Origin of the sequence: Arcicella aquatica, from assembly GCF_034928825.1 — a bacterium.
Taxonomy (GTDB): domain Bacteria; phylum Bacteroidota; class Bacteroidia; order Cytophagales; family Spirosomataceae; genus Arcicella; species Arcicella aquatica.
Genome location: NZ_JAYFUL010000002.1, coordinates 115,344 through 173,014, shown reverse-complemented (window position 1 = coordinate 173,014; position 57,671 = coordinate 115,344). Strand labels below are relative to the sequence as shown.

The window sequence follows — 57,671 nt, the reverse complement described above, 5'->3', positions numbered from 1 at the left end:
ACACAACTATCGCAAGAACAATTGCTCTGGAATCATTTCAGAGCAGGTGACGAAGTGGCTTTTACACAATTATCTAAGCAATATTATAAAACGTTGGTGCATTATGGCAGAAAGTTTACATCCAACAATCAAATCATTGAAGATGCTATTCAAGACCTATTGATAAAACTATGGATTCGCCGTGCTTCTCTCAATGAAGTAGAATCTGTAAAATTTTATTTATTAAGGGCTTTTAGAAACCAACTTTTCAAAACCTTACAACTTTTCAAGGCTGTGCCTTTAGAAGATGATTTTAACGATATTCATGTGGAGGATTCTTCTGAAATCTCTTTTATCGCAGAAGAATCCTCTAATAGTATCAATAGCAAAGTATCGTCTTCGTTAAAACAGTTGCCAGAAAGGCAACGCGAAATCCTGTATCTTCGATTTTACCAAGACCTTCGGGTGGAGGAAATCGCTCAATTACTTCAAATAAAACCACAGTCTGTCAGTAATACTATCCAGAGAGCTTTAGCCACTATTCGCGAAAACTGGGAACTTGTGTTATTACTATTCTGCTGGTTTACTTTCTGATATTTTACGTCCTCCCTCATGATATCTCCCTTAATAGCATTTTAAAATTGGTTTTTAGCAAACCGAAAGGCTTGATAATTAGTGGAATACGAAGTCAAAAAAAAGATTTGTATAATTTTATTAAAAAATTGTCTTTTTTGTGAGTATCCAGTGCCCTCTTTTGGGATGTTAGCATTAGAACAGCTATTTCAAGCATTTTATGATAACTAATAAAGAATTTCAAGAGCTATTGGAAAATCCAAGTTTCAGGACTTGGGTATTTGATAGAAATTCACAAGATGGTGCTTACTGGACATCTTGGATAGCAGCAGATATAGATAGAAAGGAACTTGTAGAACATGCCCGAGATTTCTTATTGTCGATACAAGGGGAAGTTGTTGATTTGGAAGACCAATATATTGATTCTCAGATTCAGAAAGCACTCACCGAAGCTAAAAAACAAGAGCATTTACTAGAAGAAGTAGTAGAAATATCTGAGGTGGTTCCGCTTTGGACAAGATATTGGGCAGTAGCAGCTTCTATTATCGTATTGATAGGTGTAAGTTGGTTTTTGTTGAATAAGAATGAAGCAAAACAAGAATATGCGTTATACCAAAAACATACTTCTGATGCAAAAGCTAATAATGAGCTTGTGGAGGTGATTAATGATGGAAAAAAAAGTAAGCTGGTACAGTTGCCTGATGGGAGTTCAATTATCCTACAAAAAGATAGTCGATTAAGTTATCAGAAAGCATTTAATGGTACCAAAAGAGAAGTTTATTTAATAGGGGAAGCCTTTTTTGAAGTAGCTAAAAATCCTGAACGTCCATTTTTTGTATATGCCAATGAATTGATTACCAAGGTGCTAGGGACAAGTTTTACCATAAAGGCTTTTGGAAAAGATAAAGACATTCGGGTAATTGTAAAAACAGGGAAAGTATCGGTTTTTACCCAACATGATGAAAGTGCTTCACAGCTCAAAAATAATAGAGAACTAACGGGGATGGTTTTAACGGCTAATCAACAGGCTATCTACCAACGTCAGGAAATCAGGCTAGTGAAAGCTATTGTGGATAATCCTGTGATATTAACATTACCTATTGAAAATCAGAAGTTTGAGTTTAATGCAACCCCTATTTCAGAGGTATTTAGCATCCTTGAAAAATCGTATGGAGTAGATATTGTTTATGACGAAGAAGTAATGTCTAAATGTAGCATTACGGCAAAATTGGGTGATGAACCTCTTTTTGAAAAACTAAAATGGATTTGTTCGATTACAGAAGCTAGCTATGAGGTTTCGGATGGGCAAATTATTATTTCTGGTAAACCTTGCAAGTAATTTAACATGAGTACTACATAATCAATAAAAAAGGTGAACGATGTTGACGCATCATTCACCTAGAATGTCCCCTTCGCTTTGCTTCGACACAAACATCCAGAAATGGATGAGGGGATTCCTTTGCCAATTCTTTCCAACTAACAAATTATTCAAAAGTATGAAAAAAAAGTTACCATCGTATCAAATTTTACGAAAAATCATGAAAATCAGTTTACTGCAAATCGCTTTATCTGTTTTGTGCATGAGCTTCTCATTTGCTCATGATACTAAAGCTCAAGATTTGTTGAACAAGAGAGTGACGCTCCATTTGAAAAAGAATGAAGTAGAGGATGTTTTACAAAAAATTGAAAAGATAGTAGGAATCAATTTTATGTATAGTCCCGAGTTGATTGAATCAAAAAGAAAGGTTTCAATTGATGCAGAAGGCAAGCCACTTTCTGAGGTTTTGACTGACTTTTTATCTCCATTAAGTATTAATTATGAAGTATCAGGACAGCAAATTCTTTTAAAAAGAAAAAACGAAGTTCCCTCAGAAAACAAAATCAGTACCGTACAAGAGTCCGAAAAAATTGAGGATGTAATAACGGGTACTGTCACGGATGATAAGGGGGAAGCACTTGTTGGAGTAAGTATTTTAATAAAAGGAACAAGCAGAGGAACTACTACCGACCCAAGTGGAAAATTCAAATTATCGATTCCCAATGAACAAGCCGTTTTGGTATTTACTTCTGTGGGATATTTAAAAAGCGAAGTTGTTGTTGGCAAGCAAACTTCACTGAATGTAGTTTTAAAGGCAGATATTGGCAATCTTGATGAAGTAATTGTAGTAGGTTATGGTACACAAAAGAAAAGTGAAATTTCTGGGGCAGTGTCTGTCGTAACACCCAAAGAAATAAGTCAGAATCCTTCTCCAAACCTTAGTAATTCATTAGTTGGACAAACCGCAGGGCTTATTGCTACGCAGCGTTCAGGGGAACCGGGCAAAGATGCTTCTAATATTTATATCAGAGGTATTGGTACTACAGGAGATGCTTCGCCAATCTTTGTTATTGATGGAATTGTGCGTTCTTCTAGCGATTTTGCCCAGTTAAATTCTAGTGAAATTCAGTCTTTCTCTATCTTGAAAGATGCTGCAAGTGCTGCTGTTTTTGGGATTCGTGCGGGTAACGGTGTAATTCTTGTGACTACTAAAAGAGGTGCAGAAGGAAAAATGCAAATCAATTTTTCTTCTAACATAGGGATACAAGAAAGAACCAGAAACCCTCAATTTCTGAATTCATACGAATTTGCATCATTATATAATGAAGCTTTGGCTAATGAAGGAAAATCTCCACTTTATACCGAAGACGACTTACAGAAGTATCGCACACATTCAAGTCCTGATACACATCCAGATTCCGATTGGTTTTCTGTATTGAAAAAAAGTGCTTTAATGCGTAGTTACAACCTATCAGCTTCAGGTGGGTCGGATAAAATACGCTATGCTACTTCCTTTGGTTATTTAAAACAAGAAGGTATCATTCCTTCAAACGTATTCGATAGATACAATTTTAGGACTAATATTGATGCTAATGTTACCAGTACTACCAAGCTATCATTTGATATTTCTGGTAGAGATGAAAAAACTAATAATGTGGCATCAACAGAGGTATTTCGTTGGATGTCTGGAACGCCACCCAATAGAGCACCTATCCAATGGTCGAACGGACAGTATTCTAATGGACCGTCTTATTTAACCTTACCTGATAATGGATACAGAAAAACTGGCATACAGTCGTTCAGAGGGAGAATAGAATTAGAGCAACAATTGCCATTTATACCTGGTCTATCAATAAAAGGAATAGCAGCTTACGACAAAACTTTTACGGGAGATAAAAACTGGACTTTTACAAAAATTCCATTTTATAGCAGAAACCCAGATGGAACTTTTGTAGAAGGAGCAAAGGGTGCTAGTTTGTTGGAACAAAGAAATTATGATGACCAATCGATAACGTTAGAAACACACTTGAACTACAAAAAGACGATTGGATTAAGTGCATTATCAGGGTTATTATTATATACACAAACAAAACAATCATGGAATTCATTATGGGCGTCTAGAGATGGCTATAATTTAGGGATTGATGAGCTGAATTTTGGTGCGGCCGCCAACCGTAACAATAGTGGTTATTCGGGAAGTAGTGGACGACAAGGGATTGTAGGTAGATTTAATTGGTCTTACGATGACAAATATACGATTGAAGGTAGTTTTAGAGCCGATGGTTCAGAGCAGTTTGCTAAAGGAAAACGTTGGGGCTTTTTCCCTTCAGTTTCGCTAGGGTATGTAATATCACAAGAGTCATTCTTGAAAGAATCTTCAACGATTGATTACCTAAAGATTCGTGGGTCTTACGGTATTTTAGGAAACGACCGTTTGGGTAGCCAAAGATTCCTTTATCTACAATCTTACTATGTCAATAGTTCAGCGGTTTTTGGTAATGGAAACGTACAACCGGGGATTGATGAAGGGCGTTTGTCTAATCCAGATGTAACCTGGGAAACTGTTAAAAAACTTAATATTGGTGTTGACGGAACGTTTTGGAAAGGTAAATTGACGACCAGTGTTGACTATTTCTTTGATAAAAGAAGCGATATTCTAGCCGATAGAAACCTTTCAGTGCCGGGTCTTTTGGGTATTGGATTACCTATTGAAAACCTAGCAAAAGTTAATAATGGAGGGATTGAAATAACCGTAGGTCATAAGAATAGAGTAAACAAAGATTTACGTTATTCGATGAGTGGAAACTTCACTTTTGTGAAAAACAAAATTATTTTCATTGATGAAGCTGATTCAGAAAATCCAAACATCAAGAGAACAGGTCAACCACTTAATACACAATTTGGACTTAGAGCGATAGGAATATTCCAAACTCAACAAGAAGTTGATAACGCACCAACCCAAATAGGAAAGACGGCCCCTGGCGATATTCGTTTTGAAGACATCAACAAAGATGGTAAAATAAACGACCTAGATAGAGTACCTATCGGAAAATCTAATACGCCAGAAATTATTTTTGGATATAACGGTAACGTACAATACAAAAACTTTGAATTTTCATTCCTATTTCAAGGAGCTACCAATGTGAACCAATATTATGCAGGCGAAGGTGCATGGCCATTTTTTGTAGGGGCGGGTGCTTTGCAATCAAATTTGGATCGTTGGACGCCAACAAACCCTAATGCCAGTGAGCCACGTGTACTAATTGATGTGAGTAACCTTAACCACAGTGAATCTTCATTCTGGATGAAAGATGCCTCGTATATACGTCTTAAAAATATAGAATTGGCGTATAATCTTCCTGTAGATAAATTAAAGCAAAAATTCATTAAAGGCTTACGCATTTATGTCAATGCCAATAACATTGCTACGTGGTCGAAGATAAAAAATTATGACCCTGAAAATGCAAGTGGTAGAGGGTGGGATTACCCACAATTCAGAATATGGAATGCAGGAGTAAACTTTAAATTTTAGAAGACATCAAGATGAATATAATTATTAAAAAAACAATATTACGTCAATGTACGCTAGTGGCGTGCATCTCAATACTTTTAGGTTGTGATAGCGGTATCTTAGACCAAGTGCCTAAAGATTCGCTTACAGAAGAAACAGTTTGGACTGACCCACAAGGAGCAACACAGTTTGTTAATGCCATTTACGGACGAATGCCTTCAGGCTTTGACCGCAACTACCAAGGCTGGGCAAAGGGGCTTTATTTGTTAGATGGTGTTTCGGATGATGGCGAAGTGTGTATGCCTTGGACGCATTCTAACGAGTTACAATCGGGTAATTTTTTACCTTCTGGAACTCCTTGGGGTGAAACATGGGGTGATTATTATGCCTTAGTCAGAAAAACAAATGTTGCCTTAGAGAACCTTGGAAGACTAAAAGATGAAACCCTGAGGAATCGACTTTTGGGAGAAACCTACTTTTTAAGAGGGTTTATTTATCATGAACTTTTGAGATTATACGGACAGAAATCTACAGGTAGCGAACCTACAGGAGTACCATTAATCAGTAAAAGCTTGACACTTAATGATAATTTCCAATTACCGAGAGCTACTTATGACCAAGTGGTAGATTTTATCTTGAGCGATATGGATAAGGCGGCTTCATTATTACCTAAAAAAGGAGCTATTGAAGCAGGTAGAGCAACATCTGGGGCGGCAAATGCATTAAAAAGTCGTGTGTTATTATATGCCGAACGTTGGGCTGCGGCGGCAGATGCGGCCAATAAAGTAATTAATACTGACTATACGTTGTTTAGTGATTATAGAACCTTGTTTCTTGTAAAGAACAATAATGAAGTTATATTTGCGAAGAAATTTCAAGCACCTGATAAAGTTCATTATGGATTGAATAACGGATTTGATGTTGTTAATACACCACCTTCATTCAAAGGAGGTAGTGATGCAGGATGGGGTGGTAATGTACCTACTCAGAATTTCGTAGATTCTTACGAGATGATTGATGGAAAGTCTCAAACTACTTCTCCTTTATATAAACCAACTGATCCTTATACGAATCTTGACCCTCGTTTTGAAGCAACAGTAGTACATAACGGTTCTACTTTCCGTGGAAAAGTAATAGAATTGTTCCCTGGCGGAGGAGATGTAACTGGTAAGCCTGAAGATACTAAAACAGGGTATATCCTGCGTAAATTTCATGAAGAGCAATATGTTATTTATACAAAAAGTAGTGACCAAGATTGGATTTTTATGAGATATGCAGAGGTTTTATTGAATTATGCAGAAGCTAAAAATGAAGCATCTGGTCCTGATGCAACGGTATATAATGCCCTCAATGCTATCAGAAAAAGAGCAGGAATGCCAGATTTAGAAGCAGGACTTTCAAAAGAACAAATGCGTGCTAAAATCAGAAATGAGCGTAGAATTGAATTAGCCTTTGAAGAACACAGATTCTTTGATATTCGTCGATGGAAAATAGCTGAAAGCTTATTGAATGGACCTTTGTATGGGATGAAAGTGACTAAAACGGGTAATACGCTTACTTATACAAAGTATGCTTTTGAGACACGAAGTTTCCCATCTAAATTATATGTGTTACCGATTCCACAATCAGAAATAGATAAAAACCCAGCGGCTAAACAAATAGCAGGGTGGTAATTATTTCAATGAAGCTGTTTAAATTTTCCGTTTCTGAGGTGAAAGTATTCTAAAAGACTTAGTTTAACCCGAAAGGGAAAGTTTAAACAGCTTCAATGTTTTAATAGTTGAATTTATTTAATTAAAGAGGTTATTAAGGACTAACATGCTATAAAGTTAATTCTTGATAACCTCTTTCAATATTCTGGCTTTTTTACAATGATACAGCGACTTCTTCTTTTGTTAGTACCTTTTGTTTTATATGCTTGTAAGCAGTCCTCAGACGAACCTTTGTTTCATCTGGTAAAACCCGAAGATTCGGGAATAACGTTTGTGAATGAAATTCAAGAAAATGAACAATTAAATGTATTAGAATATCAATATTTATACAATGGTAGCGGGGTTGCTATCGGCGATGTAAATAATGATGGACTACCTGATGTTTATTTTTCAGGAAATATGGTTTCGAATAAACTATATCTCAACAAAGGGAAATCAGATAAAGCAGCTTTTCAGTTTGAAGACGTGACAGATATTGCAGGGGTGGCTGGTAGAAAGAAATGGAAAACAGGAGTGACAATGGTGGATATCAATGCCGATGGAAAGCTTGATATTTATGTTTGTTACTCAGGGTCGGGTACTGACGAAGACCGAAGAAATGAACTGTATATCAATACTGGAAGCAAAATTGGTGTTCCCACTTTTGTGGAAAGTGCGGCAAAGTATGGCTTAGATGCCGTTGGTACATTTACCACACAGGTGGCTTTTTTTGATATGGACCATGATGGCGACCTTGATATGTTTATGGTCAATCATGCAGATATGTTTTATAATGCATTTTTTAATACTGAAAAGCTACGAAAAACGAGACATCCTAAATTTGGCAATAGGTTATACAGAAACGACAAAGGATATTTTACAGATATAAGCGACGAAGCAGGGATTAATGGAAGTGGTTTGAACTTTGGGTTGAGTGTTGCCATTGGCGATGTAAACAATGATGGTTGGGCGGATTTGTACGTAACCAACGATTATAACGAGCAAGATTTTTTATACCTAAACCTTAAAAACGGACATTTCTCTGAGATATTGAAGAAAAGTATTGGGCATATTTCTAAGTTTTCGATGGGGTCGGATATTGTTGATTTCAACAATGACCAAAATGCTGATATTGTGACATTAGATATGCTTCCAGAGGATAATCGTAGGCAGAAACTATTAAAAGGACCAGATGAATACGATACCTATCAATTATTAGTAGATAGTGGTTTTCACCATCAGAATATGCGCAATATGTTGCAGATGAATGTTGGCAACAATAGGGAAGGTATTCCACAATTTAGTGAAATAGGGCAACTAGCAGGAATGTCTAATACCGATTGGAGTTGGAGTCCGCTAGTGTGTGATTTAGATAATGATGGTAACAAAGATTTATACATTACCAATGGCTATTTACGAGATTTCACTAGCATGGATTTCTTGAAATATACGTATCAGGAAGAAGTAAATAAAGCCAAAGCACTGGGGCAAAAAATTAATACTTGGGAGTTGATTAAAAAGATGTCAAGTACCAAAATTAGTAATTATTGCTTTTTGAATAGAAATAATAGAAATAGTAAAGAAGGCTTGGTCTTTCAAAATATAACAGAAAAATGGGGTTTGAATGAACCTTCTATCAGTACAGGTGCAGCTTATGCAGATTTAGACAACGATGGAGACTTAGATTTGGTTGTCAGCAACAGCAATTCGCCCGCTATGGTTTATGAGAATCGTAGCAGACAAGTTTCAACTAATCATTATATTAAACTGCATTTGAGGGATAGCGGAGGGAATCATTTTGGATTAGGTGCAAAAGTGATACTGAAAACAGCGCATTCAACCCAAATGCAGGAAATGTATCCTTCACACGGCTTTCAGAGCAGTGTTGAGCCATCATTACATTTTGGATTAGGAAAGGATACAACCATAAAATCATTAGAAATATATTGGACTAATGGGAAAAAAACGCAACTGAATAATATTAAGGCTGATACAGCTATCACTATTCATAGCAATACGGCTAGGATTCATGGCGAAAAAACTCTGAAACCTACCTTTTGGTTTGCGGATAATTCAACCTCCGCAGGTTTTTCATATACGCATCAAGAAACGCCTTATGTCGATTTCAAGCATCAATCACTCTTACCTTATCAGATTTCTAAGCAAGGACCATTTATGGCTAAAGGAGATGTAAATGGAGATGGGTTAGAAGATGTTTTTGTAGGAGGAAACCAAGTGCATTCAGGGGAGTTATACCTGCAAAATGCTAGTGGAGGCTTTCAGCGAAGTGCTGCTCAACCTTGGGATAAAGAAACATTGTCCAAAGATATGGGGATGAGCTTTTTGGATGCTGATAAGGATGGAGACCTAGATTTATTTATTGCAAGAGGAGGAACAGAATTCGATGCACATCATGAAGTGTATCAAGACCAATTGTATATCAACAATGGCAAAGGCATTTTTACTAAAACTGAAAAAGCATTGCCAGATTTGACAAGTAATGGAAGTTGTGTAGCAGTAGCAGATTATGATAAAGATGGTGATATTGATGTTTTTGTAGGAGGACGCTCTATGCCAAATAGTTTTCCAGAAGCTGACTATTGTTATTTGCTGAGGAATGAGAGCAAAAATGGAAATATTAAATTTCAGTATGCATCTGAACAAAAAGAGCAAACATTAAGGCAACCCGGCATTGTGAATACTGCTTCGTGGACAGACATTAACCATGATGGGTGGTTAGATTTAATTATTGCAGGAGAATTTATGCCCATTACTATCTATGAAAATCATAAAGGACAGTTGGTGAATGCTACATCCAAGTATGGATTAGAGAATACTGATGGTTTTTGGACAAAGCTAATAATAGAAGACATGGATAACGATGGCGATTTGGATATGATAGCAGGGAATTTAGGGCAAAATACCCAATTCAAAGCCTCTGAAAAAGAACCATTGAGCCTCTGTTATGGTGATTTTGACCAGAATGGTACCATTGAACCACTGATTTGCTATTATATTCAAGGAAAAAGTTATCCTTTGGCTTCGCTTGATGAGTTGGCTAATCAAATGCCTTCGGTTCGTAAGAAATTCTTGAAGTATCAAGAATATGCGGATGCAACGTTAGAGAAATTATTATCACCCGAGCAACTCAAAGATGCTAAAACATTAAAGATTAATACCCTCAGCACAACCTATTTTGAAAATACAGGTAACGGAAAATTTGTGGCGAGAACCTTACCTTTAGCAGCTCAAGCTTCTTTGGTGACAAGTATCATGATAGATGATTTTAATCATGATGGAAATAAAGACATTATAGTAGCTGGTAATTTTTATCCTTGGCGTGTTCAATTAGGAAGGAATGATGCCTCAATAGGTTCTGTTTTGTTAGGCAATGGTCATGGGAAATTCACCTCAGTCCCTTATCAAACTACGGGCTTGAGTATTAATGGTGATGTCAGAGATATGATGGTGGTTAAATCAGCCAATCAATCAAAAAACATGATTTTTACTAGAAATACTGGAAAACTTGGAGTTTTAAAACAGTTGGTGAAGTAAGAAACTTACTTCACCAATACCCAGCGATTTACAGTATTATATCGTCCTTCTATCAATATTTTGTAGATGGACGATTTTTTTGTACTGACATCAATTTTCAAAGATTCTTTTGCTGTTGGTACAGTATCAATTAATTCATAAATATCTTTTCCGCCCTCTTCAAAATGATTACTTGTACTCAGCCAGATTTTTACTTCGCCTTTTTTCTCCAAAGCTTTCCAGCTAATTTGTAAACTATCATTCGCTAAAACAGCATTTGGATTGGCCACTGAAACTGGATTGATTAATGCTACACCATCCATTTCAACTAGATTTTCTTTCGGAATTTCTAAACCCATGAAACGAGCAATCGTAGGGAGAATATCCACAATAGCTGGCTGATTCTCCTGAAAATAATTGTTCAGTTTTGGTGCATTCGTTGCTATCCATGTAGTACGTTCTCTGTCTGATTGCCCTCCATGATTTTTACCTGTTTTGGCATCTCTTCCGTGGTCAGTAGTAATCACGATTAGCCAATCTTCTTTAAAGTTCTTCTTTCTATATTCAATAGCTTCCCATACTTTCCCGATTTGGTTATCTACGTAGCCCAAAGCTTTAGTGAATTGCTCGCTGTCACCATATTTATGTCCCATATCGTCTGAATACTCTAAATATACCCACGAAAGGTCTGGGGCATTTTCCTTAATGGTTTTAGCGGCCTCATCGCTTACTTTTTCGTCAATTTTATGAATGTATTCACTTTGTTTATCGTGTGGATAAGTAAGGGTGTCTAATTCATAACCATCTGCCACAAAATCCATTTTGATATTGCCCGCACTGGCTAAAGATTCGCCAATAAGCTTTGTTCTATTATCTAACCAAGTAGAGAAAATGCCTATTTTTTTGGCTGGATATTGGCTTTTCAACAATCTAAAAATATTCCAATAATGATAATTAGGCTTTTTTATATCGTTACCCCAGACATTATGTTTATTTACCCAAGTACTTGTTAATAAGCTATTATAACCCACTGCCGAAATCGTAGGCGTTTGCGAATATTGCCCCTTTTCACCACCCACATAGGCTCTTTTATAAGCACCAAGACTACTGATTTTTTTTAGATTAGGCATATCTGTTTTCTCAATCGCATCGGCAGGAATGCCATCTACAATCATAAAAACTACTTTTTTAGCAGTTTTCTGTGCAAAAACAGGGGAAGAAAGAATTAGGAAAGTAAAAAGGATTTGAAGGCTTTTCATTGTGTTTATTATTCGTCTCTTTTTTAATGAATTCAAGGTTATGAATACACAAAATTCCATTTTCTTCCTCAAAACGCTATCCTTATCTGTTTTATTTAATTGTTAATAAGCTGTGATGTTTTAGCTGTCGGATTTCGGCAATCAGATTTCGGATTTTAGAATAGTGTTACTTTATTCAATTTAAAATCACTAAATCTTCACTCACTCATTCACTCAATAAACAAATCCCTACAAATCAGTAGAGTATTTATTAATGGTATTTATATTTTCGCTTTTATTGATGAGACAAAAACTAAAAATACTCATAGCATGAGTAGACGATAGCTTATCAACAAATAATCACTAAATCATTCATTCACAATTCACTCATTAACTTATCTATGGAATTTTTAGAAACACTTTATCAAGAAATTGTTGGCTTTTTTAGTTTCAATGGGCTTATCGAAATCATTAAATCAGGTAATTATCAAGCATTACTTACGCAAGATGGTATTGGCAAAGCTTTAGGACCTTTGATTCCCGTATTGTTATTTATTGAAATTATTCGTGCTTTATTCTATCGTAGGCTTACTTTTACACAATACAAAATCTCCTTCTTTACCTATGTTTTCAATCGGTTTATCTCTCGATTTATCTCGATTGGCATGGTTGGGTTGTGTATTGCTTTGTTTGAGCCTTATGCTGTTTTTAAATCTGAATTTACTTGGTATTGGTTTATTTATGGCTATATAGTGTGGGAGTTTGCTCATTTTATCTATCATTTTCTAGGACATAAAGTACGCCTTTTCTGGTGTCTGCATTCTACGCATCACGCACCCGAATACATGAATTTGTCAGTGACTTATACTCATTTTTTCCTAGAAGGTCCTTATGCAGATATTATTAGGACAACTATCTGTATTTTATTGGGTGTAAATCCTCCCTTGCTGTTTCTCATCATGTTTATTGATGGTACATGGGGTGCTTTTATCCATGTCGGAGAGAATATTATGCATGATGGTCGTTTGGGTTTTTTGAATAAAATCATCCTTACGCCTTCACATCACAGAGTACACCATGCCAAAAATCCTATATATATGGATACTAATTTTTGTAATCTATTGAATATTTGGGATAAAGCTTTTGGCACGTTACAAGATGAAAAGCAAGAGGAAGAAATAGAATATGGTATTAGCAGACCAATGAAATCAGGTGATTTTTTAGATGCCTATTTTGGAGAAATCACTTTATTGCTGAAAGATGTTTATCAAGCCCCAAGCCTAAAAGCTAAGGTTTTATATATTTTTATGCCTCCAGGTTGGCATCATTCAGGCAATCATAAAACAGCGAAGATTGTGAAGAAAGAGTATTTTGATAGTGTTAAGCTGTGAGTTTCGAGCAGTGAGCTATAAGCTTTTGCCTGTTGTTTTATGTCTTTAGATATGAAACAACAAATAATAATACTTCGCGAAGTGTGAGAGTATTTTGATAATGTTGAGAGATAAGATTTACAATACTCATGGCATGACTACCAAGTTGTTTTCAGAATAAACAATAAAATGTCAGTCATGCCATGAGTGTAGCTATCATCCGTATCTTAAAATGGTAAATCATCAGATAACTCTTCTAATTGTTCTGTTTGTTGTTTAGGATATTTAGTTTTATAATATGAGTTTAGAAAAAGTCCAACTGTAGCAACAGAATTTATCACGAAGTATGCAAATATTGAGTCTTGTATTAAATAATCCTCAGTTGTTTTACCGTGAAAGTTTGTTTTCTCACTTCTTAATTTTTCTATTGCTTGGTTAATTGCTAAAAGAGAATTTCCAATAGTTTTTATTTCTTTGGGATTTTCACTGTCAGTCAAATTAAACTCTTTGAGAATAATTGAAGATAACTTGTATAAAGTTTCTCCTCCTGTTGTTTTACTTGCAATTCTTTCATCTTTTAAAATTTCTTTGATAATGCTTTCAAGAGCAGAGTTTGCAAGTCCAATTGCAATGCTTGGGTCTGTTTCAATTTGCTTGTAAGCTTTTTGAAATGTATCATAAGCAGTTTTGTACTCGGACTTAATTTCATTTCTAAAAGTCGGAATTGATGGAATAAAATCTGGTGTGTCAACTCCTAAATCAATAGCAATTTTCAATAAGGTTGTTCCATCCATTGAATGAAGAGTAGCCAGTAAGTCTATCTTTTCACCTCCATTTTCTACAATCCTAAAATTTTCCCAATAATTACTATAACCACGAGCCTCGGAGTTAGTTTCATGCCATTTACTAATATAGTATTTGACTTGGACATAACCTCCAAATTCCTTCCAAATAGCTTCACTTACCTCTTTTATAAGTTTCATTTGATATTTAGGTGAAATTAAGTCTTCCATTCTTTTCTTTTTTACAGATGCCAATTAACACGTTTATTCCCTAAATCTAAGTGAATTTTCTGTGTTTTTAAAGCTAAACATTCCTGTACGTTACAATGCTTCTAAAACAACTATAGCTTCCCAAAATCAAAATAATTCTGAAAAGCTATGCTTAAATAAAACTCAAAGCTCATGGCTCACTGCTTAAAGCTATTTTCCAAACTTCCCACCAAAAAAATCTCCTTTGTTCCAAGTAGGAGCAACACTATCGTTGGCAACAAAATAGCCAATCAAGAAGTTTAGTTTTACATGAGTAGCAGCAGCTTGGAAGTCGAAAGGCTGACTCATATCGTCTTGTGGTGTATGATACGTGGTAGTTCGCCATGCCACATCCGATTTACTTCTGTCAACTGTATCCGTTGGTACTGTCATAAATCCACTTTTGATAAATAAGGCAGGAATACCCTTTTTGATAAAGCTAAAATGATCGCTTCTTACAAAAACCACTTGTTCAGGAAAAGGGTCTGGACTCACTTTCAATTTAAGTATTTCCGTAGCTTGCTTTACTTGCTTTGAAAGACTTGAATGTTTTGCTCCATAAGGAACAATATCTAGCACAGGATGGAAGAAAAAAGGCATATCAATGGCTAGGTTCGCTACAATTTTGCCATCTTTTATCGGTGCATTCGTGGCAAAATAATCAGAACCCAACAAACCATATTCTTCTCCAGTTACCACCGTAATAATAATAGAACGCTTAGGAGCTTTGGGCAAAGAACGATATGCATGGGCAATCTCCAAAAGAATAGAAACCCCTGAAGCATTGTCGTGCGCACCATTATAAATAGAATCATTTTTCACAGGAGCACCAATGCCAAAATGGTCTAAGTGGGCGGCGTACACTACATATTCATCCTTGAGTTTTGGGTCGCTTCCTTCGATAAGTCCTACTAAATTTGAGCCTTGTACAAATTGATAAGCTGTTTTTACTTTGATTTTGGCACTAACATTTAAAGGGAAAGATTGTACTTTTCCTGCTTTGGCATTGCTGTAAATCTCGTCTGTTTTTTTGTCAGTATTACTAAATAGCTTTTCAGCATGTTCGGTGTTAAAAAAGATTACACCTTTTAATTCAGGAAAACCATCTTTGGCTATATTGTTGTCATCCAGCCATTTAAAAGAGCCTTGTTTTGCACGACGGACAGTGGCATCCCAAGTAGTTCTTTTGTCTGTAGGAAGGTTAAATGAAATTACGCCAACTGCACCCCGCTTGATAGCTTCGTTAGATTTAACGGTATTATTGGTAAAATAGGCTCTTTCATTAGAGGGAAAAGTTTCTGGAGCACCATTGAGTATCACTACGATTTTGCCTTTTACATCAATGTTTTGATAATCGTCATAATTCATTTCGGGTGCATGTACTCCAAAGCCAACAAAAACTAAAGGGGCTTCAATCTCAGAGGCTTCATTAATAAAGTTTGGACTAGCAATAAAGTGCTTGCCATAATCTAACGTTTCTTCTTTCCCATTGATAACCAAACTCAAACCACTTGCTTTGTCATTGACAATACCTTTTCTAAGGGGTACTTTTTGGATGTATGAATTGCCATTGATGACAGGCTTCAACCCTAAAGCCATAAATTCTGTTTCGATATATTTTGATGCTAAAGCAAAGCCTTTTGTTCCGGGTTGACGGCCTTCTAATAAATCATCGGCGAGGTAGGTCATCGTGGCTTTAATAGCATCAGGGCTAATCGCTTGAAGGGCTTGTTTGGGGACAGATTGCCCAAAAGTCAAGGATTCTGTAGATAAAAATAGGAGGAAAATCCCTGTTATTAAGTTTTTTTTCATGTTGATGAATTATTGAGTGATTTAGTGAATGTGTGATTTAGTGATTGATAATCGATGAATGGATGATTGACTTAAAGTTGTTTAGTTTAAGATGAGATAGTTAAAATAAAAACTCAACCTTTTCTATTAGCTGGTGACTTAAGTCGCCAGCTAATAGAAAGATATAAATATACAAGTACACAAAAAAGCTCATTGCTCAAGGCTTAAAGCTCACAGCATTTCACAAAAATACTTAACAAAGCCAGAGTTCATAGTGCTTTAAAATTTTTCTTTGTTGCTTTAATTTAAAAATCTATAGGCGATAGAAAAATATTTTGGGAATAGTAGAAAAATTCACAAATTTTCTTGTCTAATCCCTTGATAATCAAATTAAAATCTGTACTTTTGCAAGCTAGTTGAAACTCGACGAAATCTCTTAGCGTTTCAATAAAAGTTGTTATTTCCGAGACACATCCTTTTTTCGTAGGAAGAATGCAAGGGAAATGATTTACTCACTTCTACGAGGCTCCATTTTTTACTTACGCTAATTTGCTGTAAGTCATTGATTTAAAGATTTTTTAGATATGTTTTTATTCGGAATTGAAAGGTATTTCAATGCAAAAGTTTCCAGTTTGATGTTCCATTGCTGAACATCAAAGACTTTTCTATTGACCTTATTTTACCGATTAAGAAATATCAGATTGTAAACTTCAAAACAGTAACAGCCTTGACACAGATGACAAAAACGGGCAGAATTTCTTTTGCCAAAGTCAAAAACTTACTCGAATACCCAGATTTCTTGGATATTCAGGTTAAGTCGTTTCAGGATTTCTTCCAGTTGGAAACCGCAGCGGAGAATCGTACTGACGAAGGTCTTTTCAAAGTATTTGCTGAGAACTTCCCAATTGCCGATTCTCGTGAAAACTTTGTCCTTCACTTTATTGATTACTCAGTAGATCCACCGAAATACTCTGTTGATGAGTGTATCGACCGTGGTCTGACGTATTCAGTACCTTTGAAAGCAAAGTTGCGCCTTATCTGTAATGATACAGACAACGAAGATTTCGAAACTATCGAACAGGAAGTGTTCTTAGGGAATATCCCTTACATGACTGAACGTGGTTCATTCGTAATTAATGGTGCTGAACGTGTAATCGTATCTCAATTACACCGTTCGCCAGGTGTGTTCTTCTCTCAGAGTCGTCACACAAATGGTACTAAATTATATTCAGCACGTATTATCCCATTCAAAGGTTCTTGGATTGAATTTGCTACAGACGTTAACAACGTAATGTATGCTTATATCGACCGTAAGAAGAAGTTTCCAGTAACTACGCTTTTGCGTGCTATTGGTTATGGTTCTGATAAAGACATTTTAGATTTATTCGGCCTTTCTGAAGAAATCAAAGTTGATCGTGCTAACTTGAATAAAGCTGTTGGTCGCCGTTTGGCTGCTAGGGTTTTAAGAACTTGGCAAGAAGATTTCGTAGATGAGGATACTGGTGAAGTAGTTTCTATCGACCGTAACGAAGTATTATTAGAACGTGATTCTACGATTACTTCTGACGATATCGATACAATCATTGATGCTGATTTAGACACAATCATTCTTCACAAAGAAGATATGAACGTGAATGATTATAACATCATCTATAACACTTTACAGAAAGATTCATCTAACTCAGAAAAAGAAGCGGTTGAGCAAATTTACCGTCAGTTGCGTAATACAGAAGCACCTGATGAGCAAACAGCTCGTGATATTATCCAAAACTTGTTCTTCTCTGACAAACGTTATGATTTAGGTGAAGTAGGTCGTTATAGAATCAACAAGAAATTGGGTCATGATATTCCGATGGAAACAAAAGTATTAACGAAAGCAGATATTATCTCTATCGTGAAATACCTAATCGGATTGATTAACTCAAAAGCACTAATTGACGATATTGACCACTTGTCTAACCGTCGTGTTCGTACAGTAGGTGAACAATTATATGCACAGTTTGGTGTTGGTTTGGCTCGTATGGCTCGTACTATCAAAGAACGTATGAACGTTCGTGATAACGAAGACTTCAAGCCAGTTGATTTGATTAATGCTCGTACACTTTCGTCAGTAATCAACTCATTCTTCGGTACTAACCAGCTTTCACAATTTATGGATCAGACCAACCCATTGGCTGAGATTACGCACAAGCGTCGTCTTTCAGCACTTGGGCCAGGAGGTTTATCTCGTGAACGTGCAGGTTTTGAGGTTCGTGACGTTCACTATACGCACTACGGTCGTTTGTGTACTATCGAAACCCCAGAAGGACCAAACATCGGTTTGATTTCATCACTTTGTGTGCATGCTAAAATCAACTCGATGGGCTTTATCGAAACACCTTATCGTACGATTGAAGACGGTAAAGTGAAAATCGATGAGATTACATTCTTTACTGCTGAAGAAGAAGATGGCAAAAACATCGTACAAGCGAATGCTCGTTATGATGAAGATGGCGTATTTACTTCTAATCGTGTAAAAGCTCGTTTTGAAGGTGACTTCCCACTAGTAGATCCTAAAGAGGCTCAATTAATGGATATTGCACCAAACCAGATTGTATCGGTAGCGGCTTCTTTGATTCCTTTCTTGGAACATGATGATGCCAACCGTGCCTTGATGGGTTCAAACATGCAACGTCAGGCTGTACCATTGTTACGTCCTGAAAATCCAATTGTAGGTACTGGTTTAGAAGCAAGCGTTGCTTTAGATTCACGTACTTTAGTAGTTGCTGAAGCTGACGGTGTAATTGAATACGTAGATAGTATCAAAATCGTAGTAAAATACGATATGTCACCAGAAGAATATTTAGTAAGTTTTGACGGAGATACGAAGGAATATAAATTAATTAAATTCCGTAGAACCAACCAAGATACTACTATCAACTTAAAGCCAATCGTTCGTAAAGGACAGCGCGTTTCAAAAGGACAAGCACTTTGTGAAGGATACGCTACTCAGCAAGGAGAATTAGCACTTGGTCGTAACATGAAAGTGGCCTTCATGCCATGGCAAGGTTACAACTTCGAGGATGCTATTGTAATTTCTGAGAAAGTTGTTCGTGATGACATCTTTACTTCTATTCACATTGAAGAATTTGAATTGGAAGTACGTGATACAAAACGTGGTGAGGAAGAATTAACAGCGGAAATCCCGAACGTAGCAGAAGAAACTGTGAAAAACTTGGATGAAAGCGGTGTGATTCGTGTAGGTTCTGAAGTAAAAGAAGGAGATATCTTGATTGGTAAGATTACACCAAAAGGAGAATCTGACCCTACTCCAGAAGAAAAATTACTACGTGCTATCTTCGGTGATAAAGCAGGTGATGTGAAAGATGCTTCTAAAAAAGCACCTCCATCATTGAAAGGAGTTGTAATTGATACAAAACTTTTCAGCCGTCCTAAGAAAGATAAAGACGAACGCGAGAAAGCTAAGAAAGAAATCGCTGGACTTTCAAAACAATTATCTAAAGATTTGACTGCCATCCGTGCAATGATGATTGGTAAGATGATTGAATTGTTAGAAGGTAAAATTTCTGGTGGTATCAAGCATAAATTCGGAACGGTAATTATTGAAGCAGGAACGAAATTGACTGGTCGTATGATCGAGGAAGCATTGTTCCCAGCTAAAAACTTATACCGTGACGATAGTTCATATAGCGTACCTGAAGAAGCTAACTTATTAGCTGATTTAATTCTTGAAAATGCTACTGAAGAATCTGAAATCAACATCTTGTTGTTACAAATGGTGAAAAACTATAACGTTCGTCGTAACGAAGTAGTAGGTCGCTACAAACGCGAGAAGTTTGTTTTAGAAGTAGGAGATGAATTACCAGCAGGTATTGTGAAATTGGCGAAAGTATATATCGCTAAGAAACGTAAGTTGAAAGTAGGTGATAAGATGGCGGGTCGTCACGGTAACAAAGGGGTAGTTGCCCGTATTGTACGTGATGAAGATATGCCATTCTTGGAAGATGGAACACCAGTTGAAATCGTGTTGAACCCACTTGGGGTACCTTCACGTATGAACATCGGTCAGATTTATGAAACCGTATTAGCATGGGCAGGGGAGAAACTTGGCCGTAAATACGCTTCACCAATCTTTGATGGTGGTACTGAGGCTGAAGTGGCACAAGAATTAGCAGAAGCAGGCTTACCAGCATGGGGACGTACTTACTTATACAATGGTTTAACAGGCGAAATGTTTGACCAACCAGTAACAGTAGGTATTATCTACATGTTGAAATTAGGTCACTTAGTTGATGATAAAATGCATGCTCGTTCAATCGGACCATACTCATTAATTACACAACAACCATTGGGTGGTAAAGCTCAATTTGGTGGTCAGCGTTTTGGTGAAATGGAGGTTTGGGCATTAGAAGCCTTCGGTGCTGCTAATATTTTGCAAGAAATCTTAACGGTGAAATCTGATGACGTGATTGGTAGAGCTAAGGCCTACGAAGCTATCGTTAAAGGTGAAAGCATGCCAAAGCCAGGTATTCCAGAATCATTCAACGTATTGATTCACGAATTAAGAGGTTTAGCATTAGAGATTACGTTAGAGTAATAGATAGATTGGCACACGAGCAATTGTGTGCCAATTAAAAATAATCATGTAAAGGTCAATCGTTTATTTATGAGTCAATATTCAAAAAAAACCTTCGTATGGATTGCTTGGATGTGGATGATTTTTTTGCTTTTGCCATCATTTGAAGGGGTACATGAATATACAAAAGGACTCGACCCCTCTTGGTGTATAGCATTAAAAGTAGCGATTGAAGATAAATTTAAGTTCGGACAGGATTTCCTTTTTACTTATGGCCCACTAGGGTTTTTGAATACAGGATATACGCCCGATGGCTTTATTTATCAGCTTGTAGCATTTTTGGTTCATTTGTTAATACAAGTTGGTTTTGTTGTATTAATCGTTGAAATCGTAAAAAAGTCAGTATCAAAAGCGATGGCTTTGTTTTTTGCGGGGCTTTGTTTTTTTCCTTATCGCTTTGTAGGCGACTTATCATTTTCCTTATTGATTCTTCAAATAGGATTTTTGTTAGTCTTTCTACAACATAAGAAAATCTACAGTTTGGGCGTCGTTACCATCATCACCATACTTGCCTTTTTTATTAAACTGAATTTAAGCCTAGCTATGCTAGTAATATGGTTCGGTTCGTTATTGTTCTTTGGTTTAAGGCGTTATTTAACAATAAAATTTGTCATAGCATTGGCCAGTACTACTATTGTACTGATGCTGATTCTGGCATATATATTACAAACAGATATAATGGTGTACCTGTCTTCAGGTATTAAGTTAGTCGATGGATATATAGATGCTCAGGCTGTGATGAACGATATTAATGGAATTAGGCTTGTTTTAGCTTTATTGGCATTATTGGTGATAGTATCTCTATTTCTAGCAATCTGTTGGGATTATCTACCATTCAAAGCGAATAATAAGGACTTAATGGCAGACCGTTTCTATGTGATTTGTTTGATAGCAATGTCTTTGTTTTTGAGTTATAAACAAAGTTTTGCTTCATTATCATCAACCAATTTATATGGTTTCTTCTTGTTTTTCCCCGTAATGATAGGGTTAATCTTATTGGTTGAAAACAACAAAAGGATACAAGTAAAAGTAATCATTTTGATTCTCTGTAGTCTTTTGTTTAGAAACATCATTCATTGGTCTTGGTCAAAAAGCAATTTAAAGGAATATGTGTTTTCAGCTTTGCCAACCGCTAAAAGAGATTTAGGAAATTGGCAACACAGAAAATCAACACTCGAAGGTATCGGCACTTTTATCAGTAGCTCTTCGGCAGTACGATTTTTTACTCATTCATTTGATGACGAAATCGTTACTTACACCAAAGCAGATTCACTGGAAAGAGCATTCCCGAAGGAAGTGAATGATTATCTGAGCAAAGGAACAGTAGATATTTTGCCTTGGGAAATATCTTATATAATGGTTAATAAACTAAAGTATAACCCAAGACCCATTGTGCAAACTTATCAGGCATATTCTGGTTATTTAGATAGTCTGAATGCTCAGAAGTACCAATCTGCTACGGCTCCTGATTATTTATTATATCAGGAATTTCCTTACAGAGAACAGTATTTTTTCTGGGATGAAGACAGAACTAAATTAACGATGCTGGCCAATTACAAAGTTGTTGATACGCTTGCTGTTAAACAGTCTGTAGGTTATGACAGTCTACTGGTGTTAAAACAAAACCCGAATAAGAAAGATGTTAAGTATAATCTGACTAAAAAAGCTGTAATAAACACTTTTGAAAAGATTGATTTACCTGATTCAGCTGAGTTACTTTTTGTAAAATTCAACCTGAAATATTCCTTGTTCGGACAAGTTACCAGATTAGCTTTTCAGCCGCCTTATTTGTTTGTAAACTTTGTTTATGACGATAATACTGTAGAAAGGTTTAGAGTAATTCCATCGGTATTAAAAGGAGGAGTTATTGCCAATATTAAAGTAAAGAGTTTTTCAGACGCCATGAAGTTTTTTAACACGGGTGGTTTGAAAAATACAAAGATTAAATCAATTCAATTAGATAGTCCTTATCAATGGGGCTTCAGTAATACTACTGAGATTTCGATTGAAAAAGTGATATTTTAATAGTTTTCATCTGATTGATAATTAATTGAACGTCAATAAAATACATTCTTATATGTCATTCAAAAAGAATAGAAAATTGAACAGTGAATTCTCTAAGGTAACCATCTCATTGGCATCACCTGAGTCGATTCTTGAAGGATCACACGGAGAAGTTACACAACCGGAAACAATCAACTACAGAACTTATAAACCAGAAATGGGTGGTTTGTTCTGTGAGCGTATTTTCGGCCCTACAAAAGACTGGGAATGTCACTGTGGGAAATATAAACGTATTCGTTATAAAGGTATCATCTGCGACCGTTGTGGTGTAGAAGTTACTGAGAAAAAAGTACGTCGTGAGCGTATGGGACACATCGAGTTAGTTGTGCCTGTAGCCCACATCTGGTACTTCCGTAGTTTACCAAACAAAATTGGTTATTTGTTAGGTCTTTCTACGAAAAAACTTGACCAAGTAATTTATTACGAAAGATACGTAGTAGTTCAAGCTGGGGTAAAAGCTGAAGATGGTGTAAACAAAATGGACTTCTTAACAGAAGACGAATATTTGGACATTATCGACAAGTTACCTCGCGAAAACCAATTATTACCAGACGAAGACCCTCAGAAATTCATTGCTAAAATGGGTGCTGAGGCGTTGGATATGTTGTTGAAACGTACTGAATTAGATAACTTATCTTATGATTTACGTCACTCGGCTGCAAACGATACTTCTCAACAACGTAAGGCTGAAGCCTTGAAACGTTTGAAAGTAGTTGAAGCTTTCCGTGAGGCGGGTACTCGTATCGAGAACAAGCCAGAATGGATGGTTATCAAGATGGTACCAGTAATTCCACCAGAATTGCGTCCGCTTGTACCTTTAGATGGTGGTCGTTTTGCGACATCGGATTTGAACGACCTTTACCGTCGTGTAATTATCCGTAACAACCGTTTGAAGCGTTTGATTGAAATCAAAGCTCCTGAGGTAATCTTACGTAACGAAAAACGTATGTTACAAGAAGCTGTCGATTCATTATTCGATAACTCGCGTAAAATCAACGCTGTTCGTTCAGAAGGTAACCGTGCTTTGAAATCACTTTCAGATATGTTGAAAGGTAAGCAAGGACGTTTCCGTCAGAACTTACTAGGTAAACGTGTCGATTATTCTGGTCGTTCGGTAATTGTGGTTGGTCCAGAATTGAAAATGCACGAATGTGGTTTGCCTAAAGATATGGCTGCCGAGCTTTTCAAACCATTTGTTATCAGAAAATTAATTGAAAGAGGTATCGTGAAAACGGTAAAATCTGCCAAGAAAATTGTTGATAGAAAAGACCCAGTAGTGTGGGATATTTTGGAAAACGTAATGAAAGGACACCCTGTTCTTCTAAACCGTGCTCCAACGCTTCACCGTTTGGGTATTCAGGCATTCCAACCTAAATTGATTGAAGGAAAAGCAATCCAATTGCACCCATTAACTTGTACGGCATTCAACGCCGATTTTGATGGTGACCAGATGGCGGTACACGTACCACTTGGACAAGAAGCAATTTTGGAAGCATCTCTTTTAATGTTAGGTTCACACAATATCTTGAACCCAGCCAACGGAGCTCCTATCACTGTACCTTCGCAAGATATGGTTCTTGGTTTATACTACGTAACAAAAGGACGTAGACATACACCAGAATATGAAGTGAAAGGTGAAGGCATGAAGTTCTACGGTTTCGAGGAAGTTGTAATCGGGATGAACGAAGGTGTTGTTTCTAAACATGCTAATATTGAAGTAAAAGCAGTTGTTCGTAAAGATGATGGTACATTGGTTTCTGAAATGGTGAAAACTGTTGCTGGCCGTGTATTATTTAACCTTTGTGTTCCTGAAGAAGTAGGATATATCAATGAGTTGTTGACTAAGAAGAAATTGCAACAAATCATTGCTACAGTATTTAAAATCTCTGGTGTTGCTCGTACTGCGAAATTCCTAGATGATATTAAAGACTTAGGATACCAAATGGCATTCAAAGGCGGTCTTTCAATGGGTATCGGTGATATCATCGTTCCAGAAGAAAAAGCTGCCCTTGTTGCGCAAGCAAAAGATAGAGTATCTGAAGTAACAGATAACTATTTGATGGGTTTAATTACAGATAACGAACGTTATAACGCTGTAATTGACATTTGGACGTCAGTGAACAAGAAAATCACTGATACGTTGATGAATCAAATGGAAAACGATAAACAAGGTTTCAATGCCATCTACATGATGATGCACTCTGGAGCCCGTGGTTCTCGTGAACAGATTCGTCAGTTAGGTGGTATGCGTGGTTTGATGGCGAAACCTCAGAAGAACTTACAAGGTTCGGTAGGTGAAATCATTGAAAACCCAATTCTTTCTAACTTTAAGGAAGGTCTAGACGTACTTGAATACTTTATCTCTACGCACGGTGCGCGTAAAGGTCTTGCGGATACAGCCTTGAAAACTGCCGATGCGGGTTATTTAACTCGTCGTTTGCATGACGTTGCTCAAGATGTAATCGTAAATGAAGATGACTGCGGTACTTTAAGAGGTATTCAGACTTCTGCATTGAAAGATAATGAGGAAATCATCGAACCGTTGTCAGAACGTATCTTGGGGCGTGTTTCTATCCATGATGTATATGATCCTGTTACGGGTAAATTGTTAATCACAGCAGGTGAAGAAATCAGCGAAGAGGCAGCTCTTTCTGTAGATGATACTGCGATTGATTCAATCGAAATTCGTTCGGTATTAACTTGCGAAACGCGTTATGGTGTTTGTGCTAAATGTTATGGACGTAACCTTTCAACAGGTAGAATGGTAGGTATTGGTGAAGCTGTAGGTGTAATTGCATCACAGTCAATCGGTGAACCAGGTACGCAGCTTACACTTCGTACATTCCACGTTGGGGGTACTGCTCAAAACGTAACGTTAGATGCAGCTATCAAAGCTAAATTCGACGGTATTATTAAATTTGAAGAGATGCGTACAGTTTCTTCTGTTGACCCAGAAGGAAAACCAGTTGAAATTGTAATGGGTCGTTCAGGTGAGGTTCAAATTTTGAATGCTAATAATCCTCAACAAGTATTTATCGCAAATAACGTTCCTTACGGTTCTTATTTGAGAGTTAAAGACGGACAGACGATTACTAAAGGAGAAGAAATTTGTGCTTGGGATCCATATAATGCTGTAATCTTATCGGAAGTTGAAGGTACTATTCAATTCGATGCTATCGAAGAAAATGTTACTTACAAGGAAGAAGCCGATGAGCAAACAGGTTTACGTGAGAAGGTAATTATCGAATCGAAAGATAAGACTAAAAACCCTGCTATCTTGGTGAACGTAAAAGGTGCTGACGAACCAGTAGCTTATAACGTACCAGTAGCGGCTCGTTTATCAGTTGAAAACAAAACGAAAATTAAACCAGGACAAATCTTGGCGAAAATTCCTCGTGCTGCTGGTAAAACACGTGATATTACGGGTGGTCTTCCACGTGTAACTGAATTATTTGAAGCACGTAACCCATCTAACCCAGCGGTAGTTTCTGAGATTGACGGTGTTATTACTTTAGGAGGTATCAAACGTGGTAACCGTGAGATTTATGTACGTGCCAAAGATGGTGGCGAACGTAAATACTTGGTGCCGTTGTCTAAACACATCCTTGTTCAAAATAACGACTTTGTGCGTGCTGGTGTACCACTTTCAGATGGTGCTATTACGCCTTCAGATATTTTGGCTATTAAAGGACCAACTGCTGTACAAGAGTACCTAGTAAATGAAATCCAAGACGTTTACCGTCTGCAAGGTGTGAAGATTAACGATAAGCACATCGAGGCTATCGTTCGTCAGATGATGCAGAAAGTAATCATCGTTGAATCTGGAGATACAATGTTCCTGAACGGACAAAATGTTGATAGATTCTTATTCCGTGAGGAAAACGATAAAATCATGGATAAGAAAGTGGTAATGGATGCAGGTGATTCTGAGAAAATGAAAGTGGGTATGATTGTTTCAGCTCGTGCTTTACGTGACGAAAACTCTTCATTGAAACGTCGTGATATGAAGATTGTTACAGTACGTGATGCTTCACCAGCAGTTTCTCAACCAAACTTACAAGGTATCACTCAAGCATCTTTAGGAACTGACTCATTCATTTCTGCGGCTTCTTTCCAAGAAACAACGAAAGTATTATCTGAAGCATCTATCCGTGCTAAAGCTGATACATTAGATGGCTTGAAAGAAAACGTAATTGTTGGTCACTTAATCCCAGCGGGTACGGGTGTTCGTAAATATGCTGATTACGTGATTACTTCTAAAGAAGAATTACAACAAGTAGAAACAGCTAAAGAAGCCAAAGCTCAAGAAAAGGTTGGAGGCTATCGTAAAGCTCGTTGGATTGTGTAATCTAATTTTGTAGCAATATAAAAAAAGCCCTTTGATTCATTTCAGAGGGCTTTTTTTTGGACTTTAGGATTTTTGGACTTGAAGACTAAAAGACAAAAGATATAAGATTCTAGACTATTTTATTCAGTGGCTGGTCTCCCGACCAGTCCACAGGTTCACACAGGAAAATGGACTGGTCGGGAGACCAGCCATGGGAGCAACCATCTGCTATTAAAGTAAGCCTTAATTCTCTGCAACCGATACCCGAAGACCGACACCCGAAAGCCTATCACTAATACCTCTTAATCTGCTCCATAATCTTAATCTGCTCTAATACTTCTTCTGGTTTTATCAGTAGTTCAGCTTTTCCAGTAATGGCTTCGTAAAGATTTTGGAAAAGTAATCCCCAATCGCCTTTCATGGTTTCAATAGTTCCTCGGAAATGTAAACCATTAATATCTGTATTGATAATGCCCGAATTACTTTCAGATTCAATTCCGAAGGCATCCATATTCGGCATAATACCTGCCTTTAAATGGTCTTCCTGTACATCAATTCCGTACTTTACAAAAGAACCTTTTGTTCCATACAAAATATATCTTGGACCTTCTTCACGAACCAGTAAACTTGATTTTAAAGTAACTTTTAGTTTACCATAGTTAAGCCTGATATCGAAAGAATCATCAATTTCAGAGCCTTCTCTTTCAGTACAAGTTTCGCCCCACACCTGTTGTGGAACTCCAAAAAGTACTATCGCTTGGTCGATGATATGAGATCCTAAATCATATAAAATACCATTCGCTGGATTGTTAGTTTCCTTCCATTTTTTGGCATTCAAAATGGGTTTATAACGGTCGAAATGTACTTCGTAGCTCAATAAATCTCCTAATAAGCCATCTTCAATTACTTTTTTGACAGTCATGAAATCGCTGTCAAAACGACGATTCTGATAAACAGAAATAACTTTACCTCGTTCTTTAGCTAATTGAATCAATTCTTCGGCTTCGGTTGCAGTAGAAGTAAAAGGTTTTTCAACCAACACGTGTTTATCGGCTAACAAGCATTTTTTTGCAAATTCATAATGCGTAATATTAGGAGAACAAATACTAACTAAATCAATAGAAGTATCTGCTAAAACTTCTTCTAAACTTTTCGCCACCTGTACATCGGGGAAGAAATCTTTAGGATTCTGACTATTTGAAACAATCGTTTTAAGATTGAAATTAGGATTTACCGAGAAAAATGGGGCTTGGAGGTATCTGCCAGATAAGCCAAAACCAATAAGAGCAACATTGAGCATTATTATTTGGGATTCTGTTTATAAATCAATTTTAACAAAAATAAGCAAAAAACTAGCAAACTCTACTCGCGGTTATCATTGGATATTGCCTTTAATTTATGTTCATCTATACCTCATTTGCTAAATTATCAGACATTTAGCGGATATTTCACTATGGTTCTAGTAAATTTGTAGTCTTATAACAAAACAACTATTAAGAACTTTAAAAATAACGGTATAACCAATGTTAAATCTAGTCTTATTCGGCCCTCCGGGTGCAGGTAAAGGAACACAGTCAGCTAAATTAATTGAGAAGTATCAGTTAGTTCATATTTCTACAGGCGATATGTTTCGCATGCACATTTCTAATAATACTGAACTCGGGCAGCGCGTGAAACAAATCTTAGCTGATGGGCTTTTAGTACCTGATTCAGTGACGATTGATATGTTAGAAGAAGAAGTAAAAAACAATCCTGAAGCAAAAGGTTTTATCTTTGATGGATTTCCACGTACTGTGCCTCAAGCAGAGGCATTAGATGCATATTTGACCAAAAATGGACAAAAAATCAATGGCGTAGTTCAGTTAGATGTGACTGAAGAGGAAATTAAAAATAGAATTGCTGAAAGACAAAAAGTGTCGGGTCGTGCAGACGACGATGCTGATAAATTGTTGAAGCGTATTGACGAGTACTTCTCGAAAACAGTCCACGTATTACCTTATTATGAAGCACAAGGCAAAGTATCTAAAGTAAACGGAATCGGAAATATCGAAGAAATTTTTACTAATATCTGTACTGCAATTGATGCAGTAAAATAATTTAAAATGGGGTAATTTGTAGTGATTTTATAGTTCTGCGAATTACCCATTTTAAATCAATCAATAATAATTAAATATCATGGCATCCAACTTCATTGACTACGTAAAAATTAACGTCCGTTCGGGCCACGGAGGAAGCGGTTCAAGCCATTTCCGTCGTGAAAAACACGTACCTAAAGGTGGTCCAGATGGTGGTGATGGCGGCCGCGGAGGACACGTTGTATTAAGAGGGAACTCGCAACACTGGACTTTGCTCCACTTGAAATACCAAAAACATATTTTTGCTAAAGACGGAAAAGGTGGCGAAGGCGGACGCCGTTCTGGGCTTCAAGGAGAAGACGCAATTATTGACGTTCCATTGGGAACAATCGTAAAAGACCCTGAAACAGGAGAGGTATTAGCAGAAGTTACCAAAAATGGCGAAGAGGTAATTCTGTTAAAAGGTGGAAGAGGCGGTTTAGGTAATACCAATTTTAAATCATCAACGAATCAAGCTCCACATTATGCTCAGCCTGGCGAAATAGGCGAAGATATGTGGGTTGTATTAGAACTTAAAGTATTAGCAGATGTTGGTTTGGTGGGCTTCCCGAATGCGGGGAAATCTACGTTGCTTTCTGTAATGTCTGCGGCTACTCCTGAAATTGCAGATTATCCTTTTACAACCCTTGTTCCAAACTTGGGGGTTGTGGCTTATCGTAATTTCAAATCATTTATCATGGCTGATATTCCTGGAATCATTGAGGGGGCAGCGGAAGGAAAAGGTTTAGGAACCAGATTTTTAAGACATATCGAGCGAAATTCTATTTTGTTGTTTATGGTACCAGCTTCTGTAGAAAATATTGAAGAAGAGTATCTTATACTCCTGAATGAATTAAAAAAATACAATCCTGCTTTGTTGGATAAAGAAAGAATTTTGGCTATTTCTAAAATGGATTTAGTACCAGATGAAGAAGACAAAGCCAGAATTTTAAAGCAGATTCCTGATAACATCCCTTACGTCTTGATTTCGTCAGTGATGCAACAAGGTCTGACAGAATTGAAAGATTTATTATGGACAACTTTACAGAATGCACAGCCTGAGGTTATTGAAAGTGAAAGTCCAGAAGAGTCTACAGAAATTGATTTTGAGTAAATTAACCTTTATCATCTACATTTAGCTTCAGGGCTGAATGTAGATGACTTTACCTGTTTCATCTTCATACATTACCGCAATCGATGGTAATTATATCAACATGATAATTATGAAAAAAAGCTGTTCATATCTTTTAATGATGTGGTTAATCTTATCATTTACGATATCGTCTGCTCAAACGCCTACTATTACGGCAACGGGTGTTTATAACTGTACTGGCTTAGGTACGTCTCAACTTACGCTTCCTAGTGGCTATGCCGTTTATGAATGGTACAATGCAAGTAATGTTTTGGTGGCATCTACACAAACCTACACAGCATCTACAGGAACTTATACCGCCAAAGTAAAGCAAACTGCGATTGGTTCATATATTGTAGTAAGTGCTTTTACGGTAACACAGATTGTGCCAACGGCCCCTACTATTACACCACCTAGTGATGTCCTAACGGCGATTTGTGGAGTAAGTAGCAGGAATATTGTAGCCAGTGGAGCTACCAATTATGATTGGAAAAGAGATGGCGTTTCTACAACAGTTACAACAGCCACTTTACCCGTTACAGGCAGTTCGGTAACTACAGCTGGTACTTATGCCTATACCGTATCTACCACGAATAGTGTTACAGGTTGTACATCAACAAGTACGGCAGTGAGCTTAAAAGTATCTCCAAAGCCCACAACGCCAGTAATTACCCCGCTTACGCCTAATCTAATTTGTGGAACAGACTCAAAAACATTAACGGCTACAACAGGAGGCGCTAGTTATACTTGGAAAAGAGATGCTACGATTCTTGGTGCTTCAACAAACACGCTAACAGTTACTGGAACTGATGTCCCGACAGGTACATATAATTATAAAGTAGTACTTCAAAATGCAGTAGGCTGTGTTTCCGATACCTCTGTATCGGTGAGCTTAAAGGTATCTCCAAAGCCAACAACACCCGTAATTACACCAGTTACTCCTAATTTAATTTGTGGAACAGATGCTAAAACATTAACCGCTACTAGTGGTGGAACAAGTTATTTATGGAAACGAAATAATACGATACTTAGCTCAACAATAAATACACAAGTCGTTACTGGAACGGATGTTTCAGTAGCTGGTACATACAATTATAAAGTAGTGCTTACCAATGCGGTAGGCTGTTCTTCTGATACTTCGTTGGCAGTTGCACTAAAAGTTTCTCCGAAGCCTAGCAGACCTGTAATTTCTGTTCCTGATACCAATGCGGTTTGTGGAGTAAGTACTAAAACATTGACAGCAACCGCTGATGGTAGTACCTATACTTGGAAGAGAGATGCTACTATATTATCATCAACCACCAATACTTTGACCGTTACAGGAAATGATGTTTCTGTAGCGGGTACTTATAATTATAAAGTTGTTCTTCAAAACTCAGTAGGTTGTATCTCTGATACTTCTTTAGCGGTGGGAGTAAAGGTTTCTCCTAAGCCCACAAAACCGTCTATTGCTGCAGTAGATACCAATGCCATTTGTGGTGTAGGTACTAAAACGCTTACAGCAACGAGTGGCGGAACATCGTATGTTTGGAAAAGAGATATTACAGAATTGCCAAATTCTAAAATAAATACCTTGTTGGTTACAGGAAATGATGTAACGACTGCAGGAACATATAGTTATACCGTAGCTTTAATCAATTCAGTTGGTTGTATTTCTGATGCTTCTACGGCGGTGAGTTTGAAAGTTTCTCCGAAGCCAGCTAAGCCTACTATTACCCCCGACACAAGCATAACACTAGTATGTGGAACAGACTCTCGTATTCTAAAAGCGACTAGTGGAGGAACGTCTTATAGTTGGATTGTCGGAAGTAAAACGCTCACAGGCTCTACCAGTAGTGCCATTACAGTAACGGGGCGAGATACTTCTTCGGCTAATGGAAGCAGTAACTATACTTATACGGTTGCTCTAAAAAATTCAGTGGGTTGTGTTTCTGACTATTCTACAGGCTATACGTTGCAACTGTTTCCTTCTATTCCTGCAAAGCCAACGATTACTGCTGGCGGTGTAACAACTTTTTGTGAAGGTGGAAATGTGACACTGACTTCATCTTATACGACTAATGCTAACGTTTGGAGTTCTACCACTGCAATAGATACCACTACTTCAAAAGCAGTGGGATTGGTAGTTACCAAAACAGGGATTTATACCGTAAAAGCTAAAGATGCGAATGGATGTGTATCGCTTGCCTCAGATGTTAAATTGGTTACTGTCAATCCAAATCCAACAGCACCAATTATAGATGAAGGAACAGCAGTAAGTATCTGTGAGCTTGAAAGCAAAACTTTAACAGCCAGAGATAAAGGCACTGGCGTATATACGTGGAATACTGGTAGCAAAACAAAGAGTATTACCGTTAGCTCAGCAGGAAGTTATAGCCTTACTTATACCGATGCTAATACTTGTACTTCTAAACCATCTGTCGCTACAGTGCTTACGGTAAATCCGTTGCCAGCTAAACCTACCATTTCAATTATCCGCCCTGCGGAGTTTTGTGATGGCGATTCTACTATATTGCGCTCATCAACTGCTTCAGGATATATTTGGAGTACCAACCAAAATGATGGGCAAATTATTGTTAAGGAATCAAAGACCATTTCAGTCGTTGCTGTTTCTGACAAAGGTTGTAAATCAAAAGATGCTTCCGACCCTGTTGCAGTTATTGCCAACCCTTTACCTGCTACACCAACAGTTGTAGCAAATGGACCATTAATCTTCTGTCCAGACTCAACCGTTACACTTTCGTCTTCGGTAATAGGTAATGAATATACGTGGACGAATATAGGAAGTAGTATTGTTTTTGGTAAAACTCAATCTGTAATAGTTGGAGAAGCAGGAGAATATGCTGTACAAGCGATTAGTGTGAAGAAATGTATTTCTAAGATTTCAAAAAGTGTAAAAGTATCTGTGCGTGAAGCACCACAACCTGCTAGTATCTTGGCGTCGCCTATTGCTACTTTCTGTAAAGGAGGAACAGCCACATTAAGAGCACTAATAGCAAATGGAAATGTGGATAGATATAGCTGGAGAGATGAAGATACTAAAAAAGAGATTGCCACTACAGGAGCTATTACAACTGATACGTCGGGAAGATATGCTGTAAAAGTAAGAGATACCTTTGGATGCTTTTCGGCTTATTCAAAAGTATTGAAAGTTACCGTGAATCCATTGCCTGCGAAACCAACATTGAGAATAGTACGACCAAAGATTTTCTGTGATGGCGACAGCACTTTATTAGAAGCAAGTTTGCCAACAACTACTACCAATGGATTGAAAAATGTATATCAATGGACAGTCGATGGATTATTACAAAGTGGTATCAGCGGTAGAACATTTACATGGAAAAAAGCTAATGGCATAGGAGTAGCCGTAATTGATACGAATGGATGTAAATCTGTAGCGAGTTCGGATACCATCAAAACAACGGTCAATCCACTACCAGCTGCACCATCTATCACCCTGAGAGGAGCCAATCCTTTTTGTGCTGACAAAAGCGTTTCTTTAACAGCGATAGGAGTACAGGCAAGTAGTTATAAATGGAGTATTTCGAATAGTACGGCTAGCACTATTACGGTAAATTATGCTGGCAATGTAACAGTACAAGCTGTTAGTGCTTTTTCATGTTATTCAAAATCATCACAGCCCATTACTTTAAGTGTGTATCCATTACCAGCGACACCACAAATTAGTGCTACGGGGAATCTTACTTTTTGTGATGGTGGCAGTACTGTCTTAGCGACTGCAAATACTAATAAAGCCTATTGGTATAAAAGTACCAACGATTCGCTAGGGAATGGTACAAACAATACTATTTCAGTAAATAAATCAGGGAGTTATTTTGCAAGGGTAGAAGATAAAAACTTCTGTTTGTCGGCGCCATCAAATGCTATTACAGTAGATGTCCGTTCGCTTCCTACTACGCCAGTGATTTCACAATCTGGTGCTTTCTTTTTAATCGCTCAAAGTTCTGGTGACGAAAGTGGCTATATCTGGAAATATAACGGAGAAGAACAGAAAAGCTTTATTACCAATACCATCAAAGTGAAAAAAGATGGTGATTATCAAGTACAGGCAAGTACAGTATATAGCCAAGTTGCTTTGCCAAGTGGTAAACTGCAATGTTATTCACAACCATCATTAGTGTATAAATATACGCAGGATTTAACTTTTGAAGGAATGAACGTTTATCCTAATCCAAGTACTACGGGTGATATTACGATTCAGGTAGTTGAAGATTTGATAGGTGCTGATGTGTCAGTGTATACAATGGATGGAAGACTGATTGAGACATTTAATGTCAATAAATTTGATACGCCAAGAACCATTAAACTGAACGGTTCAATAGGAAATATTTATTTTATCAAACTCAAAACAGATAGTTTTGAAAGAATAAAGAAAGTAGTAGTAACGCAATAGAGCAGTGATGAGTTTCGAGTTGTCATTGCTCAATATAAATTGATACAATAAATGAAATAGCCTTTTAATTCACATGTGAATTAAAAGGCTATTTCATTTATACTATAACTTATAACTATACATCACAAATTAAAACACCTTGTTTCAAGGAAGCGATTTTATCAGATTTTGCAGGAATGAACTCTTGTCCGATGAATCCTTTATAACCAGTATCAAGAATAGCTTTCATAATAGCTGGATAATACAATTCTTGCGTATCGTCAATTTCATTTCTACCCGGAACACCACCTGTATGGTAATGCGAAATATATTGATGATATTTTTTAATCGTTGCAATTACGTCGCCCTCCATGATTTGCATGTGATAAATATCATAAAGTAATTTGAATTTATCTGAACCAACCATTTCGCATAAAGCCGCACCCCAATCAGTATGGTCACATTGATAATCCTTGTGGTTTACTTTTGAATTCAGCAACTCCATCGTGATGGTTACATCATGTTTTTCTGCTGTTTTCATGATTCTCTGTAAACCTTTCTTACAGTTGATTAGTCCATCCTCATCGCTTAATCCATTTCTGTTTCCAGAAAACGTAATTAAGTTTTTAACACCTGCTTTAGCTGCTTTCGGAATCAAATCTTCATATAATGCCACTAGTGCATCATGATTCTTTACATTGTTGAAACAGCTCGTTAAGCCCATTCCATTTCCCCATTGGTTACCTTCTGGCCACCCGATGGCTGATGTTAAATCATATTTTTTTAAAGTTTCCCATTCCGAAGGGCCTGTCAACTCAAGGCTTTGCATACCAATATCTTTGGCTGCCTTACACAAGTCTTCAAATGGAATAGAGCCATAACACCAACGACAAGCAGAGTGATTTACTCGACCTTTCAATGCGGCACCTATCTGTGTGTCTGCCGCTTCAATTCGATTACTGAGCGAAGAAGTTAGCATGGTTGCAGTTACCGCACCGACTCCCTGTAGAGCCGCTCGGCGTGAAAAAGTTTTTCCCATAGTTTTTTAAAAGTCCTGAATTAGAATTAAAGAGTATAGCTAAACTAGATTATACTCAAATTCGCTGGAATTTAGGGGATTTTTTTGAAAAAACAATCCTGCAACGTATAGTTTTATGAATGCCAAGTTTTCATCATGTGTAATGTATCATAAGCGGCCTTTTGATTGTACTCAAAAGCCAAGCTTTTGTAGTTCACTAAATCTACAATGGTACCGATAAAACACAAACCACCTGTGAAGAAATACAGAATCCCCATTCCGATTTGGTCAGTTAAAAAACGCTGAATACCTGCAAAACCAAAGAAACCAATTACAGTTGTTATCAAAATAAGGGTAGTATCCCTGCGTTTGTTTTGATACATCATGATGAAGGTTTTTTGTTGGTCTTCAGACATATCTTTGATTAAACTTTGGATAAACATTGCTTCCTCAGCCTCAAGGTTCGAAAGCATCATCATTATGTTGGGTGTCATTTTCTTGTATGTTTAAGTTTAAATGTTGGTAAGTATATTTTAGTAAAGTGAAAATTCTGGCAATAATCACGATTAGGGCAAAAATTCCAAGTGGATGACTGTCAAATGATTGTTGTAAATTTCCATGAAATAAAAAAGAAATAGCATGACCTAACCCACAACCCTGACAAAATGAAAATCCTAAGTTTTTTATCGGACAAAAACTAAAATGATTTTCGTGTGGATTATCAAGAAACAACCAGATTAATCCACTAATCCAAAACAAGAGTTCGATATTTAATTTCCGTATCATTGTGAATCAAAGGTGATGGATATTTTCTGATATTAGCTATAATTATACACAGAATGTCTTTTTTAGGGGTGGATAATGTGTTTTGTAGGATGGATTTAATTTTAGGTAGCAAATCGGAAAATTATGCAACATAATCAGAAACTAATATAAATACTTATCATGTTGAAAATACGTATCTTTGTGAGTCCTTTTAGCACTCGGCTTTCAGTCGTCGGCTATCAGTGTTTGTTTTACAGTAAGATTTAACATTAGATACAAAGACATTTTCTTTAAATATTTTAGCCGAAAGCTGATTGCCGACGACTGAAAGCTTTACTTTTAAAGCAATTATGAAAAAAGTACTCATACGCATATTTTGCCTTTTGATGGCCTTCCAAGTGCTTTTCGCAAGCGTTGGATTTGCTATGTATGAGCATCTTTGTAAAATAAGCGGAAAAAGCAATTATATGCTTTCTCAGCCTAAGCGTAGTTGTTGTGCTAAAAAAGCTAAGATGACAGAACATTCATCAAAGCTTAGTATCAAAAGAGCTAAATGTTGTTCAGATTCAGTTACTCATTATAAAATCACGCCAAATGCATCACAGGGAATTACTATAGACTATAAAATTCCTTCTTTAGCATGGATAATTGAAACACCCATTTTTTATACTTTTACGTGGGTAGCTCAATCTGTTTCTTTCAAAATCTCTCATTATTATAATACCGCCCCCCCTTTATTTGGACGACTCCGCCTTATCTTTATTCAGTCCTTTCTTATTTGATTTTTCTTGGAATATCAAACGCTATCTTTTGGGGTATTGCGTTATCTAATTGTGTTGATAACTCAAAAACTTCGGTCGTTTTAATATTTTAATATGAAAAATCATGAATTCTATTATAGTTTCAAAAATATTCTCTAGGCTCTTTATGCTGATAATCACCAATGTAGTGTTGTTTTCGCCATTATTTGCTCAGAGTGGTGAAACCGTTCGAGGCATTGTACAAGAGAAAAAATCTGATGGCAAAACAGAAGCCATCATCGGTGCTACCCTCCGTTGGCAGAATGCCCCAAGAGGAACCACCACCAATGAAAAAGGAGAGTTCTCTATCAGTAAAGAATCTCAAAACCATCAACTAATCGTTAGTTCTGTCGGGTATAAAACCGATACGCTGATGGTACATTCATTAGACTTCTTAGAGATTAATCTTACCCCCTTGAATGCGAATTTATCTGAAGTTGTAGTAAAAGCGGAGGCTAGTGCTATGGATAGAATGAACCCTATTCATACCGAAATCATTACTTCAAAAGCCCTTGCCAAGGCCGCTTGTTGTAATTTGTCTGAAAGCTTTGAAACCAATGCGTCGGTGTCTGTCAGTTATGCTGATGCTGTAACGGGTGCAAAGCAAATTCAATTATTAGGACTATCAGGCAATTATATCCAAACGAATGTTGAAAACATTCCCGCTATTCGGGGCTTGAACAGTACTTTCGGACTAAACTATATTCCTGGCACTTGGATTTCCTCAATCGATGTGGGCAAAGGAGCAGGTTCAGTAATAAGTGGTTATGAGTCTATGACGGGAGCATTGAATGTAGAATTGGCTAAACCAGATGTTGCTGAAAAATTGTATTTGAACACCTACCTGAATAGTCAGGGTAGAGGAGAAATCAATCTTACTTTAGCCAATAAAATCAACGAAAAATGGTCTGTTGCTTTACTCACGCATGGGAGTACTTTGCAGACTAAATTGGATAAAAACAAAGATGGGTTTTTAGATTTACCACTTTATACCCAATACAATGCCATTAATCGCTGGAAGTACCAAAGTGATAAAATGATGGCTTCGTTTGGCGTAAAAGCATTGTATGAAGACCGCTTAGGAGGACAAGTAAAATTTAACCCAGATACAGACCGCAATACGCCAAACGCTTATGGTTTTGGAAGTACCACAAAGCGTTATGAGTTTTTTAGTAAAACTGCCAAGCTATATCAAACTAAGCCTTATCAAGGCTTAGGGCTTATTATCAATGGTTTGTACCATGATAACCAGTCGTATTTTGGGTTTAAAAACTATACAGGTACTCAAAAGAGCTTATATGCCAATTTAATTTATCAAAATATACTAGGCAATACCAACCACCAATATAAAACAGGAATAAGTTACCTGTTGGATGATTACAATGAAAAGTACTTAGATTCAACCTTTAAAAGAACAGAATCTGTACCGGGTGTTTTTGTAGAATATACAGAAACCATTCCTGAAAAATTAACGCTTGTAGTAGGAGGAAGGGTAGATTTTCATAATTTGTATGGTACTAGGTTTACACCTAGAATACATGCTAAATATGATATTACATCTGACCTTCACCTACGTCTTAGCGCAGGGAAAGGTTGGAGAATGCCAAATGCGATTGCCGAAAATTTTGGAATGCTAGTGAATTCAAGACAATTGGTTGTACCTGAAATCATCCGACCAGAAGAATCTTGGAATTTTGGAGCGAGCCTGAGTAACGATTTTTATCTTTTTGGAAAGAAAGGAACAATCATTTTAGATGCCTATAGAACGAACTTCCAAAATCAATTAATCGTAGATATGGAAAATGCTGATTTAGTCCGTTTTTATAATTTAAAAGGGCGTTCGTTCTCGAACAGTTTTCAGGCAGAAGTAAATTTTGCACCCAGTAAACGTATCGAAACTAAATTAGCTTATCGCTTATTTGATGTTAAAAATGACGTGCTGACTCCAGCGGGAGAGCTTACTTTATTACCAAAACAGTTTGTTAACCGCGAACGGGTGTTATTCAACATCGCTTATGCCTTGCCTTATAATAAATGGAAAATAGATTTTACTTGGCAATGGAATGGCAGACGTAGGATTCCTGACACTGCCGAAGGACATGTGCATTCTGTGACGTCTCCATCGGTATTTGCTCCTGCTTTTTCAAATATTAATGCACAAGTAACGAAGGCATTCTTGAAATGGGAAATGTATGTTGGAGGCGAAAATCTCAATAACTTTACACAGAGCAATCCTATTATTGCAGCGAACGACCCTTTCGGAAAGAATTTTGATGCTTCAATGGTATGGGGACCCGTTATTGGACGAATGGTGTATGTGGGGATGCGTTATAAAATTAAATAAGAGCGATGAAGTTATATATCAAAAATATGGTTTGTGATCGCTGTAAGATGGTCGTAAACCAAATCCTTACACAACTGAATATTGAGGTAGAACAGATTGAACTTGGCGAAGTTATCATTCAACAAGATTTAGACGAACATACACAAACTACTTTGGCTCAAAAATTGAATGATATAGGTTTTGAATTATTGGATGATAAACGAAAGAAAATTGTTGAGAAAATAAAGAATGTAGTGATTGAGATGATTTATCAAGGAGACGACAGTGTTGATAAAATAACACCATCTTTTCTGATTGCTGAACGTGTGGGCAGAGATTATAAGTACTTGAGTACCTTATTTTCGGAAATTGAAGGAAAAACGATTGAACAATACCTCATTTTTCAGAAAATAGAAAGAGTCAAGGAATTGTTAGTCTATGATGAATTAACACTAAGTCAAATAGCTGACCAATTGCATTACAGTAGCGTTCAACATTTATCGAATCAGTTTAAAAAAGTAATGGGCCAGACGCCTAGCCGTTTCAAGGAGGCACAATATCACACAAGAAAAGCCTTGGATGAGATATAATTTAAAAGTTGAATTAGACTTTAAAATGCCATAAAAACAAATATACTTTAACAAAATAATCAATCAATAAAACAAACAACAACATGAAAAAGAACATCTTAGCATTAATCCTTTTATTAGTTTCAGTGCTTACATTTGCGGAAACGCCTAAAACAGAAACAGTAAAAATTAAAACTTCTGCCATTTGCGAAATGTGCAAAGAGCGTATCGAGAAAAAATTAGCCTTTACCAAAGGAGTTTCAGAATCTAATCTGAATATTGAGAGTAAAGAAAAGATTGTAACAGTAACGTACAACCCAAAGAAGACATCGGTAGAAAAAATTAAAAAAGCTATTGCAGATGTAGGATACGATGCTGACGAAGTAACCGCCAATGCAAAAGGCTATGAAAAATTACCATCTTGCTGTAAAAAGGGGGGAATGTAGTTTTTTAGCTTTGAGTGATAAGCAATGAGCTTTGAGAAATTACACATGGCATGACTTCAAAGTCATGCTATGTTTTTTTTATAGATACAATTGTTGTATTGATTTTTTGAAAAGATTAAATTGTGTGTTTAATAAGAATAACTTCACCCTAATCTCTACGATTCTAATGTACACACTATTAAAAATATCCAAAGCATTTACACTACTTGCTATTATGAATTTACTGATTTATGGCTGTAAAAGTAATCAATATGATAAAGAAATTCCTAATGATTTTTCATTTGTCTTGAAGGATGAAATTACGACTTTTGATTCAGAAACAGGGGTTTATTCTAGACAATACATGAAAGGGGATTCTTCTGTAACTGTTCATTTGACGAAAGAAGAAAAACAAAAGATTTATGATTCGTTTGTAAATTATGATTTTCTAGAATTTCCTAATTCATTTGAATGTGATATGAAATCATATTCAATGTTACCTTCATTTGAAACTAAGCTCCATATTGTATATAAAGGAGAAAGCAAAAATGTTTCAACAATAACTGGCTGTGGAAAAGTAGCGGAACAGCTTAAAGCTGAAGATGACTTTTATAGATTAATTGCCCTGATTCATGGTGTTTTACATAATAAAGCAGAGATTAAAAAAATGCAAAAAACAGATATGAGATTTATGTAAATAATTGTCTAATGCCGTTTTAAATATTTTAAGAGATAGAATAGATAATATATTCATTAAAAACAAGAAACAAAAAAAGGGGTTGTCGATTCAAAATCAACAACCCCTTTTTTGCTCAAAGCTCATCGCTCAAGGCTTAAAGCTATTACGCCAACATTCCTAATAAAGATGAAAGCTTATCTTTTAAATCTTTTCTATCTACGATAAAATCAAGGAATCCATGTTCTAATACGAATTCTGCACTTTGGAAACCTTTTGGTAAATCTTTACCGATGGTTTCACGAATAACTCTTGGACCAGCAAAACCAATCAAAGCCCCCGGTTCAGAGATATTAAAATCTCCGAGCATGGCATAAGATGCCGTTACTCCTCCAGTTGTTGGGTCAGTCAATAAAGAAATATAAGGAATACCCGCTTCGGCTAATAAAGCTAATTTTGCAGAAGTTTTCGCCATTTGCATTAACGAGAACCCAGCTTCCATCATCCTTGCACCTCCTGAACGAGAAATCATTAAGAATGGAATTTTGTGTGCAAGAGCATAGTCGATACCACGAGCAATTTTTTCACCTACTACAGAGCCCATTGAACCTCCAATAAATGAAAAGTCCATTGCAGAAACTACCATCTCGATGCCATTTATCTTACCATGTGCCGTTCTAACGGCATCTTTCAAGCCTGTTTTCTTTTCAGTAGCTTTAATACGATCAGGATAACGTTTGGTATCTACAAATTCCAGCGGGTCGCCTGAAGAAAGCATTGCATCCAATTCTGTATATTTTGTTTGATCGAAAAGAATCTCAAAGTATTCTTGAGAGCCAATTTTTTCATGATAATTGCAGTTTGAACAAGTGTAAGAGAACAACTTATGTTCACGAGTGTGCATTGCTTTTTTGCAAGATGGGCATTGATACCAAAGCCCGTCTGGAGCTTCACGTTTTGATTCGGTAGGGGTTAAAATACCCTTATCTTTTCTGGTAAACCAAGACATATTTTATGATTGCTAGATTCGAATGTTAATGATTGAAAGCCTTTTGTTTCAATATATAATTGTGGTTAATACATTTCTAGGAAATGCAAAATCTTGGCAAAGATAAGGTATTGCGTTTCGACTTATAACATTTTTGTAAAAAATTGTTATGTAACAAAACAAAAACGAGCCTTTTTGAATACACAAAAAGGCTCGTTTTAATTATTTTTAAAAAATTATTTAGCTAAAACTATTTTTTTATTAATCATTCCATGCTCTGTTTGAAGTTTCAAAAGATAATAACCATTTGAAAGATTCGCTAGGTTAATAGTATGGTTAAACTCATTTCCCGAATTAGTATGCTGTTCGTTAAAGACAGATACCCCAAAGATATTTACAACATTAATGGTTACACTCTTTGTCGCTTTAGCAAAGCTCGCTTTTAGTTTGTATTCACCATTAGGTGAAGGGTTTGGAGAAATAGTTACTTCAATTGTACTGGTTGGTTCATTACCTAAAACAGTTGGCGTTACTATCACAGCTTTGCCCGATGGCCCTTGTATATTCAAGTTATCGACAGTCCATCCCCATCCATAAGCAAGAGGGTCAGCTAACAATCTAAAACGAACCAAGACCTTATCACCCGCCTTGAAATCCCCAGAAGTTAGCATATCTATTTCTCTTTTTCTAAAAAGACTAGGCGTGCCGACTACCTTTGAATTTTGATCTTTATCCAAATTTAAAGACGCCCAAGCTTTTTTCCAGTCAGGGTCATCATTTGAATCCCAACCTGATTGGAACCACTGCCATGTTTTACCATTGTCTTTAGAGCCTTCCACTACCACATAATCAAAGAAATCTCTATCAGGGAAAACTGCACCATCTGCACCAGGTTCTACGAGTACTATTTCATCAAAGTAGATTTTAGCAGTATCGCTTCTTAAAGTAATTGGTTTCAGTAATTGAGCGATATAATTGGTAAATAAATTTCCATCTACTTCAAATGTCTCTTCTGAACCATTTTTATAAGGATGGTCAGAGTTTAAAGCAATGCTTGTAAAGTTTGTGGGTTTTGAGAAAGTAAAACCTTTTAGATAAAAATCATCAGGCGCTGCTGGCGACGTATCAAAATTATTGATGTAAGTATTTACTGCAGGAAATAATTTCAAGACTTTAAATTCATAGAAACCAGTTTCAGGCGAGAAACGTGTATTTTTAGCCTTAGCTTTATCTTTTACTACGATGCGATATTTTACTACATCATTCCCTTTAAATTGAGTCGATGTAAATTTAAAACTACCATTAAAAGTAATGGTTTTATCGTTAGTAGTATAGGTCAATATAATGGGCGTTTGTTTTACATCATTGATATAATATTCTACATAAGCACTGTCAATACCTATGTTATCATAGGCTTGACCTTCTGGAAGATTTATCTCTGTATCAGTATTGTAAATTGAAAAAATATTGTTGGTATAAGATATAACAGGTTTTACAGTATCTGCTCCAATGGTAAACTGATAATAATTTGCAAAACCTTTAGGACTCAATGGCGCCTCTGCGGGCGTAGCTAATTTTCTACCTGCTAAGTCTTCACCTTGCCAGTAATAACTAATTTTTCGTCTCTCTGTTGATTTTGGTAATGTATATGAATATTGATTGCCTGCTTTGGTAAGTGGTACTTCTTTGGCATCTGCAATGCTATTAGTAGTAGTCATATACAACTTTACTGAACCATCTTTTATAGCAGTATCTCCCAATACTTTTGCCGTAAAAATGTAGTCTTTGCTCGTATCTTCATTATCAGTCAAGGGGTCATGGGTGATAGAGCTACTTATCCAACCCAAATCTGCAAATAGGTTTAATACAATGGGTCCAATTTCACGCGTTAATTCACCAGCTGCAATAGAAGGTGTCATTAAAGCATTTGGGTCGCCGATACGATAAGTAGCTTGATCTACGTGATAAATACTAGAACCCGCGCTATAAGTAGTAGGAGCGTACAATTTAGCCTGTTTGTTAGCATTCGCTTTTGTCGCTGAAGGGCTATTTAAAAATAGTTTGCCTCCTACAACTTCTTTACGAAGAGCCGCAGAAAAATTTTCGATAGTAGTAGAGTCAATCAATGATACACCTGTACTATTAACAATGAAGTTGTCAAAAATTCCTGCTGAACCTACAAAGCTACCACTTCCCCAACCAGCTACAGTATCGCTTGCTCCGAAAGTACCTATAAAACCAAGTCCATGACCATATTCATGTAATACAACCGAATACAGGTCATATTGTAATCTAGTGGGAGTCGATTCCCCAGTGTACCAGTCGGTACGGTCAGAATTAAAAGTAGCAACAATATCTGGTTGATCAGTACCATTAAGGTCTTTTCTTGCCATTTTCTCTGCAAGGGCAATTGGATACCAAGTACCTGCTTTGGCTGCTCCCGGAAAATTACGATAATAAGTTGACGCACCAGCCGACCCCAATACACCAGAGGCTAGACTCCGCCAGCGTACTAAAATTTTAATAGGCACATCCGAATTTAGAGCATTAGCCCATGTTGCGGCAGCTCTTTCAAAAACACTTTTTACCTCGGCTGATAGATTGGAACCTTGCTCGTAAAAAACTTGAAAGTTAGCTGTTTGAGTGGAGGATTTTCGAATATTGGCAGCTATTTTCTTATCTGCTTCTAGTTTTGCTTTCATCATCTCGGTATATCCCATTGGCAAAACACGTTCTTTGGCTTGCTCAGGTGTTGGTGCATAATCAACAATCTGAGTTCCCGGGATAGACTCGATTTTGATTTTTTGTGTGAAAGCAGCAAAGCTTCCCATGGTTATTAGAGTAGCAAGTAATAATTTTCTCATATTAAAATAAATTTTAGGAGACTTATTAAATAGAATTTGAAGTGTTTGCTACACAAGATAATAACTATTTTTGATAGAAGTTAATAAAGGTTTTAGAAACATAGTTAATCCATAGATAGCTATTAGATAAACGAAAAAAAAGGCTTTCTTTTTATATGAAGAAAGCCTTTTTAATAAAATAATTTTCAACTATTAATATCCAGGGTTCTGAGCAACGTTCGCGTTTGTACGAATTTCGTTGGTTGGTATTGGTAATTGAAACTTAGGATCACCAGCAGCTAACGTTTTAAAGCCATAGGTTGTTCCAGTTCCATCGAATCTATCACCCCAGTTTGAACGAACTATGGCTAAACCTTTGCGCTTAATATCGAAGAAACGATGACCTTCAAATGCTAGTTCAAGGCGTCTTTGCAAGTCAATTTCAGCCTTCAACGCATTACCACCTTCTTGATTATCAGCGGCGACAAAACCTACATAGCGACTTGCTCTTAATGTATTCAAATCTTTTAAAGCATCAGCATCTTTGTTTAATTGTGCCAAAGCTTCTGCACGGTTTAATAATACCTCTGCAACCCTGATTACCTTAGGGTCAACTACGTTGGCATTACCTGTAGCACGGCCAAAATATTTGATGATATTGTTGTATTTGAATCCACCAAAAGTACTTGAACCAATGTACGCATTTTTACGAACATCATTGTCTTTGTATAATTTAAAGAAATCATAATCAATTACATATTCAGAGCGAACACCCGAAGCAGAACTTTGGCTGTATTCAACACCTGGCGAAACGGCATCTTTATCTACAATTTGTAATTTTAATAGTAAGCCGTCGTTACTTGCATCTTTCCAGATATTTGCAAAATTAGTAATCGACCCAGGGCTTGAACTCAATGCTAATGATTGTGTGGCAGCATCAGCGGCTTTTTGCCATTGACCCTCATACAAATACAATCGTGAAAGTAGAGCATAGACTGTTGCTTTGTTGAAACGATAGATGCCATTTCCGCTTCCGATTAGCGTTGCGGCTTCTACCAAATCTGCTTCTATTTTAGCATAATTTGATTTAACCGTTTCACGGGCAGGTCTAGCAGTTGGATCAGTACTTGTTACATAAGGAATACCTAAATCAGCATCGCTTGCTTGTGTAAAAGCTTTTCCGTATAATTTAACCATATCAAAATGAGCAAGGGCACGTACCGCTAAAGCTTCACCTTTAAAGTTGTTTTTGGCTGTACCATCTGATAATTTATTAATGTTTACCAGAATACCATTGGCCCTACGAATAGATGAATAGGCTTGTGTCCATAAGTCCCAAGCATTGTCACCATTATAACGCCATTCATGGAAAAAACGATTTGATAAACGACCAGTACGGCTCATGATAGCATTGTCTGACATAATATCAGGCAGACTAATTGATGAACCCGCATAATATGAACCACCTGATAAACCTGATAAACCACTTACTGCACGGGCATACATACCTTGTGCTGCATTGGTAAAATCAGATTCTGTCTCAAATGCTTGCGTATCAGTTACTGAGTTATATGGACCTAGTTCAAGTTCTTTATCGCTGCAGCTTGTTACTCCAATCAGAGTAAAAATGCTAAGAGTTAAAATATATTTTTTCATATTTTGTAAGTCTGTTTAATGGATGAATTTAGAAGGTTAAATCAATGCCGAATGTTAATTGACGTGTTACAGGATAGCTATAACCACGGAATAATCCTTGTGTTTGTCCTCCAGTACTTTCTGCTTGTCCAAAACCAACTTCTGGGTCACCTTTTGCTTCAAAGGCATAATACCACCAGTTTTGTGCTTGTGCATAAATTCTAACTGATTGTATTTTCGCTTTTTTGGTAATAGATGAAGGGATAGTGTATCCTAAAGTAACATTTCTTAAACGGATAAAATCACCTTTTTGTAAATAACGATCTGTTGTATAGCTAATGCCAGTTGGAACGGGTAATACGCCAGTATCACCTGGTTTTTTCCAATAATTCAAGGCATCTGCTGCTTGGTTATTATAGATGTATTCACCGTCAGAAGTCAAATCATTCCACATTGAGTTAAAGATATAGTTTCCACCAGAGTAATATAAATCAGCACCTAACGAAATACCTTTATAGCTAATATCTGTGTGGAAGTTACCAAAGCGAGTTGCTAAACGAGATTTGCCTTCTAAAATTACTGCATCGCTTGGAGAGTAATTCTCTACCACTTCACCATTAACGTTATAAAATTGTTGTGCTCCCGTAGCTGAATTTACACCCGCATAGCGAGTCATAAAATATACATCAACTGGTTGACCAATTTGAAGCTTGCTAAGACCTCCAGGACGAATTATACCATCTTCTGTAAGTGCTGTAACCTTATTCTTATTGATAGAGTAGTTTACATTTACATCCCATTTAAAATCTTTGTTATCAATAATTTTGTATCCAACTGTCAATTCAACCCCTCTGTTTTGTACAGCTCCTACGTTTTCAATTCTTGATTGGAAACCAGTTGTTGTAGAGAGAGGTCTTTCATAAAGTAACGAGGAACTTTTCTTCGTGTACCAGTCTATTGTGCCGTAAAGACGATTATTCATTACAGAGAAATCTAAACCAATATCAGTTGCAGTTTGTTTTTCCCAAGTTAAATCTGGGTTTGCTACTTGTGATGGGAAAGTAGCAGATGTTAAACCATAACTGCTGTAACGATACAATCCTAATGATGTATAGTTACCAATACGGTCGTTACCTGTTAAACCATAACTAGCTCTTAATTTTAATGAATTGATAAAAGTTAAGTCTTGAATAAATGATTCTTTATCTAAATGCCATCCTGCACTAACAGCACCAAATAAACCATAGCGATTGTTTGCCCCAAAACGAGAAGACCCATCACGACGACCAGAAAAATCAATAAAATATTTTTGATTAAAATCGTAGTTGATACGACCAAATAGCGAATACAATGCCCAATCTGATTTACTAGTCGTTGCACCTGTTGGTGTTGAAGCATTGTCCTGAGTATTAACTTTATCAGAAGGATATCCTTTTGTTGACAATGAGAAAGCTCTTGCTCTGTCTCTTGTAAATTCTATCCCACCCAATACTTTGAAATTATGGGTATTGTCAATAGATTTGGAATAAGTAGCAGTATTAGTGAAAACATAATTGAATCCTTGTGAACCATTATCTGTTTTTGAACCTCTCGCTGCTGGGTCTCCCACATATTGATCAAGAATTGAATTAGGTTTTATAAAATATTCTCTGTAGTAGTCTGTGTAAATTAAGCCAATTTGTGAACGAATATCTAGGTTTTTTATAGGTGTTAATGTTAGATAAAAGCTACCCAACCCATTTACAATTGTTTGTTTTTCAGTATTGTTTACTATTGCCTCCGAGATACTAAACCCATTTGCTGTTAGGTTGTAAGTACCATCATCATTAAATTCTGGTTCATAAGGATTATAAGCATAAATAGCATAGAAAGGATTTTGTACATTATAACGATCTCTTTGTTCGTTGGTTTGTATAGATGCAAATTGTAAGTTACTTCCAGTTTTTAACCATTTATTTGCACGATACTCCAAGTTGACTCTTCCTCCTTTCACATCAGAATTAGATCCGTTTACTAAACCTCCAACATTAGAACTTTGCAGACTGATATTATAAGAAAATGAATCATTTGCTCCACTAATACCAAAACGATGTGTTCTTAATTGCCCTTTTTGTAAAAGAGTCTTAAACCAATCTGTTTTACCTGCTGATAATCTAGTTACTTCTGTTTGGTATTCAGCATCGGTCATTGTCGTTACATCATCTTGAAAATAACCATTGGTATAACCCAAATCTTTTTCATAACGTAGCTTTTCATCAAAAGTCATCATTTTGAAATTATCAGGAGTTTTTTCAGAGTAACCCGCTTGAAAAGAGTAGGTAATTTTTGGTAATCCTTTTTTCCCTTGTTTTGTTGTAACCAAAATTACTCCGCCAGCACCTCTAGAACCATAAATTGCAGCAGATGAAGCATCTTTTAATACTTGTACATCTTCAATTTCGTTGGGGTTAATGGTATTTAAAATATTAATACCTCCTTGTGCTTCACTATTACCTACAGGCACACCATCAATTACTACTAATGGTTGAGAACCAGCAGATAGAGAGCTCTCACCACGAATACGGATGAAAGACTGTCCTGAAGGACGTCCATTTATAGCGATAATTTGTAAACCAGCAGCCTTACCTTGTAAAAGATTATCGAATGATGTACCCCCAGGTTTACCCTCTAGGGCTTTCCCAGAAATATTTGCTTGAGATGCTGTAAGGTTTTGCTTTTTAGTTGTACCATAACCTACTACTACTACTTCTTCAATATCAGTAACGTCTTGTACTAATGCAACATCAATGATGGTTTTAGTGCCAACAATCACTTCTTGCTTAATAAACCCTACAAAACCAAATATTATTTTAGCATTGTTAGGGACATTAATTTTATAAGAACCATCTGCACCAGTAGTTATTCCTCTGGATGTACCTTTTACCGACACACTCACACCTGGAAGTATTGCCCCATCTTCAGATGAAGTCACTTTTCCGGAGATAATTCTGTCCTGAGCCGCTATTTTTAGCGTTAAAGTCAGCATCAGTACAAAAATCATTAGTAGTTTTCTGTTCATGTTGTTGATTTTGTTTTTTAAAGTTTCGAATGTTTAGTTAGAAAAAAATGAATTAGGTAGGTTTGACTTTACTTTAGACCTCATACTTTTTAATCAATATATAAACGAATATTGATAATTTATTATTTTAAAATTAACATATATTGCTATTATTTTGTTGCGTTTTTTTTGACAAAACATGGTTTTTATTTTGTTATCACCCAAAAACTCCGTTTACTAAATAAGTATTTGCTAAAACAATAGAAGAGTATTCGATACTAAAGATAATTTTTATTTTATATAATAGTATAAGTAAATATAACTATTTTTTGAAATAGAAGTATTGCGATAGCATAATAGTATCGAGTAGAAATGCTATATATAATAGCTGTATAGCGATTGACGGTAATATGTATACTATTTTTAATTTTACAACATATTATGATGTTTTGCTATTCATAGTCTGCCTAAAATGACTTATTGGTATTTCATCAATTGGGTTACAGTTTAAACAACTCTGATGAACTTAATGCTTATACATTGAAAACATAGTTAAATAATGTTTTTTAGCAGGTTGTTCTATTGTATCATTTGCACAAAATCGGGGTATTTAATCCTCGAGGTTCTTAGAAATCCCTGTGTTTTATTAAAACCCTATTTTTTATTGGCTTATTCCTAAAAATTACCGTTCAATAAATCTCAATTGACTAAAGCTATAGAACAGTACTCAAAACAATAAATAATTTTTATATTTGTTGGTCGAAAAATCTCAGACTTTAACTTAACAAATAATATTATGATCGCTAGCTTAGACGCACTTACCCAAGAAAAAATTAACTTGTGGCTTTCGGGAAACTATGATGCAGATACAAAAACCAGAATCCAACAACTTTTAGATGAAGGAAAAGAGACAGAGTTAACAGATTCTTTTTATAAAGACCTAGAGTTTGGAACGGGTGGAATGCGTGGTGAAATGGGTGTAGGTTCAAACCGTATGAACAAATACACGGTTGGTTCGGCTACACAAGGATTTGCTAATTACCTCAAAGCGAATTTCACAGGAGAAAGCATTAGTGTTGCTATCGCTCATGATTCAAGAAACAATGCTTCATTTTTTGCTAAAGTAGCTGCGGATATTTTTTCGGCCAATGGTATTAAAGTGTTTTTATTTAAAGAATTACGTCCAACGCCTGAATTATCTTTTGCAGTGAGATACTTAGGGTGTAATGCAGGGCTGGTGATTACGGCTTCGCATAACCCTCGTGAATACAATGGTTATAAAGCCTATTGGAACGATGGTTCGCAGGTAGTAGCACCACACGATAAGAATATTGTTGCTGAAGTAAACAAAATCCAATCAGTAGATGAAATCAATTTTACGGGTAATCCAGATTTAATTACATTAATCGGTGAAGAAATTGATGCAGAATATTTGAAAACTATTCAAGCAAATTCAATCAACCCTGATGTAATTACGCGTCAGAAAGATTTGAAAATTGTTTATTCGTCTATTCACGGAACAGGCATTACCCTTGTGCCAAAAGCCTTAAAATTATTAGGTTTTGAAGATGTAAACGTAGTAGCAGCACAAGCTGAACCTAACGGAGATTTCCCAACGGTAATCTATCCAAACCCTGAAGAAACAGAAGCAATGACTTTGGCCATGAACTTGGCAAAAGAAATTGATGCTGATTTGGTAATCGCTACAGACCCTGATGCTGATAGAGTAGGGGCTGCGGTAAAAAATCCAGCAGGAGAATGGGTATTGTTGAATGGTAACCAAATGGCAAGTTTGATTATCTATTATTTACTAGATGCTTGGAAAAAAGCTGGAAAACTGACGGGTAAAGAATTTATTGCTAAAACCATCGTTACGACCAACATCATTGATAAAATGTGCGAAACACATGGTGTTAAATGTTATAATACTTTAACAGGCTTTAAATTTATTGCTGCTGTAATTCGTGAGTTGGAAGGTAAAGAGAAATTTATTGGCGGAGGCGAAGAATCGTATGGCTATTTAATTGGTGATGCCGTTCGTGATAAAGATGCGATTGCTTCATGTGCCATGATTGCTGAATTAACAGCTTATGCTAAAGATAATGGCAAGTCGTTATTTGATTTCTTGACGAGCATGTATATGGAAAATAATTTCTATTACGAAGGCTTGATTTCGTTAACGAAAAAAGGAAAAGCAGGAGCGGAAGAAATTCAGAAAATGATGGCTGATTTGCGTAGCAATGTGCCAGCTACAGTAGCAGGTTCTGAACCAGTAACCGTAATTGATTATACCAATCTTACTTCAACTGATTTGAAGTCTGGAGTGGTAACAAATATTCCAACTGGGTTAGGTATGGAAGCTTCAAACGTAATTCAATTGGTTTTAGCAGATGGTACAAAAGTATCTGCTCGTCCTTCAGGAACTGAGCCTAAAATCAAGTTTTATGTTTCAGTAAACGAGCCTTTAGAAAAAGCAGAGGACTTTGAAACAGTATTGGCAAAATTGAAATTGAAAGTTTCGGCTATTCAAGAAGATTTGGGCTTGAAGTAATAAACACATATTTAAACAAAAATGGCGAGAATTTTTTCTCGCCATTTTTGTTTTATGCTTCTACTGCTCTCTTGAATTCTGAGGTAAAGTGGAATTGAATATCTGGATTATTCTGAATATTCATCCTTAAAATCCATTCAGATTCTGCCAAGAAAACAAAATTTCCATCTTTATCTTGGGCAATATTTTGTGCCTTTAAACGAACAAATTCTGCTAGCTTCTTTTCGTCGTCTGAAGTTACCCAACAAGCTTTAGCTATATCACGATGATCAAAACGACATTTTGCACCGTATTCGTGTTCTAAACGATACTGAATTACTTCATATTGAAGTTCCCCAACTGTACCTACTATTTTTCTATTGCCTAAATGTGGTTGTACAAATAACTGTGCTACTCCTTCGTCTGTCAATTGTTGAATCCCTTTTTCCAACTGTTTCGATTTCATCGGATCTAGGTTCATCAATTCCTTGAATATTTCAGGCGAGAAACTCGGGATACCTTGGTATTGTAATACTTCTCCCTCTGATAGTGTATCTCCAATTTTAAAGTTACCAGTATCATATAAACCCACTACATCACCTGGGAAGCCTTCGTCGATTACTTCCTTTTCTTGTGCCATAAAGTTGTATGGGTTGTTGAAACGAAGATTTTTGTCTAAACGAACGTGCTTGTAAAATTTATTACGTTCGAATGTTCCAGAACATACCCTCAAGAAGGCAATTCTATCACGGTGTTTAGGGTCTAGATTAGCGTGAATCTTAAAGATAAAACCAGTGAACTTCTTTTCTTCTGGTTCAACAATTCTTACGTCTGTTTTTCTTGCTTGTGTACTTGGTGCTATTTCTGTAAAAGTATCCAACAATTCTTGCACACCAAAATTATTAACAGCAGAACCAAAGAATACAGGAGCTACTTCACCAGACTGATAAACACTTTTGTCAAAATCGCCATAAACTCCCTCAATCAATTCAATATCTTCACGTAATTGATTGGCATCTTTTTCTCCTACTTTCTTATCTAATTCCTCTGACCAGATGTCAACAGCAACTACTTCTTTCTCAATTTTAGTTTTGTTGGCATTGAAAATATTCAGCGACTTTTCATAGATATTATAAACACCTTTGAAGTTTGAACCAATATTGATAGGCCAAGTAAGTGGACGTACTTTGATGTTCAGTTTTTGTTCTAATTCATCCAATAAATCAAAAGGATTTTGCCCTTCTCTATCCATTTTATTGATGAAAACAATTACAGGCGTATTTCTCATCCTGCAAACTTCCATCAGTCTTTCTGTTTGCTCTTCAACCCCTTTTACACAGTCGATAACCAAAATTACTGAGTCAACGGCTGTTAAAGTTCTATAAGTATCTTCAGCAAAATCTTTGTGACCGGGTGTGTCTAGGATGTTGATTTTAAGGTTATTGTACTCAAATGTCATTACCGAAGTAGCAACTGAAATACCTCTCTGGCGCTCAATCTCCATGAAATCGGAGGTTGCTCCTTTTTTAATTTTATTTGATTTTACTGCACCAGCTGTTTGGATAGCTCCACCAAATAAAAGCAATTTTTCTGTGAGCGTAGTTTTCCCTGCATCGGGGTGAGAGATAATACCGAAAGTACGGCGTTTATGTATTTCTTCTTGTATGGTTGCCATTGTCAATCTATAAATAAGTGACTGAGCAATAATAACTCAGTCCTAAAAAACTAATCAAGTCGCAAAATTACTCATAAAAAAATAAACCTCACAGAATTTTGTTTTCTGTGAGGTCTTAAAATCAAACTAAAAGAATAATATATTATTCTATTTCGTTGAGTTTACTTTTGCTTTTGCTGTAAATAAAATATACTACTAGTCCAATTCCCATCCAAACAAATGCAAACAATTGAGCTTTGCTATCTAATAAAGACATTAATGCTACGTTGGTAATAATACCAAGCGGAGCAACTAACATCAATAAAGGAGTTTTGAAAGGACGATCACGATTAGGTTCACGCTGACGTAAAATTAATACCGCTAAACAAACCATTGCAAAGGCAAAAAGTGTTCCGAAGCTAGTCATATCACTTAGTACACCAATAGGAGTAAATGAGGCTACTAAAGAAACTACTAACCCTACTAACAATGTGCTTTTCCAAGGAGTTTGGAAAGTAGGGTGAATTTTGCTGAAGAAATCAGGTAATAAACCATCTTTTGCCATTCCTAAGAATACACGTGTTTGTCCAAGCATCATCACCAACATTACAGAAACCAAACCTACAGTAGCAGCAGTAGTGATGATAAATACTGCCCAAGGCTGTCCCACTTGGTCGAAAGCATAAGCTACTGGTGCTTTTAGTGCATCGCCTGTAATATCTTTGTAGTTAAGCATACCAGTAAGTACTAATGAAACTAAAATGTACAATAAAGTACAGATAGCTAAAGAAGCAATAATGGCAAATGGAATATCTTTTTTAGGATTGATGGCTTCACCTGCTGAAGTAGAGACAACATCGAAACCAATGTAAGCAAAGAAAATAGCAGCAGCACCACTTAAGATACCCTTGATACCATAAGCTTCTTGCATCTTGCCATCTGCGTGTTTTACCATTTCAGGCTCAGGAATAAATGGATGCCAGTTATCCACATTTACAAAGAATACACCTACAATGATAACAAATAAGATAGCAGATAATTTAAGGATTACAATTAAGTTGTTTGTGTTTGCAGCTTCTTTAACACCTTTTACTAGAATCCAAGTAACAAGCCATGTAATTAAGAAAGCAGGCAAGTTAAAAGAAAATGATGCGGGTTCTGTTATATTATTATCGATGGCATACTGAGCACCAGAAAAAGGGTCATTGGTTAAGTAATATGGCATCGTAATGCCGAAGAGATGCAGTAGCTTATTAAAGTAGCCGGACCAACTTACGGCGACGGTCATTGCTCCCATGGCATATTCGAGAATTAACCCCCAGCCAATTATCCATGCAAAAATTTCACCCATTGTGCCGTATGCATATGCATACGCAGAACCTTCTACAGGTAACATTGAGGCAAACTCAGAATAACATAATGCAGCAAAAACACAACCAATTCCTGCTACAACAAATGATAATGCCAAAGCAGGCCCAGCATGATAATGTGCAGCAGTACCTGTTAATACGAAGATACCTCCACCAATGATACCTCCGATACCGATTGCTGTAAGGCTCCATTTACCAAGCACTTTATTTAATTTATTATTTTTAATATCAGCTTCATATGCTGACATAGGTTTTTTACGCCAAATACTGTTGCTCATAGGGTTTTAGTTTTTGTGTGAATTTGAAGTGATTTTTAGATTTTGGTTACTTGATTAATATGCTTTTTGTATCAAAGAAAAGCTTTTCTTCCTAAAAAAGTACAAATGTCTAATTATACGAAAGTATATTTTGTTTAAACATCTTTGAAGATACAGAATATTTCGTCTCAAAACAAAAAAAGACCTGCAAGTAATGAAACTAGCAGGTCTTTTGAATTAAAAATTAAGCTTTTGTAGCAGGGGCAACTTTTTTCTTGCCTGTACCTAAATCGATAACGATTGGTGCAGCTACGAAGATTGAAGAATAAGCACCAAATATTACACCGACGAACATAGCAAAAGAGAAACCTCTTAGAATATCTCCACCGAATACTAATAATACCGTTACTACCAAGAATACTGTAGTAGCTGTCATTACGGTACGGCTCATGGTATGGTTGATAGACTGGTTGATAGTCTTAATCATCAATTCTTTATCACTAAGGTCTGCATCAACGCCTATTTCTTCACGAATACGGTCGAATACTACCACGGTATCGTTAATAGAGTAACCAATTACCGTCAGAATAGCAGCAATAAAGATTTGGTCAACCTCTAATTCAAAACCGAATAAGCGAGTAATACCAACCATTCCTAATACCACTAATGAATCGTGTAAAAGAGCGATGATACCACCCAATGAATACTGCCATTTACGGAAACGCAATAGAATATAAATAAAGATACCTACTAAAGCATAGAAAATAGAAACGAATGACTGTCTTAAAATATCATCTGCAATCGTTGCACCTACCTTAGATTCTGAAACAATTGTAGGTTTGGCATCTGCAAATTTCTTCAATCCATTCTCTAAAGCTTTGCGTACTTTTTGGTTAGCCTGAATAGACTCATCTTCAACCAAGTAAGCAGTAGTAATTTTCAATTTAGTATCACCATTGAAAGTTTTTACTTCTACGCCTTTACCTTCAAAGCTATCAGCCAAACCATCTTTAATGGTTCCCGCTTCTACAGGCTTAGATAATTCAACTACATAAGAACGACCACCTTTGAAATCAACGCCTAAGTTAAAACCACCTTGGATAGTTAATACAATAGCACCTACTGCAATTAAACCCCATGAGAACCAATAAGAATATTTACGTTTTCCAATAAAGTCGAAATTCATTCCTTTGAAAAGGTCTCTTGAAATGAATGTTTCAAAAGTAACGTCTTTCTCTTTACCAGCTTTGATAGCACGTTTAGCCATCCATTCTACTAATACATGAGAAACGAAAACAGCAGTAAATACTGAAGTAATCAAACCGATACACAAAGTAACTCCGAATCCTTTTACAGAACCTGACCCGAAGATAATTAAAATAACCCCAATAATAATGGTCGTTACGTTACCATCAATAATCGCAGAAAGTGCTTTTTCATAACCAATTCTAATAGCATCTAACAAACCTTTTCCTTGGTGTAATTCCTCACGGATACGTTCATTAATCAATACGTTGGCATCTACGGCCATCCCTAATGTTAACACAACCCCCGCAATACCTGGCAATGTTAATGCCGCTTGAATTTGTACTAATACACCTGCAATAAAGAATACGTTGAATAAAAGGGCAGCATTAGCCATCCATCCTGGGCTTCCATAATAGCCAATCATAAAGACAACGACTAATAACAAACCTAATGCCATCGAGAAATATCCTTGATTGATAGCTTCAGCACCTAATGAAGGACCAATAAAAGCATCTTCAACGATACGAGTAGGCGCTGATAACTTACCTGATTTAATAACATTGGCTAAATCTTTTGCTTGTTCAACTGTGAATGAACCAGAAATAGAAGAACGACCACCAGCAATTTCCCCATTGATGTTTGGAGCAGAATAAATGTAATTATCTAATACGATTGCAATACGTTTTCCAACATTCGCAGCCGTTAAGTTTTTCCAGATTCTAGCACCAGTACCATTCATACTCATCGTTACTTCTGGGCGACCATTTTGGTCAAAATCCTGTGATGCATCAGTGATTACTTCTCCGTCTAAAGGTGCTTTTTGTCCTTCAG

Annotated in this window: 32 protein-coding genes (2 of these 32 cut by a window edge); 18 read left to right on the top strand and 14 right to left on the bottom strand. The window is 36.5% G+C overall.

Going from position 1 to position 57,671, the window contains the following annotated elements; translation table 11 throughout:
* From VB264_RS02715 to VB264_RS02695, 5 genes are all read left to right on the top strand, one after another.
* Positions 1–573, top strand: the 3' portion of a protein-coding gene (locus VB264_RS02715; RefSeq protein ID WP_323246534.1) for an RNA polymerase sigma factor. The gene continues 21 nt to the left of window position 1, outside the view; 573 of the gene's 594 nt are visible here — the last part of the coding sequence; its start codon lies off the left edge, out of view; the stop codon is at positions 571–573.
* Between the two features lie 199 nt (positions 574–772).
* Positions 773–1,891 carry a FecR family protein gene (locus VB264_RS02710; protein WP_323246532.1) on the top strand — a complete coding sequence of 373 codons (1,119 nt, stop codon included), beginning with the start codon at positions 773–775 and terminating at the stop codon, positions 1,889–1,891.
* Positions 1,892–2,048: 157 nt separating this feature from the next.
* Positions 2,049–5,402, top strand: coding sequence for a TonB-dependent receptor (locus VB264_RS02705; RefSeq protein WP_323246531.1), 3,354 nt, complete (start codon positions 2,049–2,051; stop codon positions 5,400–5,402).
* An 11-nt stretch (positions 5,403–5,413) separates the two neighbouring features.
* The gene (locus VB264_RS02700) at positions 5,414–7,054 is read left to right on the top strand and encodes a RagB/SusD family nutrient uptake outer membrane protein (RefSeq protein ID WP_323246530.1); all 1,641 of its coding nucleotides are present in this window, start codon (positions 5,414–5,416) and stop codon (positions 7,052–7,054) included.
* Between the two features lie 198 nt (positions 7,055–7,252).
* Positions 7,253–10,627, top strand: a complete 3,375-nt coding sequence (locus VB264_RS02695; RefSeq protein WP_323246528.1) for a VCBS repeat-containing protein — start codon at positions 7,253–7,255, stop codon at positions 10,625–10,627.
* Positions 10,628–10,632: 5 nt separating this feature from the next.
* Here VB264_RS02695 and VB264_RS02690 read toward each other — a convergent pair whose 3' ends face one another.
* On the bottom strand, positions 10,633–11,865 hold the full coding sequence (locus VB264_RS02690; protein WP_323246526.1) for an alkaline phosphatase family protein: 1,233 nt from the start codon (positions 11,863–11,865) through the stop codon (positions 10,633–10,635).
* A 380-nt stretch (positions 11,866–12,245) separates the two neighbouring features.
* On the opposite strand from VB264_RS02690, the gene VB264_RS02685 reads away from it, so the two are divergent.
* Positions 12,246–13,235 (top strand): sterol desaturase family protein, encoded by a 990-nt coding sequence (locus VB264_RS02685; RefSeq protein WP_323246524.1) that lies wholly within the window; start codon positions 12,246–12,248, stop codon positions 13,233–13,235.
* A 206-nt stretch (positions 13,236–13,441) separates the two neighbouring features.
* On the opposite strand, the gene VB264_RS02680 is transcribed toward VB264_RS02685, so the two are convergent.
* Both VB264_RS02680 and VB264_RS02675 read right to left on the bottom strand, forming a co-directional pair.
* Positions 13,442–14,227: an abortive infection family protein gene (locus VB264_RS02680; protein ID WP_323246522.1), complete on the bottom strand. Its 786-nt coding sequence runs from the start codon at positions 14,225–14,227 to the stop codon at positions 13,442–13,444.
* Between the two features lie 189 nt (positions 14,228–14,416).
* Positions 14,417–16,057 carry a M28 family metallopeptidase gene (locus tag VB264_RS02675; RefSeq protein WP_323246519.1) on the bottom strand — a complete coding sequence of 547 codons (1,641 nt, stop codon included), beginning with the start codon at positions 16,055–16,057 and terminating at the stop codon, positions 14,417–14,419.
* 715 nt (positions 16,058–16,772) lie between these two features.
* On the opposite strand from VB264_RS02675, the gene rpoB reads away from it, so the two are divergent.
* The 3 genes from rpoB (at position 16,773) to rpoC (ending at position 27,084) form a co-directional block, all read left to right on the top strand.
* Entirely contained in the window at positions 16,773–20,633 is a 3,861-nt protein-coding gene (rpoB, locus tag VB264_RS02670; protein ID WP_309921116.1) for a DNA-directed RNA polymerase subunit beta, read from the top strand.
* Positions 20,634–20,702: 69 nt separating this feature from the next.
* Positions 20,703–22,697, top strand: a complete 1,995-nt coding sequence (locus VB264_RS02665; protein WP_323246517.1) for a hypothetical protein — start codon at positions 20,703–20,705, stop codon at positions 22,695–22,697.
* A 52-nt stretch (positions 22,698–22,749) separates the two neighbouring features.
* The gene (rpoC, locus tag VB264_RS02660; protein WP_323246515.1) at positions 22,750–27,084 is read left to right on the top strand and encodes a DNA-directed RNA polymerase subunit beta'; all 4,335 of its coding nucleotides are present in this window, start codon (positions 22,750–22,752) and stop codon (positions 27,082–27,084) included.
* 271 nt (positions 27,085–27,355) lie between these two features.
* On the opposite strand, the gene VB264_RS02655 is transcribed toward rpoC, so the two are convergent.
* Positions 27,356–28,363, bottom strand: a complete 1,008-nt coding sequence (locus tag VB264_RS02655) for a Gfo/Idh/MocA family oxidoreductase (protein WP_323246513.1) — start codon at positions 28,361–28,363, stop codon at positions 27,356–27,358.
* A gap of 223 nt (positions 28,364–28,586) precedes the next feature.
* Between VB264_RS02655 and VB264_RS02650 the strand changes: the two genes are divergently transcribed.
* The 3 genes from VB264_RS02650 (at position 28,587) to VB264_RS02640 (ending at position 34,723) form a co-directional block, all read left to right on the top strand.
* The gene (locus VB264_RS02650) at positions 28,587–29,159 is read left to right on the top strand and encodes an adenylate kinase (protein WP_309913098.1); all 573 of its coding nucleotides are present in this window, start codon (positions 28,587–28,589) and stop codon (positions 29,157–29,159) included.
* Positions 29,160–29,235: 76 nt separating this feature from the next.
* Complete coding sequence (gene obgE / locus VB264_RS02645) at positions 29,236–30,291, top strand: GTPase ObgE (RefSeq protein WP_323246703.1); 1,056 nt, start codon at positions 29,236–29,238, stop codon at positions 30,289–30,291.
* A gap of 109 nt (positions 30,292–30,400) precedes the next feature.
* Complete coding sequence (locus VB264_RS02640) at positions 30,401–34,723, top strand: T9SS type A sorting domain-containing protein (RefSeq protein ID WP_323246510.1); 4,323 nt, start codon at positions 30,401–30,403, stop codon at positions 34,721–34,723.
* 115 nt (positions 34,724–34,838) lie between these two features.
* On the opposite strand, the gene VB264_RS02635 is transcribed toward VB264_RS02640, so the two are convergent.
* The 3 genes from VB264_RS02635 to VB264_RS02625 form a co-directional block, all read right to left on the bottom strand.
* Complete coding sequence (locus VB264_RS02635; protein ID WP_323246509.1) at positions 34,839–35,741, bottom strand: hydroxypyruvate isomerase family protein; 903 nt, start codon at positions 35,739–35,741, stop codon at positions 34,839–34,841.
* A 113-nt stretch (positions 35,742–35,854) separates the two neighbouring features.
* Positions 35,855–36,214: a TM2 domain-containing protein gene (locus tag VB264_RS02630; protein ID WP_309913091.1), complete on the bottom strand. Its 360-nt coding sequence runs from the start codon at positions 36,212–36,214 to the stop codon at positions 35,855–35,857.
* The gene (locus VB264_RS02625; protein WP_323246507.1) at positions 36,177–36,506 is read right to left on the bottom strand and encodes a DUF2752 domain-containing protein; all 330 of its coding nucleotides are present in this window, start codon (positions 36,504–36,506) and stop codon (positions 36,177–36,179) included. Before VB264_RS02625 ends, VB264_RS02630 begins: the two co-directional genes overlap by 38 nt.
* A gap of 329 nt (positions 36,507–36,835) precedes the next feature.
* Here VB264_RS02625 and VB264_RS02620 point away from each other — a divergent pair, with 329 nt between their 5' ends.
* The 5 genes from VB264_RS02620 (at position 36,836) to VB264_RS02600 (ending at position 41,299) form a co-directional block, all read left to right on the top strand.
* A complete protein-coding gene (locus tag VB264_RS02620; RefSeq protein WP_323246505.1) occupies positions 36,836–37,267 on the top strand; it encodes an HYC_CC_PP family protein in 432 nt (143 codons plus the stop codon).
* 103 nt (positions 37,268–37,370) lie between these two features.
* Positions 37,371–39,629: a TonB-dependent receptor gene (locus VB264_RS02615; RefSeq protein WP_323246504.1), complete on the top strand. Its 2,259-nt coding sequence runs from the start codon at positions 37,371–37,373 to the stop codon at positions 39,627–39,629.
* Positions 39,630–39,634: 5 nt separating this feature from the next.
* Complete coding sequence (locus tag VB264_RS02610; protein WP_323246502.1) at positions 39,635–40,198, top strand: helix-turn-helix domain-containing protein; 564 nt, start codon at positions 39,635–39,637, stop codon at positions 40,196–40,198.
* Between the two features lie 83 nt (positions 40,199–40,281).
* The gene (locus VB264_RS02605; protein WP_309913075.1) at positions 40,282–40,623 is read left to right on the top strand and encodes a heavy-metal-associated domain-containing protein; all 342 of its coding nucleotides are present in this window, start codon (positions 40,282–40,284) and stop codon (positions 40,621–40,623) included.
* Positions 40,624–40,789: 166 nt separating this feature from the next.
* Positions 40,790–41,299: a hypothetical protein gene (locus VB264_RS02600; protein ID WP_323246501.1), complete on the top strand. Its 510-nt coding sequence runs from the start codon at positions 40,790–40,792 to the stop codon at positions 41,297–41,299.
* Positions 41,300–41,444: 145 nt separating this feature from the next.
* Here VB264_RS02600 and accD read toward each other — a convergent pair whose 3' ends face one another.
* From accD to VB264_RS02580, 4 genes are all read right to left on the bottom strand, one after another.
* Positions 41,445–42,287: an acetyl-CoA carboxylase, carboxyltransferase subunit beta gene (accD, locus tag VB264_RS02595; protein WP_323246500.1), complete on the bottom strand. Its 843-nt coding sequence runs from the start codon at positions 42,285–42,287 to the stop codon at positions 41,445–41,447.
* A 215-nt stretch (positions 42,288–42,502) separates the two neighbouring features.
* The gene (locus VB264_RS02590; protein ID WP_323246499.1) at positions 42,503–45,130 is read right to left on the bottom strand and encodes a T9SS type A sorting domain-containing protein; all 2,628 of its coding nucleotides are present in this window, start codon (positions 45,128–45,130) and stop codon (positions 42,503–42,505) included.
* A 192-nt stretch (positions 45,131–45,322) separates the two neighbouring features.
* Positions 45,323–46,765, bottom strand: coding sequence for a RagB/SusD family nutrient uptake outer membrane protein (locus VB264_RS02585; RefSeq protein WP_323246497.1), 1,443 nt, complete (start codon positions 46,763–46,765; stop codon positions 45,323–45,325).
* A 28-nt stretch (positions 46,766–46,793) separates the two neighbouring features.
* The gene (locus VB264_RS02580; protein WP_323246495.1) at positions 46,794–49,802 is read right to left on the bottom strand and encodes a SusC/RagA family TonB-linked outer membrane protein; all 3,009 of its coding nucleotides are present in this window, start codon (positions 49,800–49,802) and stop codon (positions 46,794–46,796) included.
* A gap of 775 nt (positions 49,803–50,577) precedes the next feature.
* Here VB264_RS02580 and VB264_RS02575 point away from each other — a divergent pair.
* The gene (locus VB264_RS02575) at positions 50,578–52,332 is read left to right on the top strand and encodes a phospho-sugar mutase (RefSeq protein WP_323246493.1); all 1,755 of its coding nucleotides are present in this window, start codon (positions 50,578–50,580) and stop codon (positions 52,330–52,332) included.
* Between the two features lie 52 nt (positions 52,333–52,384).
* Here VB264_RS02575 and VB264_RS02570 read toward each other — a convergent pair whose 3' ends face one another.
* From VB264_RS02570 to secDF, 3 genes are all read right to left on the bottom strand, one after another.
* Complete coding sequence (locus VB264_RS02570) at positions 52,385–53,986, bottom strand: peptide chain release factor 3 (RefSeq protein WP_323246491.1); 1,602 nt, start codon at positions 53,984–53,986, stop codon at positions 52,385–52,387.
* Positions 53,987–54,128: 142 nt separating this feature from the next.
* On the bottom strand, positions 54,129–55,613 hold the full coding sequence (locus tag VB264_RS02565; protein WP_323246490.1) for an APC family permease: 1,485 nt from the start codon (positions 55,611–55,613) through the stop codon (positions 54,129–54,131).
* Positions 55,614–55,836: 223 nt separating this feature from the next.
* A protein-coding gene (gene secDF, locus VB264_RS02560) for a protein translocase subunit SecDF (RefSeq protein ID WP_323246488.1) crosses the window boundary here: on the bottom strand, positions 55,837–57,671 show its 3' portion. 1,120 nt of this gene lie beyond the right edge of the window; only the last 1,835 of its 2,955 coding nucleotides appear in the window; its start codon lies beyond the right edge, outside the window — the gene reads right to left on this strand; its stop codon occupies positions 55,837–55,839.

Coding starts and splice junctions, on each gene's coding strand:
- VB264_RS02710 (WP_323246532.1), top strand. CDS start 773: ATGATAACTAATAAAGAATTTCAAGAGCTATTGGAAAATCCAAGTTTC.
- VB264_RS02705 (WP_323246531.1), top strand. CDS start 2,049: ATGAAAAAAAAGTTACCATCGTATCAAATTTTACGAAAAATCATGAAA.
- VB264_RS02700 (WP_323246530.1), top strand. CDS start 5,414: ATGAATATAATTATTAAAAAAACAATATTACGTCAATGTACGCTAGTG.
- VB264_RS02695 (WP_323246528.1), top strand. CDS start 7,253: ATGATACAGCGACTTCTTCTTTTGTTAGTACCTTTTGTTTTATATGCT.
- VB264_RS02690 (WP_323246526.1), bottom strand. CDS start 11,865: ATGAAAAGCCTTCAAATCCTTTTTACTTTCCTAATTCTTTCTTCCCCT.
- VB264_RS02685 (WP_323246524.1), top strand. CDS start 12,246: ATGGAATTTTTAGAAACACTTTATCAAGAAATTGTTGGCTTTTTTAGT.
- VB264_RS02680 (WP_323246522.1), bottom strand. CDS start 14,227: ATGGAAGACTTAATTTCACCTAAATATCAAATGAAACTTATAAAAGAG.
- VB264_RS02675 (WP_323246519.1), bottom strand. CDS start 16,057: ATGAAAAAAAACTTAATAACAGGGATTTTCCTCCTATTTTTATCTACA.
- rpoB (WP_309921116.1), top strand. CDS start 16,773: ATGACAAAAACGGGCAGAATTTCTTTTGCCAAAGTCAAAAACTTACTC.
- VB264_RS02665 (WP_323246517.1), top strand. CDS start 20,703: ATGAGTCAATATTCAAAAAAAACCTTCGTATGGATTGCTTGGATGTGG.
- rpoC (WP_323246515.1), top strand. CDS start 22,750: ATGTCATTCAAAAAGAATAGAAAATTGAACAGTGAATTCTCTAAGGTA.
- VB264_RS02655 (WP_323246513.1), bottom strand. CDS start 28,363: ATGCTCAATGTTGCTCTTATTGGTTTTGGCTTATCTGGCAGATACCTC.
- VB264_RS02650 (WP_309913098.1), top strand. CDS start 28,587: ATGTTAAATCTAGTCTTATTCGGCCCTCCGGGTGCAGGTAAAGGAACA.
- VB264_RS02640 (WP_323246510.1), top strand. CDS start 30,401: ATGAAAAAAAGCTGTTCATATCTTTTAATGATGTGGTTAATCTTATCA.
- VB264_RS02635 (WP_323246509.1), bottom strand. CDS start 35,741: ATGGGAAAAACTTTTTCACGCCGAGCGGCTCTACAGGGAGTCGGTGCG.
- VB264_RS02630 (WP_309913091.1), bottom strand. CDS start 36,214: ATGACACCCAACATAATGATGATGCTTTCGAACCTTGAGGCTGAGGAA.
- VB264_RS02625 (WP_323246507.1), bottom strand. CDS start 36,506: ATGATACGGAAATTAAATATCGAACTCTTGTTTTGGATTAGTGGATTA.
- VB264_RS02620 (WP_323246505.1), top strand. CDS start 36,836: ATGAAAAAAGTACTCATACGCATATTTTGCCTTTTGATGGCCTTCCAA.
- VB264_RS02615 (WP_323246504.1), top strand. CDS start 37,371: ATGAATTCTATTATAGTTTCAAAAATATTCTCTAGGCTCTTTATGCTG.
- VB264_RS02610 (WP_323246502.1), top strand. CDS start 39,635: ATGAAGTTATATATCAAAAATATGGTTTGTGATCGCTGTAAGATGGTC.
- VB264_RS02605 (WP_309913075.1), top strand. CDS start 40,282: ATGAAAAAGAACATCTTAGCATTAATCCTTTTATTAGTTTCAGTGCTT.
- VB264_RS02600 (WP_323246501.1), top strand. CDS start 40,790: ATGTACACACTATTAAAAATATCCAAAGCATTTACACTACTTGCTATT.
- accD (WP_323246500.1), bottom strand. CDS start 42,287: ATGTCTTGGTTTACCAGAAAAGATAAGGGTATTTTAACCCCTACCGAA.
- VB264_RS02590 (WP_323246499.1), bottom strand. CDS start 45,130: ATGAGAAAATTATTACTTGCTACTCTAATAACCATGGGAAGCTTTGCT.
- VB264_RS02585 (WP_323246497.1), bottom strand. CDS start 46,765: ATGAAAAAATATATTTTAACTCTTAGCATTTTTACTCTGATTGGAGTA.
- VB264_RS02580 (WP_323246495.1), bottom strand. CDS start 49,802: ATGAACAGAAAACTACTAATGATTTTTGTACTGATGCTGACTTTAACG.
- VB264_RS02575 (WP_323246493.1), top strand. CDS start 50,578: ATGATCGCTAGCTTAGACGCACTTACCCAAGAAAAAATTAACTTGTGG.
- VB264_RS02570 (WP_323246491.1), bottom strand. CDS start 53,986: ATGGCAACCATACAAGAAGAAATACATAAACGCCGTACTTTCGGTATT.
- VB264_RS02565 (WP_323246490.1), bottom strand. CDS start 55,613: ATGAGCAACAGTATTTGGCGTAAAAAACCTATGTCAGCATATGAAGCT.